The 55,615-nt window shown below is 72.1% G+C and carries 52 protein-coding genes and 2 tRNA genes (1 of these 54 cut by a window edge); 11 read left to right on the top strand and 43 right to left on the bottom strand.

The features are described from left to right. Nucleotides 1-358: 358 nt before the first annotated feature. From aroQ to MRBLMG1_RS02790, 11 genes are all read right to left on the bottom strand, one after another. The gene (gene aroQ, locus MRBLMG1_RS02740; protein WP_367820333.1) at nt 359-805 is read right to left on the bottom strand and encodes a type II 3-dehydroquinate dehydratase; all 447 of its coding nucleotides are present in this window, start codon (nt 803-805) and stop codon (nt 359-361) included. Then, nucleotides 802-1,896: a 3-dehydroquinate synthase gene (aroB, locus tag MRBLMG1_RS02745; protein WP_367820335.1), complete on the bottom strand. Its 1,095-nt coding sequence runs from the start codon at nt 1,894-1,896 to the stop codon at nt 802-804. Before aroB ends, aroQ begins: the two co-directional genes overlap by 4 nt. Next, entirely contained in the window at nt 1,893-2,414 is a 522-nt protein-coding gene (locus MRBLMG1_RS02750; RefSeq protein WP_367820337.1) for a shikimate kinase, read from the bottom strand. The genes aroB and MRBLMG1_RS02750 overlap by 4 nt, the downstream gene beginning before the upstream one ends. After that, a complete protein-coding gene (aroC, locus tag MRBLMG1_RS02755) occupies nt 2,411-3,595 on the bottom strand; it encodes a chorismate synthase (protein ID WP_367820339.1) in 1,185 nt (394 codons plus the stop codon). Before aroC ends, MRBLMG1_RS02750 begins: the two co-directional genes overlap by 4 nt. 114 nt (nt 3,596-3,709) lie before the next feature. After that, nucleotides 3,710-3,937, bottom strand: coding sequence for a hypothetical protein (locus tag MRBLMG1_RS02760; protein ID WP_367820341.1), 228 nt, complete (start codon nt 3,935-3,937; stop codon nt 3,710-3,712). 43 nt (nt 3,938-3,980) lie between these two features. Continuing rightward, nucleotides 3,981-4,808 (bottom strand): shikimate dehydrogenase, encoded by an 828-nt coding sequence (locus MRBLMG1_RS02765; protein WP_367820343.1) that lies wholly within the window; start codon nt 4,806-4,808, stop codon nt 3,981-3,983. Next, nucleotides 4,805-6,640, bottom strand: coding sequence for an endolytic transglycosylase MltG (gene mltG / locus MRBLMG1_RS02770; protein WP_367820344.1), 1,836 nt, complete (start codon nt 6,638-6,640; stop codon nt 4,805-4,807). The genes MRBLMG1_RS02765 and mltG overlap by 4 nt, the downstream gene beginning before the upstream one ends. A gap of 101 nt (nt 6,641-6,741) precedes the next feature. Further along, nucleotides 6,742-7,206, bottom strand: a complete 465-nt coding sequence (gene ruvX, locus MRBLMG1_RS02775) for a Holliday junction resolvase RuvX (RefSeq protein WP_367820678.1) — start codon at nt 7,204-7,206, stop codon at nt 6,742-6,744. Between the two features lie 2 nt (nt 7,207-7,208). Further along, nucleotides 7,209-9,878, bottom strand: a complete 2,670-nt coding sequence (gene alaS, locus MRBLMG1_RS02780; RefSeq protein WP_367820346.1) for an alanine--tRNA ligase — start codon at nt 9,876-9,878, stop codon at nt 7,209-7,211. Next, nucleotides 9,878-10,228 (bottom strand): DUF6167 family protein, encoded by a 351-nt coding sequence (locus tag MRBLMG1_RS02785; RefSeq protein WP_367820348.1) that lies wholly within the window; start codon nt 10,226-10,228, stop codon nt 9,878-9,880. The genes alaS and MRBLMG1_RS02785 overlap by 1 nt, the downstream gene beginning before the upstream one ends. A gap of 6 nt (nt 10,229-10,234) precedes the next feature. After that, nucleotides 10,235-10,675, bottom strand: coding sequence for a DUF948 domain-containing protein (locus tag MRBLMG1_RS02790; protein WP_367820350.1), 441 nt, complete (start codon nt 10,673-10,675; stop codon nt 10,235-10,237). A gap of 169 nt (nt 10,676-10,844) precedes the next feature. Between MRBLMG1_RS02790 and MRBLMG1_RS02795 the strand changes: the two genes are divergently transcribed. Then, on the top strand, nt 10,845-13,121 hold the full coding sequence (locus tag MRBLMG1_RS02795; protein WP_367820352.1) for an ATP-binding protein: 2,277 nt from the start codon (nt 10,845-10,847) through the stop codon (nt 13,119-13,121). 34 nt (nt 13,122-13,155) lie between these two features. Here MRBLMG1_RS02795 and rpsD read toward each other — a convergent pair whose 3' ends face one another. The 5 genes from rpsD to MRBLMG1_RS02820 form a co-directional block, all read right to left on the bottom strand. Further along, nucleotides 13,156-13,770, bottom strand: a complete 615-nt coding sequence (rpsD, locus tag MRBLMG1_RS02800) for a 30S ribosomal protein S4 (RefSeq protein WP_015032311.1) — start codon at nt 13,768-13,770, stop codon at nt 13,156-13,158. Between the two features lie 388 nt (nt 13,771-14,158). Continuing rightward, nucleotides 14,159-15,514 carry a replication-associated recombination protein A gene (locus tag MRBLMG1_RS02805; protein WP_367820680.1) on the bottom strand — a complete coding sequence of 452 codons (1,356 nt, stop codon included), beginning with the start codon at nt 15,512-15,514 and terminating at the stop codon, nt 14,159-14,161. 42 nt (nt 15,515-15,556) lie between these two features. Then, nucleotides 15,557-16,180, bottom strand: a complete 624-nt coding sequence (locus MRBLMG1_RS02810) for a vitamin K epoxide reductase family protein (protein ID WP_367820355.1) — start codon at nt 16,178-16,180, stop codon at nt 15,557-15,559. Between the two features lie 137 nt (nt 16,181-16,317). Then, a complete protein-coding gene (gene hisS, locus MRBLMG1_RS02815; protein ID WP_367820356.1) occupies nt 16,318-17,580 on the bottom strand; it encodes a histidine--tRNA ligase in 1,263 nt (420 codons plus the stop codon). An 8-nt stretch (nt 17,581-17,588) separates the two neighbouring features. Beyond that, a complete protein-coding gene (locus MRBLMG1_RS02820; RefSeq protein ID WP_367820358.1) occupies nt 17,589-18,296 on the bottom strand; it encodes an MBL fold metallo-hydrolase in 708 nt (235 codons plus the stop codon). 164 nt (nt 18,297-18,460) lie between these two features. On the opposite strand from MRBLMG1_RS02820, the gene MRBLMG1_RS02825 reads away from it, so the two are divergent. After that, nucleotides 18,461-19,261 (top strand): peptidylprolyl isomerase, encoded by an 801-nt coding sequence (locus MRBLMG1_RS02825; protein ID WP_367820360.1) that lies wholly within the window; start codon nt 18,461-18,463, stop codon nt 19,259-19,261. A gap of 198 nt (nt 19,262-19,459) precedes the next feature. After that, nucleotides 19,460-20,689: a DUF349 domain-containing protein gene (locus tag MRBLMG1_RS02830; protein ID WP_367820361.1), complete on the top strand. Its 1,230-nt coding sequence runs from the start codon at nt 19,460-19,462 to the stop codon at nt 20,687-20,689. 66 nt (nt 20,690-20,755) lie between these two features. Here MRBLMG1_RS02830 and MRBLMG1_RS02835 read toward each other — a convergent pair whose 3' ends face one another. The 15 genes from MRBLMG1_RS02835 to pgsA form a co-directional block, all read right to left on the bottom strand. Next, the gene (locus tag MRBLMG1_RS02835; RefSeq protein ID WP_367820363.1) at nt 20,756-23,239 is read right to left on the bottom strand and encodes a RelA/SpoT family protein; all 2,484 of its coding nucleotides are present in this window, start codon (nt 23,237-23,239) and stop codon (nt 20,756-20,758) included. 207 nt (nt 23,240-23,446) lie between these two features. Then, nucleotides 23,447-23,998, bottom strand: coding sequence for an adenine phosphoribosyltransferase (locus tag MRBLMG1_RS02840; RefSeq protein ID WP_367820365.1), 552 nt, complete (start codon nt 23,996-23,998; stop codon nt 23,447-23,449). After that, nucleotides 23,995-25,068 carry a protein translocase subunit SecF gene (gene secF / locus MRBLMG1_RS02845; protein WP_367820367.1) on the bottom strand — a complete coding sequence of 358 codons (1,074 nt, stop codon included), beginning with the start codon at nt 25,066-25,068 and terminating at the stop codon, nt 23,995-23,997. Before secF ends, MRBLMG1_RS02840 begins: the two co-directional genes overlap by 4 nt. 1 nt (nt 25,069) lies before the next feature. Beyond that, nucleotides 25,070-26,824 carry a protein translocase subunit SecD gene (gene secD / locus MRBLMG1_RS02850; protein ID WP_367820369.1) on the bottom strand — a complete coding sequence of 585 codons (1,755 nt, stop codon included), beginning with the start codon at nt 26,822-26,824 and terminating at the stop codon, nt 25,070-25,072. 144 nt (nt 26,825-26,968) lie between these two features. Then, nucleotides 26,969-27,442 carry a preprotein translocase subunit YajC gene (gene yajC, locus MRBLMG1_RS02855; RefSeq protein ID WP_367820371.1) on the bottom strand — a complete coding sequence of 158 codons (474 nt, stop codon included), beginning with the start codon at nt 27,440-27,442 and terminating at the stop codon, nt 26,969-26,971. 165 nt (nt 27,443-27,607) lie between these two features. Continuing rightward, entirely contained in the window at nt 27,608-28,696 is a 1,089-nt protein-coding gene (gene ruvB, locus MRBLMG1_RS02860; RefSeq protein ID WP_367820373.1) for a Holliday junction branch migration DNA helicase RuvB, read from the bottom strand. Between the two features lie 53 nt (nt 28,697-28,749). After that, complete coding sequence (gene ruvA, locus MRBLMG1_RS02865; RefSeq protein ID WP_367820375.1) at nt 28,750-29,382, bottom strand: Holliday junction branch migration protein RuvA; 633 nt, start codon at nt 29,380-29,382, stop codon at nt 28,750-28,752. Further along, complete coding sequence (ruvC, locus tag MRBLMG1_RS02870) at nt 29,379-29,942, bottom strand: crossover junction endodeoxyribonuclease RuvC (protein ID WP_367820377.1); 564 nt, start codon at nt 29,940-29,942, stop codon at nt 29,379-29,381. Before ruvC ends, ruvA begins: the two co-directional genes overlap by 4 nt. Nucleotides 29,943-30,054: 112 nt before the next feature. Beyond that, entirely contained in the window at nt 30,055-30,807 is a 753-nt protein-coding gene (locus tag MRBLMG1_RS02875; RefSeq protein WP_367820379.1) for a YebC/PmpR family DNA-binding transcriptional regulator, read from the bottom strand. Between the two features lie 62 nt (nt 30,808-30,869). Then, a complete protein-coding gene (gene pdxT, locus MRBLMG1_RS02880; RefSeq protein ID WP_367820381.1) occupies nt 30,870-31,463 on the bottom strand; it encodes a pyridoxal 5'-phosphate synthase glutaminase subunit PdxT in 594 nt (197 codons plus the stop codon). Nucleotides 31,464-31,469: 6 nt separating this feature from the next. Next, nucleotides 31,470-32,384, bottom strand: coding sequence for a pyridoxal 5'-phosphate synthase lyase subunit PdxS (gene pdxS, locus MRBLMG1_RS02885; protein ID WP_317874515.1), 915 nt, complete (start codon nt 32,382-32,384; stop codon nt 31,470-31,472). Between the two features lie 116 nt (nt 32,385-32,500). Further along, nucleotides 32,501-33,043 (bottom strand): hypothetical protein, encoded by a 543-nt coding sequence (locus MRBLMG1_RS02890; protein WP_367820384.1) that lies wholly within the window; start codon nt 33,041-33,043, stop codon nt 32,501-32,503. Between the two features lie 769 nt (nt 33,044-33,812). Then, nucleotides 33,813-34,964: a glycosyltransferase family 4 protein gene (locus tag MRBLMG1_RS02895; protein ID WP_367820386.1), complete on the bottom strand. Its 1,152-nt coding sequence runs from the start codon at nt 34,962-34,964 to the stop codon at nt 33,813-33,815. Continuing rightward, on the bottom strand, nt 34,961-36,076 hold the full coding sequence (locus MRBLMG1_RS02900) for a phosphatidylinositol mannoside acyltransferase (protein ID WP_367820388.1): 1,116 nt from the start codon (nt 36,074-36,076) through the stop codon (nt 34,961-34,963). The genes MRBLMG1_RS02895 and MRBLMG1_RS02900 overlap by 4 nt, the downstream gene beginning before the upstream one ends. Next, nucleotides 36,073-36,738 carry a phosphatidylinositol phosphate synthase gene (gene pgsA / locus MRBLMG1_RS02905; protein WP_367820390.1) on the bottom strand — a complete coding sequence of 222 codons (666 nt, stop codon included), beginning with the start codon at nt 36,736-36,738 and terminating at the stop codon, nt 36,073-36,075. Before pgsA ends, MRBLMG1_RS02900 begins: the two co-directional genes overlap by 4 nt. Nucleotides 36,739-37,008: 270 nt before the next feature. Here pgsA and MRBLMG1_RS02910 point away from each other — a divergent pair, with 270 nt between their 5' ends. Together MRBLMG1_RS02910 and MRBLMG1_RS02915 are read left to right on the top strand one after the other, a co-directional pair. Further along, nucleotides 37,009-39,204, top strand: coding sequence for an elongation factor G-like protein EF-G2 (locus MRBLMG1_RS02910; protein WP_367820392.1), 2,196 nt, complete (start codon nt 37,009-37,011; stop codon nt 39,202-39,204). 188 nt (nt 39,205-39,392) lie between these two features. Further along, nucleotides 39,393-41,048, top strand: coding sequence for a hypothetical protein (locus MRBLMG1_RS02915; RefSeq protein WP_367820394.1), 1,656 nt, complete (start codon nt 39,393-39,395; stop codon nt 41,046-41,048). Between the two features lie 27 nt (nt 41,049-41,075). Here the strand turns inward: MRBLMG1_RS02915 and MRBLMG1_RS02920 are convergent, their stop codons facing one another. Further along, complete coding sequence (locus MRBLMG1_RS02920) at nt 41,076-41,639, bottom strand: HIT family protein (protein ID WP_367820396.1); 564 nt, start codon at nt 41,637-41,639, stop codon at nt 41,076-41,078. A gap of 65 nt (nt 41,640-41,704) precedes the next feature. Here MRBLMG1_RS02920 and MRBLMG1_RS02925 point away from each other — a divergent pair, with 65 nt between their 5' ends. Then, nucleotides 41,705-42,403, top strand: coding sequence for a potassium channel family protein (locus MRBLMG1_RS02925; protein WP_367820398.1), 699 nt, complete (start codon nt 41,705-41,707; stop codon nt 42,401-42,403). Nucleotides 42,404-42,426: 23 nt separating this feature from the next. On the opposite strand, the gene thrS is transcribed toward MRBLMG1_RS02925, so the two are convergent. The 3 genes from thrS to MRBLMG1_RS02940 all read right to left on the bottom strand — a co-directional run bounded on the left by thrS (nt 42,427) and on the right by MRBLMG1_RS02940 (nt 46,458). Then, on the bottom strand, nt 42,427-44,403 hold the full coding sequence (thrS, locus tag MRBLMG1_RS02930) for a threonine--tRNA ligase (protein WP_367820400.1): 1,977 nt from the start codon (nt 44,401-44,403) through the stop codon (nt 42,427-42,429). Between the two features lie 166 nt (nt 44,404-44,569). Further along, entirely contained in the window at nt 44,570-45,892 is a 1,323-nt protein-coding gene (locus MRBLMG1_RS02935) for a hypothetical protein (protein WP_367820402.1), read from the bottom strand. Further along, nucleotides 45,892-46,458: a DUF4365 domain-containing protein gene (locus tag MRBLMG1_RS02940; protein WP_367820404.1), complete on the bottom strand. Its 567-nt coding sequence runs from the start codon at nt 46,456-46,458 to the stop codon at nt 45,892-45,894. The genes MRBLMG1_RS02935 and MRBLMG1_RS02940 overlap by 1 nt, the downstream gene beginning before the upstream one ends. Nucleotides 46,459-46,580: 122 nt before the next feature. Here MRBLMG1_RS02940 and MRBLMG1_RS02945 point away from each other — a divergent pair, with 122 nt between their 5' ends. Continuing rightward, nucleotides 46,581-47,309, top strand: coding sequence for a 3'-5' exonuclease (locus MRBLMG1_RS02945; RefSeq protein ID WP_367820406.1), 729 nt, complete (start codon nt 46,581-46,583; stop codon nt 47,307-47,309). A 47-nt stretch (nt 47,310-47,356) separates the two neighbouring features. On the opposite strand, the gene MRBLMG1_RS02950 is transcribed toward MRBLMG1_RS02945, so the two are convergent. Next, a tRNA-Val gene (locus tag MRBLMG1_RS02950) sits at nt 47,357-47,428 on the bottom strand. A 39-nt stretch (nt 47,429-47,467) separates the two neighbouring features. Then, complete coding sequence (locus MRBLMG1_RS02955; RefSeq protein ID WP_367820408.1) at nt 47,468-47,965, bottom strand: SRPBCC family protein; 498 nt, start codon at nt 47,963-47,965, stop codon at nt 47,468-47,470. 84 nt (nt 47,966-48,049) lie between these two features. On the opposite strand from MRBLMG1_RS02955, the gene MRBLMG1_RS02960 reads away from it, so the two are divergent. Continuing rightward, entirely contained in the window at nt 48,050-50,620 is a 2,571-nt protein-coding gene (locus MRBLMG1_RS02960; protein WP_367820410.1) for an SCO7613 C-terminal domain-containing membrane protein, read from the top strand. 52 nt (nt 50,621-50,672) lie between these two features. Here MRBLMG1_RS02960 and MRBLMG1_RS02965 read toward each other — a convergent pair. Both MRBLMG1_RS02965 and MRBLMG1_RS02970 read right to left on the bottom strand, forming a co-directional pair. Continuing rightward, a tRNA-Val gene (locus MRBLMG1_RS02965) sits at nt 50,673-50,747 on the bottom strand. A gap of 54 nt (nt 50,748-50,801) precedes the next feature. Further along, on the bottom strand, nt 50,802-51,224 hold the full coding sequence (locus tag MRBLMG1_RS02970; protein ID WP_367820411.1) for a TIGR02611 family protein: 423 nt from the start codon (nt 51,222-51,224) through the stop codon (nt 50,802-50,804). Nucleotides 51,225-51,414: 190 nt separating this feature from the next. Between MRBLMG1_RS02970 and MRBLMG1_RS02975 the strand changes: the two genes are divergently transcribed. Both MRBLMG1_RS02975 and MRBLMG1_RS02980 read left to right on the top strand, forming a co-directional pair. Then, entirely contained in the window at nt 51,415-51,828 is a 414-nt protein-coding gene (locus MRBLMG1_RS02975; RefSeq protein WP_015032345.1) for an SsgA family sporulation/cell division regulator, read from the top strand. Nucleotides 51,829-52,019: 191 nt separating this feature from the next. Then, nucleotides 52,020-52,577, top strand: coding sequence for a CGNR zinc finger domain-containing protein (locus tag MRBLMG1_RS02980; protein WP_367820414.1), 558 nt, complete (start codon nt 52,020-52,022; stop codon nt 52,575-52,577). A gap of 21 nt (nt 52,578-52,598) precedes the next feature. Here the strand turns inward: MRBLMG1_RS02980 and MRBLMG1_RS02985 are convergent, their stop codons facing one another. Both MRBLMG1_RS02985 and MRBLMG1_RS02990 read right to left on the bottom strand, forming a co-directional pair. Beyond that, entirely contained in the window at nt 52,599-52,763 is a 165-nt protein-coding gene (locus MRBLMG1_RS02985; protein WP_367820416.1) for a hypothetical protein, read from the bottom strand. A 111-nt stretch (nt 52,764-52,874) separates the two neighbouring features. Further along, entirely contained in the window at nt 52,875-53,291 is a 417-nt protein-coding gene (locus tag MRBLMG1_RS02990; RefSeq protein WP_367820418.1) for a hypothetical protein, read from the bottom strand. 148 nt (nt 53,292-53,439) lie between these two features. On the opposite strand from MRBLMG1_RS02990, the gene MRBLMG1_RS02995 reads away from it, so the two are divergent. Continuing rightward, complete coding sequence (locus MRBLMG1_RS02995; RefSeq protein WP_367820420.1) at nt 53,440-53,955, top strand: DsbA family protein; 516 nt, start codon at nt 53,440-53,442, stop codon at nt 53,953-53,955. A 113-nt stretch (nt 53,956-54,068) separates the two neighbouring features. On the opposite strand, the gene MRBLMG1_RS03000 is transcribed toward MRBLMG1_RS02995, so the two are convergent. Then, complete coding sequence (locus MRBLMG1_RS03000; RefSeq protein WP_367820422.1) at nt 54,069-54,908, bottom strand: GNAT family N-acetyltransferase; 840 nt, start codon at nt 54,906-54,908, stop codon at nt 54,069-54,071. A 154-nt stretch (nt 54,909-55,062) separates the two neighbouring features. Further along, on the bottom strand, nt 55,063-55,615 hold the 3' portion of the coding sequence (locus MRBLMG1_RS03005; protein WP_367820424.1) for an aminotransferase class IV. Its footprint extends 278 nt past the window's final position; 553 of the gene's 831 nt are visible here — the last part of the coding sequence; the start codon falls outside the window, past its right edge — the gene reads right to left on this strand; it ends in the stop codon at nt 55,063-55,065.

Raw genomic sequence — 55,615 nt, forward strand, 5'->3', positions numbered from 1 at the left:
CCCGCGGGCGGTACGGCGGCGGCCGACGCTCCGGCGGGCGGGGGCCCGCCCGGCAGCGGCCCGCCGGTCGGCGCGGGGCCCGACGGGTGGCCCGGGTACGAAGTGCCCTGGGGAGGCGTCGGCGGGACGGGGGGACGCGCGCCCTGGGCGCCACCGCCCGCGCCGGCTCCTGTCCCCTGAACGGGGTCGGGCGTCTGCCCCGGCCGTTCCGGCGGTGGCAGCGGACCCCCCACTGCGTGTTGCATCCGGTGCCACTCCGTCTCGTACGTCTGTCGGCCTCTGGTAACCGTGGACGCCGGAACGTTACCGTCCCCTGCCCCTCCTAGGGCAACGGCCGGGAACGCCTTCTGGTGCCCCGTCAGCCGGCGAGTTCCTCGGCGAGCGCCCGCAGGGCGAGCCGGTAGGAGCCGATTCCGAAGCCGGCCACCGTCCCGGTCGCCACGGCCGCGACGACCGAGGTGTGCCGGAACTCCTCCCGGGCGTACGGGTTCGAGATGTGCACCTCGATCAGGGGCGCGGTCCGCTGGGCGGCCGCGTCCCGCATCCCGTACGAGTAGTGCGTGAACGCGCCGGGGTTGATGACCACCGGGATCGAGCCGTCCGCCGCCTCGTGGAGCCAGCGGATCATCTCGCCCTCGTCGTTGGTCTCCCGCACGTCGACGTCGAAGCCGAGTTCCGCGCCGAGCGTCCGGCAGGACTCGACGAGCCCCTTGTACGAGGTGGCACCGTAGATGTCGGGCTCGCGGGAGCCGAGCCGGCCGAGGTTGGGGCCGTTCAGCACGAGGACCGGGCGCGCCTCGCTCACGCGGACACCTCGCCGTAGGCCGCGATCAGCACCGCCGGGTCCGGGGCCTCCAGGACGGTCGGCTTGCCGATCCCGTCGAGCACGATGAAGCGGAGCAGGTCGCCGCGGGACTTCTTGTCGACCCGCATCGTCTCCAGGAGCTTGGGCCACTGGTCGCCGCGGTAGGTGAGCGGCAGGCCGACGGACTCCAGGATCGCGCGGTGCCGGTCGGCGGTGGCGTCGTCGAGGCGCCCGGCCAGCCGGCCGAGCTCGGCGGCGAAGACCATGCCGACGGAGACGGCGGCGCCGTGGCGCCACTTGTACCGCTCGTTCTTCTCGATGGCGTGGGCCAGGGTGTGGCCGTAGTTGAGGATCTCCCGGCGGCCGGACTCCTTGAGGTCGCCGGAGACGACCTCGGCCTTGACCTTGATCGAGCGGACCAGCAGCTCGGCGGTGTGCGGACCGGCCGGGGTGCGGGCGGCCTGCGGGTCCTCCTCGATGAGGTCGAGGATCACCGGGTCGACGATGAAGCCGGCCTTGATGATCTCCGCGAGACCGCTGACGTAGTCGTTCACCGGCAGCGAGTCCAGCGCGGCCAGGTCGCAGAGGACGCCGGCGGGCGGGTGGAACGCGCCGACGAGGTTCTTGCCCTCGGCGGTGTTGATGCCCGTCTTGCCGCCGACGGCCGCGTCGACCATCGCGAGGACGGTGGTCGGCACGGCGACCCAGCGCACGCCGCGCAGCCAGGTCGCGGCCACGAAGCCGGCCAGGTCGGTGGTGGCGCCGCCGCCGACGCCGACGACGACGTCGCTGCGGGTGAAGCCCGTCTGGCCGAGCGCCTTCCAGCAGTAGGCGGCGACCTCGACGGTCTTCGCCTCCTCGGCGTTCGGCACCTGGATGGCGACGGCCTCGTAGCCCTGGTCGGCGAGGTCCGCCCGCAGCGCCTCCCCGGTGTCGGCGAGCGCCTCCGGGTGGATCACGGCGACCCGCTTGGCCTGGGTGCCGATCAGGGCGGGGAGCTCGCCGAGGAGCTGCCGGCCGACCAGCACCTCGTACGCATCGGTGCCCGCGCTGCCCGCGACGTGGATCCGGGTCGTTTCCTGGTCCGTCATGCGTCCTTCTTCAGATCCAGTGCCGAGAGGACCGCGTCCGCGACCTCTTCGGGGGTGCGGTCGTCGGTGGCGACGACGGCCCGCGCTACTTCGGTGTACAGGTGGCGGCGCGCGTCCATCTGCTCGCGCCACTGGCGCCGCGGATTGACGGCGAGCAGCGGCCGAGCGGTGTTGAGGCCGACGCGGCGGACCGCCTCGTCGACGTCCATCGAGAGGTACGCGACGGGCCGCCCGGCCAGCAGCGCGCGGGTGCCGTCGTCGAGGATCGCGCCGCCGCCGAGGGCGAGGACGCCCTCGTGCTCGGCGACGGCGGTGGCGACCGCGGCCCGTTCCAGGGCGCGGAAGTGCTCCTCGCCGTCCTCGACGAAGATGTCGGAGATCTCGCGTCCTTCGGCGGCGACGATGTCGGCGTCGGTGTCCCGGTAGGGCGCGCCCAGCTTCGCGGCCAGGAGCGCGCCCACCGTGGACTTGCCGGAGCCCATGGGCCCGACGAGGACGACCAGCGGACCGCCGGTCACCGGATGTGCAGGTTGTCGAGGTACGACCGCACGTTGCGGCGGGTCTCGGGGACGCTGTCGCCGCCGAACTTCTCGACGACCGCGTCGGCGAGGACGAGCGCGACCATCGCCTCGGCGACGATGCCGGCGGCGGGGACGGCGCACACGTCGGAGCGCTGGTGGTGGGCTGCGGTCGCCTCGCCGGTGACGACGTCGATCGTGGCGAGGGCGCGCGGGACGGTCGCGATCGGCTTCATCGCGGCGCGGACGCGCAGCAGCTCGCCGGTGGTCAGACCGCCCTCGGTGCCGCCGGCACGGCCGGAGGTCCGCTTGATGCCGTCCTCGGTGCGGACGATCTCGTCGTGCGCCTTCGAGCCGGGCACGCGGGCGAGGTCGAAGCCGTCACCGACCTCGACGCCCTTGATGGCCTGGATGCCCATGAGCGCGGCGGCCAGGCGGGCGTCGAGACGCCGGTCCCAGTGGACGTGCGAGCCGAGGCCGACGGGCACGCCGTACGCGAGGACCTCGACGACGCCACCGAGGGTGTCGCCGTCCTTGTGGGCCTGGTCGATCTCGGCCACCATCGCCTTCGACGCGTCGGCGTCGAGGCAGCGCACCGGGTCGGCGTCGAGCCGCTCGACGTCGCCGGGGGTCGGGTACACGCCGTACGGCGCCTTGGCGGCGGCCAGCTCGACGACGTGCGAGACGATCTCGATGCCCGCGGCCTCCTTGATGAAGGACCGGGCGACGGCACCGAGGGCGACGCGGGCGGCGGTCTCCCGGGCGCTGGCGCGCTCCAGGATCGGCCGGGCCTCGTCGAAGCCGTACTTCTGCATGCCGGCGAGGTCGGCGTGGCCGGGCCGGGGCCGGGTCAGGGGCGCGTTGCGGCCCGTCTCCTTGAGCTCCGCCGGGTCGACCGGGTCGGCCGACATGACCTTCTCCCACTTGGGCCACTCGGTGTTGCCGACCATGACGGCGATCGGGGAGCCGAGGGAGAGTCCGTGCCGGACTCCGCCGAGGAACGTGACCTCGTCCTGCTCGAACTTCATCCGGGCGCCACGCCCATAGCCGAGGCGTCGCCGCGCGAGGTGGTCCGCCACCAGCTCAGTGGTGACCGGGACGCCGGCGGGAAGACCCTCCAGCGTCGCGACCAGCGCGGGTCCGTGGGATTCCCCAGCGGTCAGCCAACGCAACCTGCTCAACGATGCTCCTCATGCTCGCGCCTGGGCACTGCGACGACGCGGCCGGGTGCGCGGCCCTGGCCCGCCGCCCCCGATCCTTTCACGTCCGGGTGACGAACCCGTCCTCCCGTCCAGCTATCGGACGCGGGCGTCGTCTTCCTGGACGGGTCGGCCGTCCTCCCGCGCCTCGCCGAAGCGGCTCCGCAGCCATCCGAGACCCGCGTGGACGGCGAGGGACGCGCCGACCGCGAACAGCGGGTAGCGCACCCACTCGGGCAGGTGACCGAAGATCACCAGCCTGAGGAAGCGCGCGACGTCGAACGCCAGGTCCCCTTTGGACGCGAGCGTCAGTTCCTCACCCATGGCGCCGCACTCCCCCGTGTTCCGCTCGGCGTGGGGGTGCAGCCTATCGGGCGGCCAGCGCCCGCTCCCCCGCCGCCCGCATCGCCGCGAGCGGGGCGGGCACGCGGCCCGTCACCTGCTCGACCTGGAGGACGGCCTGGTGGACGAGGAGGTCGAGGCCTCCGACGACCTTGCCGCCGCGCTCGGACCAGGCCGCGGCGAGCGCGGTCGGCCAGGGGTCGTAGAGGACGTCGAAGAGGGTGCCGGCGCCCTCGGGGACCGCGGCGGCCAGGGCGTTGGTGGTGCCGGCCGGGGTCGTCGCGATGACCAGCGGGGAGGCGAAGGCCTCGGCCGCGCGCTCCCAGTCCGCGGTGCGGACCTCCACGCCGAGCCGTTCGCCCCAGCCGCGCATCTCCTGGGCCCGGGCCTCGCTCCGCACGTACGCGGTGACGGGGCCGACGCAGATCCGGGCGAGCGCGGCGAGCGCGGAGGACGCCGTGGCGCCCGCGCCGAGGATCGCCGCCGACTCCACCTTCTCGACGCCCCGCTCGCCCAGGGCGGCGATCATGCCGGGGATGTCGGTGTTGTCCCCGATCCGCCGGCCGTCCTCGCGGAGGACGACCGTGTTGACGGCCTCCACGGAGGCGGCCGTGTCGCTGATCTCGTCGAGCAGCGGGATGATCGCGCGCTTGAGCGGCATGGTCAGCGACAGGCCCGCCCACGTCTCGTCCAGCTCGGCGACGAACCCGGGCAGCGCCGCCTCGTCGACCTCGAACCGCTCGTACGACCAGCCGTCGAGACCGAGCTCGGCGTACGCGGCCCGATGCAGCACCGGGGAGAGCGAGTGCGCGATCGGCGAACCGAGGACGGCGGCGCGGTGCTGCCTGCTCACTGTCCCGACTTCCGTTCCTTCTCGTACTCCGCGACGTTCCGGTTGTGTTCCTTGAGGGTCACGGAGAAGACGGTCTTGTTCTCGTTGATCGACACGAAGTAGTACCACGGGCCGTCGGCGGGAGCCATCGCCGAGTTCAGCGCCTCGATGCCGGGGTTGCTGATGGGACCGGGGATGAGGCCCTTCACGTCGTACGCGTAGGTGTTGTACGGGTCCTTGATCTTCCGCATGGCTTCCACGGATCCCACGTCGAGGGTGCTGGTGCCCCTCAGGTAGTTCACCGTGGAGTCGAACTCCAGGCGTCCCGCCGTCTCCGCGTTGTCCGGCTGGAGGCGGTTGTAGACGACGCGCGCCACCTTGTCGAAGTCGTGCTTGTACTTGCCCTCGACCTGCACGAGGCTCGCGACCGTCAGGAGTTCCCACGGGCCCTTGACGCCCACGGCCTTCGCCTTCGCGTCCAGGTCCAGCTTCGTGTACTCCTGGTTCGCGCGGGACACCATCTTGCGCAGGACGTCCTCGGGCTTGCCGCCCTTGGCGACGGGGTAGCTCGCCGGGAAGAGGAAGCCTTCCAGCGGGTCCTTGACGTCCTCGTGGTTCTTGGCCCAGTCGGGCAGCCCGAGGGAGTCGGCCTTCGCGAAGGCGATCTCCTTGGTGGTGCCCGCCTTGAGGTCGAGGCGCTTGTCGATCTGGTCGTAGACCCAGGCGTTGCGCTTGCCCTCGGGGATGACGAAGTTGGCCTGGCTCACCGGGTCGAGCATGAGCGTGACGGCGCTCTCGGCCGACATCTCCTTCTTCAGCGTGTAGACGCCGGCCTGGATCGAGAGGCCCTTGGGGTTGCGTCCCTGCGCGGAGACGAAGGCGTCGACGCTCTTGACGACGCCCGCCCTCTTGAGGATGTTGCCGATCTCGTAGCCGCCGGCGTCCTTCGGGATCTCGACCTGGACCTCGCCGGAGCCGGTGCCGGCGAAGTCCTCGGCCGCGCCGAACTGGCCCTGCCAGAACTTGTAGCCGAAGTAGCCGATGCCGCCGACGCCGCCCGCGAGGACGAGCGCGACGACGAGGCAGGCCATGCCGTTCTTGCCTTTGCGTTTCTTTGCTTTGCTGCGGCGTTCGCGGTCGCCGCCGCGGGAGCCCCGGCCGGCCGGCTCCTCGTCGTACGCGTCGTCGTGGTCGTCGGAGTCGTCCTCGCCGGTGAAGAAGGGGTGCTTCTCCTCCTCCGGCTCCGGGCGCGCCTCTTCCTCCGGGGCCCAGTCGATCACCGGCTCCGGCGGGGTCCGGCGGTGGCCGGGGGGCTGGGGCGGCGGGTAGGCCTCGGGGGTGCCGTAGAGGTCCGGGTTCTGACCGCCGTACGGATCGGCCGGCGGGGCGCCGTACGCCATCGCGGCCTGGCCGCTCTCCCAGTTGCCGTCGTACTGCTGTCCGAGGTTCCCGGGCGTGTCGTAACCGCCCTGGTAGCCCGTCCCGTACTGCTGCTGGTGCTGCGCCTGCTGGTGCTGCGCCTGCTGCTGCTGGTGCTGGTGCTGCGCCTGCTGCTGTTCGTGCGCCTGCTGCTGGTACTGCTGGTACTGGGGGTCCACGTACCCCTGCGGCTGCTGCGGCTGCTGTTGCTGCTGCTGGTAGTACTGCTGCTGAGCCTGCTGCTGGTACGGGTCGCCCTGGTATCCCTGGCCGGCCTGGCCGTACGGGTCCTCGTAGCCGTGGCCGCCCTGGCCGTACTGGCTCGCCTGCTGCGGGTGCGGGTACTGCTGCTGGCCTTCCCACCCCTGGTCCCCGTACAACGGGTCCCCGGGGTGCCACGGTTCGGAGCCAGGGCCCCGGCCATACTCAGTCATCGATCCCCAAACAGCCGCGAGGCTTCCGGACGATCCGCCTCTACGTAGTGCGGCAGTTGTTCGAACACCGCCGCATCGCGCGGAACGTTACCGTATCGCGATCAGATGACCACTTCGACGCCCTCACCGGGCGGATTACCTGATACCCGTTCGGACTCAAGAGCGTTCTGAAGGATGATCACAGCGGCGGCCTGGTCGATGACGGACCGCCCCTTCTTGGCCTTCACGCCGGAGGCACGGAGCCCGTGGGTCGCGGAGACCGTGGTCATCCGCTCGTCGACGAGACGGACCGGCACCGGGGCGATGCCCTTGGCCATCTCGCGGGCGAAGGCGCGCACCTTGGTCGCGGCCGGGCCCTCCCGCCCGCTGAGCGAGCGGGGCAGACCCACGACGACCTCGATGGGCTCGTACTCCTCGACGAGCAGGCGGAGCCGCCGGTGGGCGGCCGGGACGTCACGTCCCGGCACGGTCTCCACCGGCGTCGCGAGGACCCCGTCGGGGTCGCACGAGGCGACCCCGATCCGGGCGTCCCCGACATCGACCGCGAGACGGCGGCCGCGGCGCATCGTCACGCCGTCTCCACCACGAGACGCTCGACGGCGGCGATGGCCTCGCCGACGGCCTCCGGGTTCTGACCGCCGCCCTGGGCGACGTCCGGCTTGCCGCCGCCACCGCCGCCGAGGGTCTTGGCGGCCGTGCGGACCAGCTCGCCGGCCTTGAGACCGCGCTCGCGGGCGGCCTCGTTGGTGGCGATGACCGTGAGCGGCTTGCCGTTGACCGTGGTGAACAGGGCGACGACGGCCGGACGGTCGGACGGGATGCGGCCCCGCACGTCGAGGACCAGCCTGCGCAGGTCGTCGGCGCCGGTGCCGTCCTGGACCCGGCCCGTGACCAGGGCCAGGCCGCGGATGTCCTGGGCGGAGTCGACGAGACCGGCGGCGGCCTGGAGGACCTTCTCCGCGCGGAACTTCTCGATCTCCTTCTCGGCGTCCTTCAGCTTGCCGAGCATGGTGGAGATCTTCTCCGGCAGCTCCTCCGGACGGCCCTTCACCAGCTCCTGGAGCTGGGCGACGACCGTGTGCTCGCGGGCGAGGAAGTTGTACGCGTCGACGCCGACGAGAGCCTCGATGCGGCGCACGCCGGAGCCGATGGACGACTCGCCGAGCAGCTTCACCAGGCCCAGCTGGGCGGTGTTGCCGACGTGCGTGCCGCCGCACAGCTCCTTGGAGAAGTCGCCGATGGTGACGACGCGGACCTGCTCGCCGTACTTCTCGCCGAACTCGGCGATGGCGCCCTGGCGCTTGGCCTCGTTGATCGGCATGACCTCGGCGTGGACCTCGAGCTCGCGCGAGAGGACCTCGTTGATCTTCTGCTCGACGTCGGTGAGCACGGCGCCGGGAACGGCGTTCGGCGAGCCGAAGTCGAAGCGGAAGCGGCCGGGCTGGTTCTCGGAACCGGCCTGGGCGGCCGTCGGGCCCAGGGCGTCGCGCAGCGCCTGGTGGGTCAGGTGGGTGGCCGAGTGGGCGCGGGCGATGGCCCGGCGGCGCTTGACGTCGATGGCGGCGTAGGCGGTGGCGCCGACGGTCACCTCGCCGACCTGCACGGAACCCTTGTGCACGGAGACGCCGGGGACCGGCTGCTGGACGTCGCGGATCTCGATGACGGCGCCGCTGTGCAGCTTGATCCGGCCCTGGTCGGCGATCTGGCCGCCGCCCTCGGCGTAGAACGGGGTCCGGTCGAGGACGACCTCGACCTCGTCGCCCTCGGAGGCGGCCGGCGAGGAGACGCCGTTGACGAGGAGGCCGACGACCGTGGTCTCGCCCTCGGTGTTGGTGTAGCCCGTGAACTGGGTGGCGCCGTTGCCGTCGGCGATCTCCCGGTACGCGGTCATGTCGGCGTGGCCGGTCTTCTTGGCCTTGGCGTCGGCCTTGGCGCGGTCCCGCTGCTCCTTCATCAGGCGGCGGAAGCCGTCCTCGTCCACGGAGAGGCCCTGCTCGGAGGCCATCTCCAGGGTGAGGTCGATCGGGAAGCCCCAGGTGTCGTGGAGCAGGAACGCCTTGTCGCCGGAGAGGACCGTGCCGCCGGAGGCCTTGGTCTCGGTCACGGCGGTGTCGAGGATGTTCGTGCCGCCCTTGAGGGCCTTCAGGAAGGCGGCCTCTTCGGCGAGGGCGACGGTCTCGATCCGCTTGCGGTCGGTGACCAGCTCCGGGTACTGCTCGCCCATCGTGTTGATCACGGTGTCGACGAGATCCTGGACGACCGGACCGGTGGCGCCGAGCAGGCGCATGTTGCGGACGGCGCGGCGCATGATGCGGCGCAGCACGTAGCCGCGGCCCTCGTTGCCGGGGGTGACGCCGTCGCCGATGAGCATGACGGACGTGCGCATGTGGTCGGCGACCACACGGAGCGACACGTCGCTGTCGTGGGCCTTGCCGTAGGCGACGCCGGTGAGCTCGGTGGCCTTGTCGATGACGACCTGGAGGGTGTCCGTCTCGTACATGTTCTGGACGCCCTGGAGGATCATCGCCAGGCGCTCCAGGCCGAGGCCCGTGTCGATGTTCTTCGACGGCAGCTCGCCGAGGATCGGGAAGTTCTCCTTGTCGGAGCCCTCGCCGCGCTCGTACTGCATGAAGACCAGGTTCCAGATCTCCACGTACCGCTCGTCGTTGACGGCCGGGCCGCCCTCGACGCCGAACTCGGGGCCGCGGTCGTAGTTGATCTCGGAACACGGGCCGCAGGGGCCGGGGACGCCCATGGACCAGTAGTTGTCCTTCTTGCCGAGGCGCTGGATCCGCTCGGCCGGGACGCCGACGACGTCGCGCCAGATCTGCTCGGCCTCGTCGTCCTCCTGGTAGACGGTGATCCAGAGCTTCTCCGGCTCCAGCCCGTAGCCGCCGTGCTCCACCGGGGTGGTCAGCAGCTCCCAGGCGAGCTTGATGGCGCCTTCCTTGAAGTAGTCGCCGAAGGAGAAGTTGCCGCACATCTGGAAGAACGTGCCGTGGCGGGTGGTCTTGCCGACTTCCTCGATGTCGGGCGTGCGCACGCACTTCTGCACGCTGGAGGCGCGCGTGAAGGGCGGCTTGACCTCACCCAGGAAGTAGGGCTTGAAGGGCACCATGCCGGCGGGGACGAGCAGCAGAGTCGGGTCGTCCGCGATGAGCGACGCCGAAGGGACGACGGTGTGCCCGCGCTCCTCGAAGAAGCTCAGCCAGCGGCGGCGGATTTCAGCCGACTCCATCAGTGGTCCTCATTCCGGTTGTACGAGATCGTGGAAATTGAATGCGTGGTCGGGTGCGGTGCACGGCCGAGCGCGGTCTTGCGGCGGGGCTCCGGAAGCTCCCGGCCGGTGCCGGGGTCAGCGGGGGCGTCGAGCCCGAGCGCCTCGCCCAGTTCGGCCTCGCGCTGGAGCATGCCCGCCCTCACGTCGAGGGCGAAGTCCTTGAGGCGGTGTCCGGTCTCGACCGCCTTGTTCGCCGCCTGGGCCGCGAGGCTCTCGGGGGTCAGCTGCTTCAGCTTGCGGTTGACCTTGGTGGTGGCCCACACACCGGCGGCTGCGCCGGCCGTGAACCAGAACGTGCGGCGGAACATCGCGGCTCAGCCCTTCTGCTTCCGGCGTCTCGAGGACGGCACGGTACGGCCGACGATCACAGTACGTCGCACGGCGGAGTCCCGCGGCGCGTCCTCCCCGTCCCGGCCCCGGCCGAGCGCCTTGCGCACGCCGTAGCCGAAGGCGGCCACCTTGACGAGCGGGCCGCCGAAGGTGGAGGCGACGGTGGAGGAGAGCGCGGAGGCGTTGGAGGTGACCTCCTGGACGTCCGACGCGATGGCGTCGACCCGGTCGAGCTGGGTCTGCGCGGAGCGCACGGTCGCGGAGGCGTCGGCCAGCAGCGGGACGGCCTGCTCGGTCACGTCCGCCACCATCCTCGTGGCCGCCTTGAGCGTCTGCGCCAGCCTCACCAGCACCACGGCGAGGAAGGAGACCAGGATCGCCCAGAAGACGGCCACCAGGATGCCGGCAACCTCTCCACCGGTCACTCTGCACCGCTCCCTGTGTCGTCGGGTCTGTCGTCGGGTTCTTGCCAAAAGTAGTCCCCCGACCCTATCGCGCCCGGGCTGGCCCGCCGTACCGGATTACCGCCCGCGGGACGGGAGTCAGGGGAACCGATTGTACGGAGAGCGTGCGGATGGGTACGCTCCGTGTCCCATGCGACGGAGCAATCTCCCGGCGGAGCTGAACCGGTTCGTCGGACGGGCCGCCGAGCAGGCCGCCCTGACGGCGCTCCTTGAGACGTCCCGCCTGGTCACGGTCGTGGGAGTGGGCGGGGTCGGCAAGACCCGGCTGGCGCTCCGGGCTGCGGCCGGGGCGCAGAAACGCTACGGCGACGACGTGCGCCTCGCCGACCTCGCGCCGCTGCGCGACCCGGACCTGGTGGCGTACGCCCTCGTCGAGGCGCTCGGCCTGACCGACCACACCCTGCGTGCCCCGCGCGAGGTGCTCGTCGAGCACCTCGCCGAACGCCGGCTGCTGCTGGTGGTCGACGGGTTCGAGCACCTGGTGGAGAGCTGCGCGCCGCTGGTACGGGACCTCCTGGCGCACGCCCCCGGCCTCACCGTCCTCGCGGTCGGGCGCCGGGCGCTGCGGGTGGCGGGCGAGCGCGTGTTCACGCTGGCGCCGATGGGCGAGGCGGACGCGGTGACGCTGCTCGCCGAGCGGGCCGCGGAAGCGGGCGCGCCGATGACGGCCTCGGCTCCCGCCCCGACGGCGCCGGCTCCGTCCTTCGCGTCGGCGTCGGCCCCGTCCTTCCCGGCGCCGTCGGCCCGGCCCCTCCCGGCGGCGTCGGAGCCCCCTCTGCTCCCCGGCCCCTGGGAGGCCGTGCGGGAGCTGTGCCTGCGGCTCGACGGCATCCCGCTGGCCCTCGAACTGGCGGCGGGACGGCTGCCGCTCCTCTCCGTCGAGCAGATGCTGTGCCGCCTGGACGACCGCTTCCGGCTCCTCACGGACGGCGGGCGCGGCACGCTCCCCCGCCATCAGACGCTGCGGACGGCGATCGGCTGGAGCCACGAGCTGTGCACCGCCGAGGAACGGCTGCTCTGGGCGCGGCTCTCGGTGTTCGCGGGTCCCTTCGACCTGGAGGCCGTGGAGTACGTGTGCGGGGGCCCGGAACTGCCTCCCGAGCACATCCTGGACCTGCTCGGCGGGCTGCTCGCGCAGTCGCTGCTCGCACGGGAGGACGGTCCCGCGGGTCCCGCCTACCGGCTCCTGGACACGGTCGCCGCGTACGGGGCGGAATGGCTGGCGGCGCTCGGCGACACGGAGCGGATGCGGCGGCGGCACCGCGACTGGTACATGGGACTCGCCACCTGGTGCGAGCTGGAGTGGTTCAGTCCCCGTCAGGGCGAGGTGGCGGCCCGCACGGAGGCGGCGCTGCCCAACCTGCGGGCGGCCCTCGACCTGTGCCTCGAACTGCCGGAGGACGCGCACCTGGCCCAGCACCTGGCGGGCACGCTCTGGTTCGCCTGGGTGGGCTGCGGGCGGCTCTCGGAGGGCCGGCACTGGCTGGAGCGGGCGCTGGCCCTGGAGTCGGGGCACGAGGAGGCGCGGCTGAAGGCGCTGTGGGTGCTCGGGTACGTGGCCGTCCTCCAGGGGGACGGCACGGCGGCGGTGGCGGCGCTCCACGAGTGCGGGGAGCGGGCCAGGTCCTCGGGGAACGCGCTGGCGGAGGCGTACGCGACGCACCGGATGGGCTGCCTGGCGCTGCTTTCGGACGACGTGCCGCGCGCCGAGGAGCTGATCGGGCGGGCCCTCGACGCCTACCGGGAGCTCGGCGAGCTGAACAGCAACGTGCTGATGGGGCAGGTCGAGCTGGCCATGACGCGGGCCTTCCAGGGGGACCTGGAGGGGGCGGTCGCGATCTGCCGTGAGGTGCGGGAGATCTGCGAGGAGCGCGGGGAGCGGTGGACCCGGGCGTACGCCCTCTACGTCCTGGGCTTCTCCGCGTGGACCCGGGGCGCGTACGAGGAGGCGCGGGAGCTGCTCGACGAGTGCGTGTCGATCAACCACGCCTTCCGCGATCTGGTCGGCCTCGTCCTCGCCGTCGAGCTGCTCGCCCTGGTGACGGTCAGCGAGGGGGACGCGGCGGAGGCCGCGGTCCTCCAGGGGGCGACGGTGCCGGTGTGGGACACGGTGGGCATCCGGCTCTTCGGCTCGGCGACGTTCGGCGGGCCGAGGGCCCTGTGCGAGCAGCGGGCGGGCGAGGCGCTGGGCCCGGAGGCGTACTCCGTCGCGTTCCGGGAGGGCGAGGGGCTCTCGCTCGACGCGGCCGTGGAGCGCGCGCTCGCCGGCCGCCGTGATCCGGCCGTCGTCGGCCCGACCGGGCCCGCGGCCCCGCGTCCGTTCCGTACGGCCAGGTCGGCTTCGGTCCCGGGAACGCGGAAGCCCGCCGGCTCCCCCACCGGTAAGGGCGGGGAAGCGGCGGGCTGAGCACCGCGTGGGTGGTACTACTGCCGTGCTGAGATCAGCGGGCGTAGTACTCGACGACCAGCTGCTCGTCGCAGATGACCGGGATTTCCTTGCGGTTCGGGTCGCGGTCGAGGCGGAAGGCCAGGGCCTTCAGGTTGACCTGCAGGTAGCGCGGGGTCTCGCCGTCGGCGGCGAAGCCACCCTCGCGGGCCATCTCGAACAGCGGCTTGGTGCGGCTGCGCTCGCGGACCATCACGACGTCGTCGGGACGGACGCGGAACGACGGCTTGTCGACCTTGCCACCGTTGACCTGGATGTGGCCGTGGACGACCATCTGGCGGGCCTGGTAGATGGTGCGGGCGATGCCCGAACGCAGGACCAGGGCGTCGAGGCGACGCTCGAGCTCGACGACCAGCGCCTCGCCCGTCTTGCCCTCGGCCTTCTTGGCACGGTCGTAGGCGCGCGCCATCTGGCGCTCGCTGATGTCGTACTGGGCGCGCAGACGCTGCTTCTCGAGCAGACGGACCTTGTAGTCCGAGTTCTGCTTGCGGCCACGGCCGTGCTCGCCCGGCGGGTAGGGGCGGGCCTCGAAGTACTTGACGGCCTTCGGGGTCAGCGCGATGCCGAGGGCACGCGACTTCTTGACCTTGGGACGGGACTGGTTCGGCATGAACCAACCTCTCTCATTGATACGAAAACGGCTTCACCAGGGTTAGGGGAGGTCGCATCCGCAGCCGGGAAACCCGCCTGGTCCGTACGGGACGGACCTGCCGGGCAGCCGCTCCCAGGTCTGGGCACATACGTGCAGCACGCGAACGACCCACCGCCGCTCCCGGAAACCGGGGGGTGATGGGTGGCCCGCGACACCTTCGAAGGTGCGCGACGCTCCTGGAAACCCCGCCCGAGGGCCGGGTCTCCGGCTGACTGTCCCGTTCTGGTGGCGCCGACCGAAGCCGGACACGGGACGCAGCAATCCGGACCAGTGTACCGGTTCCGGAAGGTCCGCTCGCACGGAGGCCGCCCCGCCCCGGGGGGCAGGCGTCGAAGAGGTCCGGCGGTCAGCCGCCCTCGCCCTTCAGACGGCCGCGGACGCGCTCCACCACGTCCGCGTACCGCGCCTCGGCGCCGTAGCGGGTGGGTTCGTAGTACCGGCGGCCGTGGACGGAGTCGGGGGCGTACTGCTGGGCGGCGATGCCGCCGGGGACGTCGTGGGGGTAGACGTAGCCCTGGGCGTGGCCGAGTTTGGCGGCGCCCTTGTAGTGGCCGTCGCGGAGGTGGGGCGGGACGGAGCCGGCGAGGCCGTTGCGGACGTCGGCGAGGGCGGCGCCGATCGCGGTGGTCGCGGCGTTCGACTTGGGGGCGAGGGCCAGGGCGATGGTGGCGTGGCTCAGGGTGAGGGCGGCCTCGGGGAAGCCGATCATGGCGACGGCCTGGGCGGCGGCGACGGCGATCGGCAGGGCGTTGGGGTCGGCGAGGCCGATGTCCTCGCTCGCGGAGATCATGAGTCGGCGGGCGATGAAGCGGGGGTCCTCCCCCGCCTCGATCATCCGGGCCAGGTAGTGCAGGGCCGCGTCGACGTCCGAGCCCCGGATCGACTTGATGAGGGCGCTGGCCACGTCGTAGTGCTGGTCGCCGTCCCGGTCGTACTTCACGGCCGCCCGGTCGACGGTCTCCTCGACGGTCCGGAGCGTGATCTCCGGCTCGCCCTTGGCGATGGCGGCGCCGGCCGCCGCTTCGAGGGCGGTCAGGGCGCGGCGGGCGTCGCCGCCGGCGACCCGGAGGAGGTGCGCCTCGGCGTCCGGCGGGAGGGTCACGGCGCCGCCCAGGCCCCGCTCGCCGGTGAGCGCCCGGGACATCAGCCCGCTCAGGTCCTCGTCGGTCAGCGGCTCCAGGGTGAGGAGCAGCGAGCGGGAGAGGAGCGGGGAGATGACGGAGAAGTAGGGGTTCTCGGTGGTGGCGGCGATCAGCGTCACCCAGCGGTTCTCGACAGCGGGCAGCAGGGAGTCCTGCTGCGCCTTGGAGAAGCGGTGGATCTCGTCGAGGAAGAGGACGGTCTCCTTGCCGTACCCGCCGACCGCGCGCCGGGCGCCGTCGATGACGGCCCGGACCTCCTTGACGCCCGCGGTGATCGCGGAGAGCTCCACGAACCGCTTGTCGGTCGCCTTCGAGACCACGTACGCCAGGGTCGTCTTGCCGATGCCCGGCGGGCCCCACAGGATCACGGACGAGGCTCCGGCGGGGCCGCCGTCGCCGTCTCCCACGAGCCGGCGCAGCGGTGAGCCGGGCTTGAGCAGGTGCTGCTGGCCCACCACCTCGTCGAGGGTGCGGGGGCGCATCCGGACGGCCAGCGGGCTGCTGGCGGGGTCCTTCTCCTGGCGGTCTTCGGCGGCTGCGGTAAAGAGGTCGGGCTCCACAGTCATGAAGCCTAGGTCACCGCGCCGACAGCGCGGTCGCCGTCAGCCGGTCCAGAAGTCCCACCAGCGCGTGAGGATCAGCATGCCGATGATCCCGATGTGGAGGACGGGCAGGACCCAGGTGAACTCGTCGAAGAAGGTCCTCAGGCCGCGCGGGGCGGGGATGACGCCGTGGCGGACGTTGTGCGAGGTCACGTACCAGAACATGACGATGGTGGCGACCCAGGCCAGGCAGCACCAGAGGCAGAGTGAGTTGATCTCGTACAGCGACTGGTACATGAGCCAGGTGCAGAAGCCGACGCCGAACAGGGTGCCGGCGTTGAGGCCCAGCCAGTACCAGCGGCGGTAGCGGGCACCGGCGAGCAGGCCCACGCCGATGGCGATCACCATGGCGTAGGTGACGAGTCCGAGCATCGGGTTGGGGAAGCCGAAGACCGAGGCCTGCTCGCTCTTCATGATGTTGCCGCAGGAGACGATCGGGTTGAGGCTGCACCCGGGGACGAAGCCGGGGTCCTCCAGGAGCTTGATCTTGTCGATCGTGATGACCCAGGCGGCGAGCAGTCCGGCCGCTCCGGTGATCACGAGGAGCCAGGCGAAGGCCCGGCTCGCCCCGATCGTGCCGCCGTCCCGGCCGGACGCGGTCTCGTCCACCGCTGCCTTCGTCATGTCGCTCGTTCCCTTGCTCGCGGGCCTCGTGGGCCTGGTCATTCTGCAACACCTGTACGGCTCCGCACCGTTCGCCCGGCATAAGGACGGGGCCCGGACCGGTCATCCGGTCCGGGCCCCTCCCCACGTACGGCCGGTCAGGCCAGCTTGGCCCGCACCGCGTCCACGAGACCGTCCACAGGGACGGCCTGCTGCTCGCCGGACTCCATGTCCTTGAGCTGCACGACGCCCTCGGCGAGGTCGCGCTCACCGGCGACGACGGCGAAGCGGGCGCCCGAGCGGTTGGCGTCCTTCATGGCGCCCTTGAGGCCCTTGCCGCCGAAGGAGAAGTCCGCGGCGATGCCCTGCCTGCGGAGCTCGGTGACCTTGCCGAAGAGCAGACGGCGCGCCTCGTCGCCGATGGCGACGGCGAAGACGCTGGTGGCGGCGGGGATGTCGAGCTCGATGCCCTCCGCCTCCAGGGCGAGGACCGTGCGGTCCACGCCGAGCGCCCAGCCCACCGACGGCAGCGCGGGGCCGCCGATCATCTCGGAGAGGCCGTCGTAGCGGCCGCCACCGCCGACCGCCGACTGCGAGCCGAGACCGCCGTGGACGAACTCGAAGGTGGTGCGGGTGTAGTAGTCGAGGCCGCGGACCAGCTTGGCGTCGTCCTCGAAGACGACGCCCGCCGCGGTGATCAGGGCGCGCACCTCCTCGTGGTACGCCTTGCACGCGTCGCACAGGTAGTCGCGCAGCAGCGGCGCGTCGGCCAGCTGCTTCTGCACGGCCTCGCGCTTGTCGTCGAGGACCCGCAGCGGGTTGATCTCGGCGCGGCGCAGGGTCTCCTCGTCCAGGTCGAGCCCGCGCAGGAAGGTCTGCAGGGCCTCCCGGTAGACGGGGCGGCACTCCTTGTCGCCGAGCGAGTTCAGCAGGATGCGGAAGTTCCGCAGGCCGAGCGAGCGGTACGCCTCGTCGGCCAGGATGATCAGCTCGGCGTCGAGCGCCGGGTCCTCGGCGCCGATCGCCTCGGCGCCGACCTGCGAGAAGTGGCGGTAGCGGCCCTTCTGCGGGCGCTCGTAGCGGTAGTACGAGCCGGAGTACCAGAGCTTGACCGGCAGGTTGCCCTGCTTGTGGAGGTTCGCCTCCAGGGCGGCGCGCAGCACGGAGGCGGTGCCCTCCGGACGCAGGGCGAGCTTGTCGCCGCCCTTGGTCTCGAAGGCGTACATCTCCTTGCTGACGATGTCCGTGGACTCGCCGACGCCGCGGGCGAAGAGGTTCACGTCCTCGAAGCCGGGGGTCTCGACGTAGCCGTAGCCGGACTTCCGCAGCGGTCCGGAGATCGCGTCCCGGACCGCCAGGTACTTGGCGGAGTAGGGCGGGATCAGGTCGTACGTGCCCTTGGGGGCCTTGAAGGTGCTCACGAAAGTCGTCACATTCCTCGTCGGGGAGCGTCCGCGCTCCCGAGGCCGGCCGCCACGTCCCGCAGATAGGGGTTGGTGGCGCGCTCCTGGCCGATGGTCGTCTGGGGACCGTGTCCCGACAGCACCACGGTCGAGTTGTCGAGCGGCAGGCACACACGGGCCAGCGAAGCGAGCATCTCGTCCATGTCACCGCCGGGAAGGTCGGTGCGTCCGATGGAGCCGGCGAACAGCAGGTCCCCCGAGAAGAACACGGACGGGATCTCCGTGGTCTCGGGCATCCTGAAGGTCACCGACCCCTTGGTATGACCGGGCGCGTGGGCGACGGAGAACTCCAGACCGGCGAGCTTCAGCTGGGCGCCGTCGGTGAGTTCGCGCACGTCGTCGGGCTCTCCCACGGTCAGCTCGCCCATGAGGGGCATCCCGATGGAGCGGCCGAGGGCCTTCTCCGGGTCGCTCATCATGTAGCGGTCGGACGGGTGGATCCACGCGGGGACGTCATGGGCGCCGCACACCGGGACGACGGAGGCGACGTGGTCGATGTGTCCATGGGTGAGGACGACGGCGACGGGCTTGAGCCGATGCTTCTTCAGCGTCTCCTCGACACCCTGGGCGGCCTGGTGGCCGGGGTCGATGATCACGCACTCCTCGCCTGCGGCGGGGGCGACCAGATAGCAATTGGTCCCCCAGGCCCCGGCGGGGAACCCGGCAATCAGCACGTTCGTCCTTAGATGTCGTCCGGCACGGGGGCGCGGAACTCGCGGAAAACACGGAATGCGGCAGATCAGAGCCTACCGGCGGTGCCGGTTCCACAGCCAACCCGTATACGGTACGGGCACACCCGGCCCGGACAGGAACAGACGAGCGACAAGGAGCGGAACCGGTGGTCACCAGCGATCAGCGGCGGCGGCAGCTTGCCAGGGAGAAGTACGCGCGGCAGCAGCAGCGGCGGGAGGAGAACCGGCGCAAGGCGAAGCGCCGCAACACCGTCATCGCGGCCGGCCTCGCGGTGGTGCTGGCCGCGGGCGGCGCCGTCTACGCCTCCGTGGCACTGACGGACGGCCCCGACAAGGGCAAGGACAACGCGGCGGGCGACACGCCGACCACGGCCGCGCCCACGCCCTCGCAGAGCGAGGCGGCGAGCCCGGAGCCGAAGCTGACGGTGGACAAGACGGCCACCTACGCGATGTCCCTGAAGACGAACGAGGGCGACGTCACGATCACCATGGACGCGGCGAAGACCCCGCGCACGGTGAACTCCTTCGCGCACCTCGCGGACAAGAAGTACTTCGACGGGACCAAGTGCCACCGCCTCACCACCCAGGGCATCTTCGTGCTCCAGTGCGGCGACCCCAAGGGCGACGGCACCGGCGGCCCGGGCTACACCATCCCGGACGAGAACCTGGGCGCCCTCGGCAAGGCGGGCGCGGACGGCTCGGTGACCTTCCCGGCCGGCACCGTCGCCATGGCCAACACGGGTCAGCCGGGCACCGGCGGCTCGCAGTTCTTCCTCGTGTACAAGGACACCAAGCTGCCCCCGACGTACACCCCGTTCGGCACGATCGACGCGGCCGGTCTCAAGGCGGTCCAGGACGTCGCCGCGGCGGGCGTCGAGGGCGGCGCCACGGACGGCGCTCCGAAGAAGGCCGTCACCATCGAGAAGGCGACCGTCGCCAAGAAGTGAGCCGGGCGTCCGCACCCGCGCGACCCTGGAATCTCGGTCGGGCTGAGTGCGGACAGCCGGGCCGCGGTTCGCCTAGATTGGCGTTGTGCAGCGTGGGCCTTCGGGCGCGCTGCGGAAAGGCGGGCGAGGCCCGCCGGCAAACTGTGGACGATGCCCGGGGGGTACGACCCCGCGACGGCATCATGGTGAGGAGGCGCTGTGAGCAGCGACCCGTGGGGCCGCGTCGACGAGACGGGCACCGTGTACGTGCGGACGGCCGAGGGCGAGAAGGTCGTCGGATCGTGGCAGGCCGGCACCCCTGAGGAGGCCCTGGCCTACTTCGAGCGCAAGTACGAGGGCCTGGTGGTCGAGATCGGCCTCCTCGAGAAGCGTGTGAGGACCACCGACCTCTCGGCGAAGGACGCCACCGCGGCGATCGAGCACATCCGCCAGCAGGTCGACGAGCACCACGCCGTCGGCGACCTGGCCGCGCTCGCCGCCCGGCTGGACAAGCTCGTCGAGTCGGTCGACTCGCGACGCGAGGAGCGCAAGGCCCAGAAGGCGAAGCAGACCGACGAGGCCCGCTCCGCCAAGGAGAAGCTCGTCACGGAGGCCGAGGAACTGGCCCAGAGCGAGCAGTGGCGTTCGGCCGGCGAGCGGCTGCGGGCGCTCGTGGACACCTGGAAGGGCCTCCCCCGGCTCGACCGCAAGTCCGACGACGAACTGTGGCACCGCTTCTCGCACGCCCGCTCGGCGTTCTCGAAGCGCCGCAAGGCGCACTTCGCCTCCCTGGACGCCCAGCGCGAGGACGCCCGCAAGGCGAAGGAGCGTCTGGTCGCCGAGGCGGAGTCGCTGTCGAACTCCACCGACTGGGGCACCACGGCGGCCCGCTACCGCGACCTGATGACGGAGTGGAAGGCGGCCGGCCGCGCCCAGCGCGAGCACGAGGACGACCTGTGGAACCGCTTCCGCGGCGCCCAGGACGTCTTCTTCGCGGCGCGCGGCGAGGTCTTCGCCGAGCGGGACGCGGAGCAGACCGAGAACCTCAAGCTGAAGGAGGAGCTCGCGACCGAGGCCGAGAAGCTGGTGCCCGTGACGGACCTGAAGGCGGCCCGCGCGGCCTTCCGTTCCCTCAACGAGCGCTGGGAGGCCATCGGCCACGTCCCGCGTGACGCCCGTCCCAAGGTCGAGGGCCGGATGCACACGGTGGAGCGGGCGATCCAGGAGGCCGAGGAGGCCGAGTGGCGCCGGACGAACCCGGAGGCGCGCGCGCGTGCCGCGGGTCTGACCGGCCAGCTCCAGGACGCCGTCGAGAAGCTGCGCAAGCAGGTCGACGCCGCCCGTGCCGCCGGCAACGACTCGAAGGCCGACAAGCTCTCCCGCGAGCTGGAGGGCCGTCAGGCCCTGCTCGACCAGGCCCTGAAGGGTCTGGAGGAGTTCGGCGGCTGACGGAGCCGTGACCGTACGAGGAAGGCCCCCCGGCTCACTGCCGGGGGGCCTTCCTCGTACGGGGCGTTACGGCCTGCGGGCCGAGGTCACGCGGTACACGTCGTACACGCCCTCCACTCCGCGCACCGCCTTGAGGACGTGGCCGAGGTGCTTCGGGTCGCCCATCTCGAAGGTGAAGCGGGAGGTGGCCACCCGGTCACGGGAGGTCTGGACGGCCGCCGACAGGATGTTGACGTGCTGGTCCGAGAGGACCCGGGTGACGTCCGAGAGCAGCCGGGACCGGTCGAGCGCCTCGACCTGGATGGCGACGAGGAAGACCGACGACTGGGTCGGGGCCCACTCGACCTCCAGGATCCGCTCCGGCTCCCGGGAGAGCGAGTCCACGTTGACGCAGTCGCTGCGGTGGACCGACACGCCGCTGCCCCGGGTGACGAAGCCGATGATCGGGTCGCCGGGGACGGGGGTGCAGCAGCGGGCCAGCTTCACCCAGACGTCCTCGACGCCCTTGACGACGACGCCGGGGTCGGCGCTGGAGCGGCGCTTGGAGCGACCGCGGGTCGGCGGGGCGGCCTCCTCGATGTCCTCGGTGGCGGCCTCCTCGCCGCCGAGCGCCTGGACCAGCTTCTGCACGATGGACTGGGCGGTGACGTGGCCCTCGCCGATCGCCGCGTACAACGAGGAGATGTCGGTGTAGCGCAGCTCGTGGGCGAGGGTGACGAGGGAGTCGCCGGTCAGGATCCGCTGGATCGGCAGGTTCTGCTTGCGCATGGCCCGCGCGATGGCGTCCTTGCCCTGCTCGATCGCCTCGTCGCGGCGCTCCTTGGAGAACCAGGCGCGGATCTTGTTGCGGGCGCGCGGGGACTTGACGAAGCCCAGCCAGTCGCGGGAGGGCCCGGCTCCGGCGGCCTTGGAGGTGAAGACCTCGACCAGGTCGCCGTTGTCGAGGGTCGATTCGAGGGGCACGAGCCGCCCGTTGACCCGCGCCCCTATGGTGCGGTGGCCGACCTCGGTGTGCACGGCGTACGAGAAGTCGACGGGGGTGGCGCCCGCGGGCAGCGCGATGACGTCGCCCTTGGGCGTGAAGACGAAGACCTCGTTGCGGGAGAGGTCGAAGCGCAGGGACTCCAGGAACTCGCTGGGGTCCTCGGTCTCCTTCTGCCAGTCGAGGAGCTGGCGGAGCCACGCCATGTCGTTGAGGTGGTCGTCCTTGCCGGTCTTCTTCGGCACGTCGGCGCGGACCTTGGAGGCGCCGGCGACGGCCTCCTGCTTGTACTTCCAGTGCGCGGCGATGCCGTACTCGGCCCGGCGGTGCATGTCGAAGGTGCGGATCTGGAGCTCGACGGGCTTGCCGTTGGGTCCGATGACCGTCGTGTGCAGCGACTGGTACATGTTGAACTTCGGCATCGCGATGTAGTCCTTGAACCGGCCGGGGACCGGGTTCCATCGCGCGTGGACGGTGCCGAGGGCGGCGTAGCAGTCCCTGACCGTGTCGACGAGGACACGGATGCCGACCAGGTCGTAGATCTCCGCGAAGTCACGGCCGCGGACGATCATCTTCTGGTAGACGCTGTAGTAGTGCTTGGGGCGGCCGGTGACGGTGGCCTTGATCCGGGCGGCGCGCAGGTCGGTCTGGACCTCGTCGGTCACTATGGCGAGGTACTCGTCCCGCTTGGGGGCGCGCTCGGCGACGAGCCGGACGATCTCGTCGTACATCTTGGGGTAGAGGATCGCGAAGGCGAGGTCCTCCAGCTCCCACTTGATGGTGTTCATGCCCAGGCGGTGGGCCAGGGGCGCGTAGATCTCGAGGGTCTCGCGGGCCTTCTTCTCCTGCTTCTCCCGCTTGAGGTAGCGCATGGTGCGCATGTTGTGCAGGCGGTCGGCGAGCTTGATGACCAGGACGCGCGGGTCCTTGGCCATGGCGACGACCATCTTGCGGACGGTCTCGGCCTGGGCGGCCTCGCCGAACTTGACCTTGTCGAGCTTGGTGACCCCGTCGACGAGGAGCGCGACCTGGTCGCCGAAGTCGCGGCGCAGCGTCTCCAGGCCGTACTCGGTGTCCTCGACGGTGTCGTGCAGGAGTCCGGCCATCAGGGTCGCCGGGTCCATGCCGAGCTCGGCGAGGATCGTCGTCACGGCGAGCGGGTGCGTGATGTACGGGTCGCCGCTCTTGCGCTTCTGGCCGCGGTGCCAGCGCTCGGCGACCTGGTAGGCGTGCTCGACCTGGCGGAGGGTCGCCGTCTCGATCTTGGGGTCGTTGGAGCGGACGATCCGCAGCAGCGGTTCGAGGACCGGGTTGTACGGGGAGGAACGCTGGACGCCGAGGCGGGCGAGGCGGGCGCGGACCCGGTTGGACGAGCCTCCCGAGCGGGAGGGGGCGGCCGGTGCGGGCCGGGCAGTCGAGGCCGGGGCCGGCGTGGGCGCCGGCGTGGGCGCCTCCGGCGCGGGCCCGGTCTCCGCGGGCTTGTTCTGGGGCGCGCCGGTTCCCGTCGCGGCTTTGTCGGCCTTCGGGTCGGGCTGCGCGGCGGAGAGTGACTGGGCCTCGTCTGGCAAGAGCGCTCCTCGTGCGGTGCCGGGTCCCCCGGTCAGGCCCGGAAAGGCCATGGTATCGAGCCACGAGTCCGGATGCGCACGCGCCCGGGTCGGCGGCGGCCCCGGCGGGGGCGAAGCGTGCGCACGGGCCACGTACCGGGTCACAGGGGAAAACGACGGGGGCGCCCCGGGGATTCCCCGGGGCGCCCCCGTGCACGGGCCGTGGTGTCAGACCGTGATCAGTGCCTTGAGCGGAGCGCCGCCCAGCGCCGGCTCCAGCCGGGCGCGGCCCGGCAGGAAGCTCAGCTCCATGAGGACGGCGACGCCCGCGACCTCGGCGCCGGCGCGGCGGATGAGCTCGATCGAGGCCTCGGCCGTGCCGCCGGTGGCGAGGACGTCGTCGATGACCATGACGCGGTCGCCCGCGGCCAGGTCCTCGGCGTGCACCTCGATCTCGGCGGTGCCGTACTCCAGCTCGTACGCCTGGCTGAGCGTGGCCCCGGGGAGCTTGCCGGCCTTGCGGACGGGGATGAACCCCAGGCCCGCGCGGACGGCCACCGGGGCGGCCAGGATGAAGCCGCGCGCCTCGAGGCCGACGATCTTCGTCGCGCCGTGCGCGGTGCACAGCCCGGCGAGGGTGTCAGTGAGGGCCGTGAACGCCACCGGGTCCGCCAGCAGCGGCGTGATGTCCTTGAACAGCACGCCCGGCTTCGGGTAGTCGGGGACGTCGCGGATGCGGCTGAGCAGGAGCTCGGTGACGTCCTGGGCCTCGGCGGTCATCCTCGGCGCTCCTGGGCCCGGCGGCTCGCGCGGGGGCCGACGACGGCGGTCTCGGCCTCGACGGACAGCGCGTCCGTCTCGTCCGCCGACTCGCCCTTGGCGGCGGCGCTCGCACGCTTGGCCAGGATGCGCTTCTTCAGGGCCTTGATCGCCGGCTCGCGCTCCTTGAGGTCGGCGACGAGCGGGGTGGCGATGAAGATCGAGGAGTACGCGCCGGCGGCGAGACCCACGAACAGCGACAGCGAGATGTCGTTCAGCATGCCGGCGCCGAGGAAGCCGCCGCCGATGAAGAGCAGGCCGGCGACCGGCAGCAGCGCGACGACGGTGGTGTTGATCGAACGGACCAGGGTGCCGTTGATCGAGCGGTTGGCCAGCTCGCTGTAGGTGAAGCGGGTCTGCTTGGTGATGTCCTTCGTCTGCTCCTTGAGCGAGTCGAAGACCACGACCGTGTCGTACAGCGAGTAACCGAGGATCGTCAGCAGACCGATGACCGTACCGACGGTGACCTCGAAGCCGACCAGCGAGTAGATGCCGACCGTGATCGTGAGGTCGTGGATGAGGGCGATCAGTGCCGCGACCGCCATTCTCCACTCGAAGGCGATGGCCAGGTAGATCACCACGAGGATCATGAAGACCCCCAGGCCGGTCCAGGCCTTGTTGGCGATCTGCTCACCCCAGCTGGGACCGACCAGCTCGGCCGCGATCTTGTCCTCGGGGACGCCCAGGTCCTTCGAGAGCTCCGCGCGGACCTGGTCGGACTGCACGGTGTCGATGCCGCCGACCTGGATGCGCAGCGAGCCGTTGCCGAGCTTCTGGACGATCGCGTCGTGGCCGGAGGCAGCTTCCGCGTACTCCTGCGCCTGGCTGACGGAGACTTCCGACTTCGGCGTCGTGAAGACGGCACCGCCCTGGAACTCGATGCCCATGTTGAGGCCGCGGACGGCCAGGGCCACGATGGCGGTGATGGTGATCAGGATGGACAGGCCATACCAGATCTTGCGGTTGCCGATGAAGTCGTAACCGACCTCACCGCGGTGGAGCCGGGCACCGAGATCGCCGAGCTTCGACATCTCACGCCTCCTTCGGGTCTACGGGGGCGGAGGCACGGCGGGTGCGGCGCAGCGGCGGCTTGGCGCCGAGTCGCTTCGGGTCCAGGCCGGACCACGCGTGGCCGTTGCCGAAGAACTTGGTCCGCGCCAGGAGCGTCATGACCGGCTTGGTGAAGAGGAACACCACGACGATGTCGAGCAGGGTGGTCAGGCCGAGCGTGAACGCGAAGCCCTTGACCTTGCCGACGGTGACGATGAAGAGCACGGCCGCGGCCAGGAACGACACGAAGTCGGAGACCAGGATGGTGCGGCGGGCCCGCGGCCAGGCGCGCTCGACGGCCGGGCGGAGCGTCCGGCCCTCGCGGAGCTCGTCGCGGATGCGCTCGAAGTACACGATGAACGAGTCCGCGGTGATGCCGATGGCGACGATGGCGCCGCAGACGGCCGGCAGGTTCAGCGCGAAGCCGATGGCCGGGCCGAGCAGGGCCATGAGCACGTAGGTGAGGAGCGCGGAGACGCCGAGGCTGAGGATGGCGATCAGCGACAGGCCGCGGTAGTAGGCGACCAGGTAGATGATGACCAGTCCGAGGCCGATGGCGCCCGCGATCATGCCCGCTTCCAGCTGCTCCCCGCCGAGGGCGGCGGTGACGGTGTCGACGCTCTGCGTCTCGAACGTCAGGGGCAGGGCACCGTACGACAGGATGTTGCCGAGGTCCTGGGCCGACTGCTGGTTGAAGTTGCCGGAGATCTCCGCGCTGGCGCTCAGCGTCTGGCGGACCGACGGGGCCGAGACGACCTCGCCGTCCAGGACGATCGCGAAGCGGTTCTGCGGGTCGGTCTGCGCCGACAGCTTGCTGGTGATCGCCTGGAACTTCTTCGAACCCGCGTCCGTGAAGTCCATGGTCACGATCCACATGCCGCGCTGCTGGTCGAGGACGCCCTTGGCGTCGTCGACGTCACGGCCGCCGACCTCGGCCGGGCCGAGGAGGTACTTCGACCAGACGCCGGGGGCGTCCTCGCCACAGGCGACGGTGGGCTGGGCGGGCTTGACGCCCTGGCCGGCGGTGGCGCGCTGCTTGGGGTCGAGGCAGTTCAGGGCGGTGAACTTCTGCTCGAGCGCCGCGGTGGCGGGGTCGGGCTTCGGGGTCGCCTGGGGAGTCCCGGTGGCCGTCGGCTTCGTGGAGGCCGAGGTGGTGGGCGTCGGGCTCGGGGCCTTGAGGGCCTCGGTGAGCGCGCGGCCCTGGGTGGAGGCGGTGGCCGTCGGGGTCGCCGACTTCTTCTCGCCCGCGGTGGCGCCGGTGGCGGAGGCCGACGGCTTCGCCGAGGGGGAGCCCGAGGGCGTGGCGCTCGGGGCCGCCTGCGGCGCGCCGTTCGTCACGGCGAGAACGGGCCGGAAGTAGAGCTGGGCGGTGGTACCGACCTGCTCACGGGCCTGCTTCTCGTTCGTCCCGCGAGGGATGTTGACGATGATGTTCTCGCGGCCCTGCGTCTGGACCTCGGCCTCGGAGACACCCAGACCGTTGACACGGCGCTCGATGATGCCGACCGCCGTGTTCATGTTGGTCTCGTTGACCGCCGACTCCTGGCCGGGCTCGGCCTTCGCCTTGAGCGTGATCGACGTACCGCCGGCGAGGTCGATGCCGAGGCGCGGGGTGGTGTGCCCCGACCAGAACATGCCGCCGGTGAGCGCGACCATGGCGATCAGGATGAGTGCCAGGGCGCGGCCCGGACGGCTCTGTCCCCCCGCCGGCCTTCGGCCCTTCTTCGGTGCTGCCACCTGTCGTATCTCCCTGTCCAACCGCCCCGCGCCGGGTGTGCGCGAGGCGGCCACGAAGTGTGTGTGGGGACCTGCCCCCGCAGACGTGGAACCGTTCCGGGGACCGCGCTCGCCGGTGGGCGGGCGGTCGGTCTCCGGCCGCGACTACTTCGCGTCGGTCTCGCCGTCGGCCTTGCCGTCCTTCTGGCCCTCGGTGCCGTCCTCGGCCACGTCCGACTTCTTCGTCAGATCGGCCTTCGGCGCATCGGCGTCCTTCTCCGTGCCCTCGGCGGCGGCGACCTCGGTCAGCGAGGAGGCGTCGTCCGGGACGACGGTCTCGGAGTCGGACTCCTCCTCGTCGCCGTGGACGATGCGGTTGTACTCGGCGTCATCGAGGACCGCGCCGATCGCGTTCTTGGCGTAGACCGCGTGCACCCCGGGAGCGACCTCGAGGAGGACGGTCTCGTCGCCGATCTCCTTGACGGTGGCGTACATCCCCCCGATCGTCCGTACGCCGGTGCCGGGCTGCATCTCGTTGCGCATCTGCGCCGCCGCCTGCTGCTTCTTCTTGGCAGAGCGGGTCATCAGGAACATGGCCCCGATGAGGACGATGAAGGGGAGGAGGGTCACGATGCTCACGGGACGGGTTTCCTTCGCACGGTCGCGGAGAACCCGCGGCCTGATCTTCGGGGGTGGGCGCGCCGACCGGAAAGGGCGGCATCGGCGGAGTCTAGGCGAGTCCGCATCGATGGAACAACGTCCAGCATCGCACCCTGGTTCCGGTCCGGGCGAGTGTCACCACCGTCACGCCCCGAAGAGCCCCTGTTGTCCGCTTCCGTGTGCTCCCGGGCCGCCTGCCTGCGGCGGAACCAGTCCGAGGTGGGCCCAGGCCGCGGGTGTGGCGACCCGACCACGGGGCGTACGGGCCAGCAGTCCCTCCCGTACGAGGAAGGGTTCGGCGACCTCCTCGACGGTCTCGCGCTCCTCTCCCACGGCGACGGCGAGGGTGGACAGACCGACCGGTCCGCCGCCGAAGAGCTTGAGCAGGGCCTCCAGGACCGCGCGGTCGAGACGGTCGAGGCCGCGGCCGTCGACCTCGTACACGCTGAGGGCGGCCTCGGAGATGTCCCGGGTGATCGACCCGTCGGCCCTGACCTGCGCGTAGTCGCGGACGCGGCGCAGCAGGCGGTTGGCGATGCGGGGGGTGCCGCGGGAGCGGCCGGCGATCTCGGCGGCGCCGGCCGGGTCGATCTCGACGTCGAGGAGGCCGGCGGAGCGGTGGATCACCCGCTGGAGCTCGCCCGGGTCGTAGAACTCCATGTGGCCGGTGAAGCCGAAGCGGTCGCGCAGCGGGGGCGGCAGGAGTCCGGCCCTGGTGGTGGCGCCGACCAGCGTGAAGGGCGGGAGTTCCAGCGGGATGGCGGTGGCGCCGGGGCCCTTGCCGACGATGACGTCGACGCGGAAGTCCTCCATCGCCATGTAGAGCATCTCCTCGGCGGGCCGGGACATCCGGTGGATCTCGTCGAGGAAGAGGATCTCGCCCTCCTGGAGGGAGGAGAGGATCGCGGCGAGGTCGCCGGCGTGCTGGATGGCGGGGCCCGAGGTGATGCGGATCGGGGCGTTCATCTCGGCCGCGATGATCATCGAGAGGGTGGTCTTGCCGAGGCCGGGGGCGCCGGAGAGCAGCACGTGGTCGGCGGTGGCACCGCGCTGGCGGGCGGCCTTGAGGACCAGGTCGAGCTGCTGGCGGACCTTCTCCTGGCCGACGAACTCGCTGAGGTCCTTGGGGCGCAGGGCCGCTTCGACGGCCTGGTCGTCCCCTTCGGCGGAGGCGCCGACGATGCGCGCCTCGGCCTCGGACGCCTCGGCGGTGATGTCGTCGTCCCAGTTCACGGTGATGCCTTCTCGTTCGTACGGTCCGGTCGGCGGGGCAGCGGACGGGTGGGTCAGCGGGTGCGGTTGAGCGTCTGCAGGGCCGCGCGGAGCAGCTGCGGCACGGGGGCGGCGCCGGTCTCGGCGAGGGCGGCCTCGGCCTGCGGGGTGACGGCGCTGACGGCCTCCTCCGCCTCGCGGCTCGCGTAGCCGAGGCCGATCAGCGCGGCGGACAGCTGCTCGGTCCACGGCGCCGGGCCGGAGGCCGCGGCGCGCTGGGCGCCGACCAGCCCGCTGCTGCCGAGCGGGGCGCCGAGCTTGTCCTTCAGTTCGAGGAGGAGTTTCTGCGCGCCCCTCTTGCCGATGCCGGGGACGGCGGTGAGGGCCTTCTCGTCGCCGGTGGAGAACGCGATGCGCAGGGCGTCGGGGCTGTGCACGCCGAGCATGGCCTGCGCGAGGCGGGGGCCGACGCCGCTGGCGGTCTGGAGCAGCTCGAAGACCTGCCGCTCGTCGTCGTCGGCGAAGCCGTACAGGGTGAGGGAGTCCTCGCGGACGACCAGCGAGGTGGCGAGCCGGGCGTCCTGGCCGATCCTCAGGGCGGAGAGGGTGTTCGGCGTGCACTGGACGGCCATGCCGATGCCGCCGACCTCGATCACGGCGGTGGTGGGGGCGAGTGCGGCGACCGGGCCGCTGACGAAGGCGATCATCGGGTTCGGCCTTTCACTGCGGACGCCTGCTGGGCGACCGCCTGCTGGAGACGGTTCTGTGCGACGGCCTGCTGGAGGCGGTTCTGCGCGGGGGCCCGCCAGATGTGACAGATGGCGAGGGCGAGGGCGTCGGCGGCGTCGGCCGGCTTGGGCGGGGCGGAGAGCCGGAGCAACCGGGTCACCATGGCCCCGACCTGTGCCTTGTCGGCGCGTCCGCTGCCGGTGACGGCGGCCTTGACCTCGCTGGGGGTGTGCAGCGCGACGGGGATGCCGCGGCGCGAGGCGCAGAGCATGGCGACCGCGCTGGCCTGGGCGGTACCCATCACCGTACGGACGTTGTGCTGGCTGAACACCCGCTCGACGGCGACGAGTTCGGGCGAGAAGCGGTCGATCCACTCCTCGATGCCGCGCTCGATGCCGACGAGTCGCACGCCGATGTCCGCGTCCGCGGCCGTCCGCACCACGCCGACGCCGAGCATGGTCAGGGGCCGTCCGGCGACGCCCTCGACGACGCCGACGCCGCACCGGGTGAGACCGGGGTCCACCCCGAGTACCCGCACTGTGCCCCTCCCTGATCGCAAGTCTGTTTGTGCAGGCTATCGGGTGGCACTGACAACGCAGCGGGCCGACGGGGTGCGTGTCCCGTCGGCCCGCTGTTCGGAAAGACCGCGATCAGGCGTCGACCTTGGCCATGACCTCGTCGCTGACGTCGAAGTTGGCGAAGACGTTCTGCACGTCGTCGCTGTCCTCCAGCGCGTCGATCAGCTTGAACATCTTGCGCGCGCCCTCTTCGTCGAGCTCGACCTGCATGGTCGGGACGAAGCTCGACTCGGCGGAGTCGTAGTCGATGCCGGCCTCCTGGAGGGCGGTGCGGACCGCGACCAGGTCGGTGGACTCGCTGATGATCTCGAACGACTCACCGAGGTCGTTGACCTCCTCGGCGCCGGCCTCCAGCACCGACTCCAGCACGTCGTCCTCGGACAGCTCGCCCTTCGGGAGCACGATGACGCCCTTGCGGTTGAACAGGTACGAGACCGAACCCGGGTCGGCCATCGAGCCGCCGTTGCGGGTCATGGCCACGCGCACGTCGGAGGCGGCGCGGTTGCGGTTGTCGGTGAGGCACTCGATGAGGACCGCGACACCGTTCGGGCCGTAGCCCTCGTACATGATCGTCGCGTAGTCGGCGCCGCCGGCTTCGAGACCCGCACCGCGCTTGAGCGCGGAGTCGATGTTCTTGTTCGGAACCGACTGCTTCTTCGCCTTCTGGACGGCGTCGAAGAGCGTCGGGTTGCCGTCGAGGTCAGCGCCACCGGTGCGGGCCGCGACCTCGATGTTCTTGATCAGCTTCGCGAAGAGCTTGCCGCGCTTGGCATCGATCACGGCCTTCTTGTGCTTCGTCGTAGCCCATTTAGAGTGGCCGGACATCTGCCTGTCTCCTTCGCGTAACCCATTTCTGAACGAACCCCAGAGATCCTACCGGGATCGGATCAGCCCGAAGCGCGCACCATGTCGACGAACAGGGCGTGAATCCGGTGATCCCCGGTGAGCTCGGGGTGGAACGAGGTCGCGAGGGCTTTGCCCTGCCGTACGGCGACGATGTGACCGCCGTGCTCGGCCAGGACCTCGACCTCGGCACCGACGGACTCGACCCACGGGGCGCGGATGAAGACGCCCTCCACGGGGCCGTCCTCAATGCCCGTGACGGTGACGCCGGCCTCGAACGACTCGTTCTGCCGCCCGAAGGCGTTGCGGCGGACGATCATGTCGATGCCGCCGAAGGTCTCCTGACCCGAACGCGGGTCGAGGATCTTGTCGGCCAGCATGATCAGACCGGCGCAGGTGCCGTAGACCGGCATGCCCGCGGCGATGCGCTCGCGGAGCGGCTCCATGAGGCCGAAGAGCGCGGCCAGCTTGGAGATGGTGGTGGACTCACCACCGGGGATGACCAGGCCGTCGACCTCGGCGAGCTCCTCGGGGCGCCTCACCGGCCTGGCCACGGCGTCAGCCGCGGCCAGGGCGATCAGGTGCTCCCGTACGTCGCCCTGGAGAGCCAGGACACCAATCACGGGAGTGGCGTTCATCGGTGCTTACCAGCCCCGGTTGGCGTAGCGCTCGGACTCGGGGAGGGTGTCGCAGTTGATGCCGACCATGGCCTCGCCCAGGTTGCGGGAGGCGTCCGCGATGATCTTCGGGTCGTCGTAGAAGGTGGTGGCCTTCACGATGGCGGCGGCGCGCTTGGCCGGGTCGCCCGACTTGAAGATGCCGGAGCCGACGAAGACGCCCTCGGCGCCGAGCTGGCGCATGAGCGCGGCGTCGGCCGGGGTGGCGACGCCACCGGCGGAGAACAGCACGACCGGCAGCTTGCCGAGCTCGGCGACCTCCTTGACGAGCTCGTACGGGGCGCGCAGGTCCTTGGCGGCGGCGAACAGCTCGTTGTTGTCGAAGCCGCGCAGCCTGGCGATCTCGTTCTTGATCTGGCGCAGGTGGCGGACGGCCTCGACGACGTTGCCGGTGCCGGCCTCGCCCTTGGAGCGGATCATGGCCGCGCCCTCGGCGATGCGGCGCAGGGCCTCGCCCAGGTTGGTGGCGCCACAGACGAAGGGGGTCGTGAAGGCCCACTTGTCGGAGTGGTTGACCTCGTCGGCCGGGGTCAGGACCTCGGACTCGTCGATGTAGTCGACGCCGAGGGACTGGAGGACCTGGGCCTCGACGAAGTGACCGATGCGGGACTTGGCCATGACCGGGATGGACACCGCGCCGATGATCTCTTCGATCATGTTCGGGTCGGACATGCGGGCCACGCCGCCGTCCTTGCGGATGTCCGCGGGGACCCGCTCCAGGGCCATGACGGCCACGGCGCCGGCGTCCTCGGCGATCTTCGCCTGCTCGGCGTTGACCACGTCCATGATCACGCCGCCCTTGAGCTGCTCGGCCATGCCGCGCTTCACACGGGCGGTGCCGGTCTCGGGGGACTGGGGGGAGGGGGAAGGCGTGGTGGACACAAGTACCTCACTCGTGACAAGAGCGATTGACGACAAGAGTGAGGAAACAGTCCACCTGCGGTCCACAGCAAGGGCCAATGTGGATCCGGTGGATCGTTTTCGCAGGTTACGAGCTGTCAGGCCGGACGATCAGCAAGGGCCACCGGCGGCTCGTCATCCATTTCGAAGGCCAGCGGGAACGGCGCGTGGCCCGCGAGCCGGAACCAGCGGACCTTGCGGTGGCGGCGCAGGGCACGGGCCGCCCGCACCGCGTCGTTGTGGAAACGGCGGGCCATCGGCACCCGGCGCACGGCCTGCGCGAGCTCCCCCGCCGCCTCCTCGCCACCGGGCGCCGCCCGTACGAGCTCCACCTGCTCGGGCTCGCCGAACACCGCCCGCAGCGCCTGGCTCAGTTCGCTCTCCGCGACCTCCCGGTGATCCTCCTCGGCCTGCCGGGCCGCGTGCGCGGCCTCGTACAGCACGATCGACGCGGCCGGATCGAGGACGCCCGACGTCGCGAGCTCCTGGGTGACCGAGGCCCGGCGCAGCAACTGCGCGTCCAGGGCCGCGCGGGCCGCGTCGATGCGGGAGTGCAGCCGGTCGAGCCGTCCGGCGGTCCAGCTGAGATACACGCCGATGAGAATCAGCGCCACGACGGTCCAGATCAGGGTTTCGGTCACGGGCGCACAGGCTACCGGGGCCGCGGCGGTGTCCGGCGTCGTGAGGGCCCGAGGCCATCGTGGCCCGGCGTCGCGAGGGCCCGTGGCCATGGGGCCCGCCATCGTGACGGCCCGCGGCCGTGGGGGCCCGCCGCCGTGAGGGCCCGCGCCACGTGGAGCCGCCGCCGTGTGCGCCCGTGGCGACTGACCCGCCCCGTGCGGGCTGCGCCCGCGACCGCCGCCGTATGCGCCCGCACCGACTGCCCCGCCTGGTGCGGGCTGCGCCCGCTGCCCGCGCCCCTCCGTGTGGGCAATCGTCCCGCTGGGGCGGGACGGGTGGGCACACGGGACGGCGCCCTCGGCGGCGCCTCGCCCCCCTGCACCTGCCCGCACCCATAGCTCGCCGCGCAACCGGTGCGGGTTCGGGCGCGGAAGCCTAGGCCCGGCAAGGGGCGCCGTTCCGTTGTGCCCACCCGTTCCGCCCCAGCGGAACGATTGCCCACAACGAGGGGGGCGAGGGCGCCGCCCCTGCGGAACGGAGGCCCACAACGAGGGTGGCCGGGGGCGGGGTGGAGCACCGCCCCAGCGGAACGATTGCCCACAACGGGGGAGGGCGGGGGCGCCGCCCCGGCGGAACGGAGGCCCACAACGAGGGTGGCCGGGGGCGGGGTGGAGCACCGCCCCCGGCGGAACGATTGCCCACAACGAGGGGGGCGGGGGCGCCGCCCCGGCGGAAGGCAGGCGCCCACAGGGAGGGTGGGCAGCGCACCGGCCGGGGCAGGGGGTGGGGTCAGAGGCCCAGGCGGGCTCGGAGGCCGAGGCGTTCGTCGGTGTCGACGGCGGCGGCACCATCGGCGACGGTCTCGTACACCGCGAGGATGTCCGCGCCGACGGTGGACCAGTCGAAGCGACGGACGTGGGACGAGCCACGGGCGCTGAGCTCGGCGCGGCGAGGCGCGTCGCCGAGGAGCCGGATCGCGGCGGAGGCGAGCGCGTCGGCGTCCTCGTTGGCGAAGAGCTCGCCGGCCCCGCCCTGGTCGAGGACCTGGGCGAACGCGTCGAGGTCGGCGGCGAGGACGGGCGCCCCGGCCGACATGGCTTCGACGAGGATGATGCCGAAGCTCTCGCCGCCGGTGTTGGGCGCCACGTACACGTCGACGCTGCGCAGCAGCCGCGCCTTGTCCTCGTCGCTGACCATGCCGAGGAACTCCACGCGGGAGCGCATCTCGGGCGGCAGCGACGCCACGGCCTCCTCCTCGTCGCCGCGTCCGGCGACGAGGAGCCGGGTCCCGGGGCGTTCGGTGAGGATGCGGGGCAGGGCGCGCATGAGGACGGGCAGGCCCTTCCTCGGTTCGTCGATCCGGCCGATGAAGCCGAGGGTCTCGCCCTGCCACTCCTTCTTCGGTTCGGCGCGGGCGAAGAAGTCCACGTCGACGCCGTTGGGGATGAGGACGGCGTCGCCGCCGAGGTGCTCGACGAGCGTGCGGCGCGCGTACTCGCTGACCGCGATGCGCGCGCTGATCTTCTCCAGGGCGGGCTGGAGGATCGGGTACGCGGCGATCATGGCGCGCGAGCGCGGGTTCGACGTGTGGAAGGTGGCCACGATCGGTCCCTGGGCCGCCCAGCAGGTGAGCAGCCCCAGGGAGGGCGAGGTCGGCTCGTGGATGTGGACGACGTCGAAGGTGCCGTCGTGCAGCCAGCGGCGTACCCGGGCGGCGGAGAGGAACCCGAAGTTCAGCCGGGCCACGGAGCCGTTGTACGGCACGGGGACGGCGCGGCCGGCCGAGACGACGTACGGCGGGAGCGGGGTCTCGTCGTCGGCAGGGGCCAGTACGGAGACGTCGTGGCCCAGCCGGATGAGGTGCTCGGCGAGGTCGCGGATGTGGAACTGGACGCCGCCCGGCACGTCCCAGGAGTACGGGCAGACGATCCCGATCTTCACGGCTGCCGCTCCTCCCCGCGCTCGGCCGGTACCCCGTGGCCGCCGGAAGCCGCGTCCCCGGCACCGGTCTCGGCCACGGCTCTGGCCCCGGCTTCAGCCCCGGCTCCGGCTCCGGCCTCAGCCCCGGGTCCGGGTCCGGCTCCGGCCCCGGCCTCAGCCCCGGCTTCAGCCCCTGCCGCAGCCGCAGCTCCAACCCCGGCCCCAGCCCCGTCCCCCCGTTCCTCCAGGTCCGCGAGCCACAGTCGTTGCAGCATGTGCCAGTCCTCCGGGTGGTCCGCGATGCCGGCGGCGAAGGCGTCGGCGAGCTGCTGGGTCATCACGGAGGTCTTCTCGGTGCGGGTACCGGACTCGGGAACGTCGACGGGCGGGTGGATGCGGCCCCGCATGACGGCCGTGTCGTCGTACCAGAGGGTCACCGGGAGGAGCAGGGCACCGGTCTGCTGGGCGAGTATGGCCGGGCCGGCCGGCATGCGGGCGGTGTCGCCGAAGAAGGAGACCTCGATGCCGGAGGCCGACAGGTCGCGGTCGGCGACGAGGCAGACGAGGCCGCCCGCCCGGAGGCGCCGTGCGAGGGTGCCGAAGGCGGAGCCGCCGGTGTGCGGCAGGACCTCCATGCCGAGGGATTCCCGGTAGGCGACGAAGCGGTCGTACAGCGTCTCCGGCTTGAGGCGTTCCGCGACGGTGGTGAAGGGGACGCCGAGCGAGCGGGTCACCCAGACGCCCGCGAGGTCCCAGTTGGCCAGGTGCGGGAGGGCGAGGACGACCCCGCGGCCGGCGGCGAGGCCTTCCTTGAGGTAGTGGGCGTCCTTGATGTCGACGCCCTGTTCGACCCGCTCCTTGGTCCAGGTCGGCAGCCGGAACGACTCCATCCAGTACCGCATGTACGAGCGCATGCCGGCCTTGGAGAGTTCCGCGAGCCGCTCGGGCGTGGCATCGGGCACCACGCGCGCGAGGTTGGATTCGAGGCGCAGGACGCTCTTGCCGCGCCGCTTCCACGTCAGGTCGGCGATCCGGCGGCCGAGGCCGGTCGCCACCGGCTCGGGCAGCTTCTTCACGGTCGCCCAGCCGAGGCCGTACAGCCCGTCGCTCAGTCGGTCCTTCAACGCGCTCATGATGTCGCCCCGCCCCCCTGGGCCGCCGCGGCGGCGTCCGCCTCGGCCGATTCCCGCCGTACCGTCACGACGCGCTGTCCCAGGGTCACCGCGCTGCCGACGGCCACGATCCACAGGGCGATCGGGAGCAGCACCTGGATGCCGGGCACGCCGAAGGCGTGCAGGCCGGCGAGACCCGCGGCGACCAGGGAGATGACGAGCCGCTCGGCGCGTTCGATCAGTCCGTTGACGGCGACCGGCAGGCCAATCGATTCGCCACGGGCCTTGGTGTACGAGACGACCTGGCCGCTGGCGAGGCAGAAGATGGCCACGGCGCAGAGCACGTTGTCGTCGCCCTTGCCCGCGTACCAGAGCGCGAAGCCGCCGAAGATCGCTCCGTCGGCGACCCGGTCGAGCGTCGAGTCGAGGAAGGCGCCCCACCGGCTGGAGATCCCCGCCTGCCGGGCCATGTTGCCGTCGACGAGGTCGGAGAAGACGAAGAGGGTGATGACGATCGTGCCCCAGAAGAACTCGCCGCGGGGGAAGAAGACCAGCGCACCGGCCATCACCCCCGCGGTGCCGATGAGCGTGACGGCGTCGGGGCTGACGCCCCGGCGGAGCAGAAACGCTGCGAACGGTGTGAGGACACGCGTGAAAAAGGCACGCGCGTACTTGTTCAGCATGGCCTTCCCGAGGTTCGGTGGGCCGCGCGGCCCCTACGACCACCGGCTCACCCATCGTAGCCACGCGCGTCGCGCCGACGTCGCGGGCACCCGCCCCCGCCGCGTCGGCGTCCCCCAGGGGGCCCGTGCGTGTACGACGTATGGACGCGTCCCGGCGGCGGTGCAAAGCTCGAAGGACCACCGCGGGCACCGCAGGAGCCGTACCGCGACAGACCACTCCCCCGCGCCCGCGTCCCGCCGCACCGTGCGAGCAGTCGGGAGGAACACATCATGGGTGACAAGGCGAACACACCCGCCGGAGCCGCCGGCAGGGCTCCGACGGCCGACCGGCCCCAGGCCGTGCGCAACGTGGTGCTGGTCGGCCACAGCGGATCGGGCAAGACGACCCTCGTCGAGGCCCTCGCGCAGACCGCCGGGGCGCTCAACCGGCCGGGCCGGGTCGAGGACGGCGCCACCGTCTCCGACTACGACGAGATCGAGCACCGCCAGCACCGCTCCGTACAGCTGTCCCTCGTCCCGGTCGGCTGGGACGGGTACAAGATCAATCTGCTCGACACCCCGGGGTACGCCGACTTCGTCGGGGAGCTGAGGGCCGGTCTGCGCGCGGCGGACGCGGCCCTCTTCGTCGTCTCGGCCGCCCAGGAGGCCGGCGCCGTCGCCGCCTCCACCCGCATGGTCTGGGAGGAGTGCGCCGCCGTCGGGATGCCCCGCGCCATCGTCGTCACCCACCTCGACACCGCCCGCACCGACTTCACGGAACTCACCGCCGTCTGCGCCGGCCTCTTCGGCCGCGACGACCCGGACGCCGTCCTGCCGCTGTACCTGCCGGTGCGCGGCCCCGAGGGCCCGGACGGGCACGCGCCCGCCACCGGACTGGCCGGCCTGCTGTCGGAGCGGATCTACGACTACTCCACGGGGGTACGGCGGGAGGACGAGCCCGACGAGGGCCAGCGGGAGCTCATCGCCGAGGCCCGTGCCCGGCTCATCGAGGGGATCATCGCCGAGAGCGAGGACGAGACCCTCATGGACCGCTATCTGGGCGGCGAGGAGATCGATCTGAAGACGCTCGTCGACGACCTGGAGAAGGCCGTCGCCCGGGGCGCCTTCCACCCGGTGCTCGCGGCCGCGCCCGCCGCGGACGGCGGCACGCAGGGCCTGGGCACCCTCGAACTCCTGGAGCTGATCACCGGCGGCTTCCCCTCTCCCCTGGAGCACGAGCCGCCGGCCGTCACCACCCCCGACGGGCGGCCCCGTCCCCCGATCGCCTGCGACCCCGAAGGGCCGCTGGTCGCCGAGGTCGTCAAGACCGCCGCCGACCCCTACGTGGGCCGGATCTCCCTGGTCAGGGTCTTCTCGGGCACGCTGCGGCCCGACCAGACCGTGCACATCTCGGGTCACGGCCTCGCCGACCGGGGGCACGAGGACCACGACGTCGACGAGCGGATCGGCGGGCTGACCTCCCCCTTCGGCAAGCAGCAGCGCCCGCAGGCGCACTGCATCGCGGGCGACCTCGCCTGCGTCGCCCGGCTCGGCCGCGCGGAGACCGGCGACACGATCTCCGCCAAGGACGACCCGCTGCTCATCGAGCCGTGGAGCATGCCGGAGCCGCTGCTCCCGCTCGCCGTCGAGGCGCACGGCAAGGCCGACGAGGACCGGCTCTCCCAGGGCCTCGCCCGGCTGGTCGCCGAGGACCCGACGCTGCGCCTCGAACAGAACCAGGACACCCGGCAGGTCGTGCTGTGGTGCCTCGGCGAGGCCCACCAGGACGTCGTCCTGGAACGCCTCCGCGGCCGGTACGGAGTGCAGGTCGACGCCGTCCCGTACAAGGTGTCGCTGCGGGAGACCTTCGGCGCGCCCTCGGCGGGCCGGGGACGGCACGTGAAGCAGTCCGGCGGCCACGGCCAGTACGCCATCTGCGAGATCGAGGTGGAGCCGCTGCCCCCGGGGAGCGGCATCGAGTTCGTCGACAAGGTGGTCGGCGGCGCCGTACCCCGTCAGTTCGTCCCCTCCGTCGAGAAGGGGGTACGGGCCCAGGCGGCCAAGGGCGTGGCCGCCGGCTACCCGCTCGTCGACATCCGGGTCACCCTGCGGGACGGCAAGGCCCACTCGGTGGACTCCTCCGACGCGGCCTTCCAGACGGCCGGCGCGCTCGCGCTGCGCGAGGCGGCCGCCGACGTGCCCGTCCATCTTTTGGAGCCGGTCGCCGAGGTGCAGGTCCTCGTCCCCGACGAGTACGTGGGGCCGGTCATGAGCGACCTGTCGGGGCGGCGCGGCAGGGTCGTCGGCACCGACCAGGCCGGCCCGGGCCGGACGCTGGTGCGGGCCGAGGTGCCGGAGATCGAGATCGGGCGGTACGCGATCGACCTGCGCTCGGTGTCGCACGGCACCGGACGGTTCGACCGCAGCTACGCCCGGCACGAGCCGATGCCGCCGCAGCTGGCGGAGCGGGTCCGCGAACAGGCCTGAAACGGCTCCTGCCTGACGTGGCGACAGGGCCGCACGTCCGCCCGGCACATGCCGGGCGGACGTCATTCGGCCGTCAATATCCACAGGCGGTGACGCATCCGCCGGTACCCGGTTACGCTGTGGTGCCCAGCTCAGAAGGTGTGCGGGGCGCGGCAGTTGGGAACAGCCCGCACAGGTACTCGCGCGCGATGGGGGCGGCAGTGGCGATCGACGGATTCGGACCCGGGGCACAGATTCCCCTCCAGGGCTCCGGCGGTGGTACGGCGGCGACGAACGCGCTCGCCTCCGCCGCGTACCGGGACAGTCCCCTGGACACCATCAAGCAGGCCGACAACGACCTCTACAAGACCACGGTCAAGGAGGGGAAGTGGGGGCTCTTCAGCCCCGACCTCGGCGAGGCCTTCTCCCGCGCGGTCCAGGTCCGCATGCTCGGCGGTGCCCGCAAGGCCCTCATCCAGTCGTTCGGCGCCGAGCCTCAGCCCGTCGTCGAACACTGCCTGGCCGCCACGCACCTCCGGCGGCAGCGCGACATCAAGCTGACCATGGTCACGTTCTTCTGCGGCGTCCTCTTCCTGCCCGGCATGCTGCTCTGGCTCGGCGTCATCCAGATCCGCCGTCTCGTCGCCGGCTCCGACAACAAGCGCCACGGGGCCCTCGGCACCGCCCTCCTCTGGGGCGCCGGGATCATCGCCGCGCTCGTCCTGATCAAGCTGCCCTTCGACGGGTTCCTGCCGAACTACCTGCGCGCGATGGTCGTCGCCCCGGTGATCGGCTGGTACCTCGCGAGCCGGATCTGCATGAACGCCGCCGTCGACCTGCGTGAGCGCTGGGCCGGCCTGCTCGGCGGCGGCGGGATCGGCCCCTACGTCCCCAAGTCCGTCCCCCAGGACCCGGGCGAGAAGTCGGCGGAGGCGCTCCGGGTCAACCTGGAGAAGCTCTCCGCGGAGCAGCAGTCCAACATCGTCTTCTACGCCGGCAGCAAGGGGATCCTCGGTCTGGGCACCCGCTGGGGCAGCTGGTCGCTCGCCGAGGCGCTGGTCCCCCAGCCCGGCCGGGAGATGCACGCCTTCCGCGCCTGGGACGTCATCCGCAGGATCCACGACGAGCTGACGCTCCTGGAGCGCGGCGCCCTGAAGACCGGCTTCCCGAAGCCGACCGTCAAGCACTGGATCGTCTCCCCCGTCGGCGAGGGCGCCGACGAGGTCGCCCGTCCCGAGGGCGACAACATCGTCCACTTCCAGGTCAAGCCGCACGAGATACAGCGCATCTGCAACGACCAGCAGTTCGACGCGGGCAACCGGCACTACCTCGGCGTGCAGTTCACGCTCTGGGGCGGGAACCTGATCCTCACGATGATGGTCACCGTCACCTCGCTGCACGACACGCTCCGGATCGAGGTCACCGGCCACGCGCTCGGCCCCGTGCACGGCCTGTTCACGACGAAGCCGAAGGCGAAGACCAGGGAGGTCTCCAAGACCGTCCGCTTCTGGGAGACGAAGGAGATCCAGCAGCCGCTGCTCGGGACGAACGACATCGTCCGGCTCGCGGTCCGCGCCCCGCTCTCCTGGTACCCGCCGATACTGGACTACCTCGGCGGCAAGATGACCCTGCCCGAGCCGTTCGGCCTGCGGCACGTCTGGGCCGGGCCGCTGTGGAAGAACCGCTTCATGGCCGACGACGCCATCCGCATGGCGACGCCGGTGCTCCGCGCCGTCCACGCCGCGACCATCAAGGTCCTCGACGAGCACAACGTGGACACGGAGCGCTTCACCAACCGCTCGCTGTTCCTCAGCGCCGGCATCCAGGACCCCGGCCCGAAGAAGGCCGACGTCTACGACGCCTGACCCGGGTCCCGGAGGGGAGCCGTCGGATCAGATGGAGGCCGGCCAGGCGTCGGCCAGCATCTTCCGGGTGTCCGCGAGCAGCTGCGGGAGCACCTTGGTGTGGCCGACGACCGGCATGAAGTTGGTGTCCCCGCCCCAGCGCGGCACCACGTGCTGGTGCAGGTGGGCGGCGATCCCGGCGCCCGCGACGGCACCCTGGTTCATGCCGATGTTGAAGCCGTGCGCGCCGGACGCCGCCCGCAGCGCGACCATCGCGCGCTTCGTGAAGGCGGCCAGCTCGACGGTCTCCGCCTCGTCGAGGTCGGTGTAGTCGGCGACGTGGCGGTACGGGACCACCATCAGGTGGCCACCGTTGTACGGGTAGAGGTTGAGCACGGCGTACACGGCCTGGCCGCGTGCGATCACGAGACCGTCCTCGTCCGACTTCGACGGAATCGAGCAGAACGGACAGCCGTCCTCGGCGCCCGGCCCGGTCGGCTTGTTCTCCCCCTGGATGTACGCCATCCGGTGAGGCGTCCACAGGCGCTGGAACGCGTCCCGCGTCCCCACTCCGATCTGCTGCTCGGGCTCAGTCGTCATGCTGTGCAGCATATTGCTTCGCCCGTTCGGAACGTGTCGCCGGGGCAGAAGATCCATGCAGCGGCCATGCTGATCCGATGAGCGTCAGGCCACCGGATCCACCGCTGCGGGAGCGCTGGGACCGACGTATGGAGATCCCGCTCGCCGTGGCTTCCCTCGTCTTCCTGGCGGGCTACGCGGTCCGCATCCTCGCCGGCTCCCACCTTCCCAAGGCCTGGGTCGACCTCTGCCTCGCCGTCATCCTGGCCGCCTGGGCCGTCTTCGGCGTGGACTACGCGGTACGCCTCCGGCTCAGCGGCCAGGGTGTTCTGCGCTTCGTCCGCACCCACCTCCTCGACACCGTGGTCCTGGTCCTGCCGCTGCTGCGGCCGGTGCGCATGGTGAACCTCTACTACCGGCTCCAGGGCCGCCGCGACACACCCCGCTTCAGCCTCTACGCGCGGGTGATGGTCTACGCCGGTCTGAGCGCGTCCCTGCTGGGCTTCGCGGGGGCGCTCACCGTCTTCCGGTTCGAGCGGGACGCCCCCGGCGCCTCGATCCTCACCTTCGGCGACTCGGTCTGGTGGACCTGCGCGACGCTCGCGACGGTGGGGTACGGGGACGTGACGCCGGTGACCCCGATGGGCCGGCTCGTCGCGGTGGGCATGATGGCCTGCGGTCTGGCGCTCCTGGGCGCGGTGACGGGTTCGTTCTCGTCCTGGCTGATCCAGGTGTTCACCCGGGAGGACGAGCGGGAGGACGAGCAGAGGCCCCCGGGGGGTTCCCCGGGGGCCTGATCCCCGCTCACGCGGGGAACACGTCACACCTGGACGCGTCGCTCCACCACGTCGACGAGCTTGGCGATCGCCTCGTCACGCGGAATGCCGTTCTCCTGCGAGCCGTCGCGGTAGCGGAAGGAGACGGTGCCGGCCGCCATGTCGTCGTCGCCGACGATGATCATGAACGGCACCTTCTGGCGCTGCTGGTTGCGGATCTTCTTCTGCATCCGGTCCGACGAGGCGTCCACCTCGACCCGCAGGCCGTGCTTCTTCGCCTCGGCGGCGAAGTCCTGGAGGTAGTCGACGTGCGAGTCGCCGATCGGGATGCCGACGGCCTGCACCGGGGCCAGCCACGGCGGCATGGCACCCGCGTAGTGCTCCAGGAGCACCGCGAAGAAGCGCTCGATGGAACCGAAGAGCGCACGGTGGATCATGACCGGGCGCTGCTTGGTGCCGTCCGGCGCGGTGTACTCCAGGTTGAAGCGCTCCGGCAGGTTGAAGTCGAGCTGGACGGTCGACATCTGCCAGGTGCGGCCGATGGCGTCCCGCGCCTGCACCGAGATCTTCGGACCGTAGAACGCGGCGCCACCCGGGTCGGGGGTGAGCGGGAGGCCCTGCTTCTCGGCGACCTGCTGGAGGACGGCGGTGGCCTCCTCCCAGGCGTCGTCCGAGCCGACGAACTTGGTCTCGTCCTTGGTGGACAGCTCCAGGTAGAAGTCGGTCAGACCGTAGTCGCGGAGCAGGTTGAGGACGAAGGTGAGGGTCTTGTCCAGCTCCTCCGCCATCTGCTCGCGGGTGCAGTAGATGTGCGCGTCGTCCTGGGTGAAGCCGCGGGCCCGGGTCAGGCCGTGGACGACGCCGGACTTCTCGTACCGGTACACGGTGCCGAACTCGAAGAACCGCAGGGGCAGCTCGCGGTAGGAGCGCCCGCGGGCGTCGAAGATCAGGTTGTGCATCGGGCAGTTCATGGGCTTGAGGTAGTAGTCGGTACCACCGTCGAGCTGCATGGGGGGGTACATGCCCTCCGCGTACCAGTCCAGGTGGCCGCTCTTCTCGAAGAGGGCGCCCTTGGTGGCGTGCGGCGAGTAGACGAACTCGTAGCCCTCCTCCTCGTGCCGCTTGCGCGAGTAGTCCTCCATGACCCGGCGGATGATGCCGCCCTTGGGGTGGAAGACGGCGAGGCCGGAGCCGATCTCGTCCGGGATGGAGAAGAGGTCGAGCTCGTTGCCGAGCTTGCGGTGGTCGCGCTTCTCGGCCTCGGCCAGGAAGTCGAGGTGGGCCTTCAGCTCGTCCTTCGACGGCCAGGCGGTGCCGTAGATGCGCTGGAGCATCGGGTTCTTCTCGCTGCCGCGCCAGTAGGCGGCCGCGTTGCGCATCAGCTTGAACGCCGGGATGTTCCGGGTGGTGGGCAGGTGCGGACCGCGGCAGAGGTCCTTCCAGCACAGGTCGCCGGTCTTGGCGTCGAGGTTGTCGTAGATGGTCAGCTCGCCGCCGCCCACCTCGACGTTCGCGCCGTCGTCGGTCGACGCGGAGCCCTTGATGCCGATGAGCTCCAGCTTGTACGGCTCGTCGGCGAGCTCCTCGCGGGCGGCCTCGTCGGTCACCACGCGGCGGGCGAAGCGCTGGCCGCGCTTCTGGATCTCCTGCATCTTCTTCTCGATGACCTTGAGGTCCTCGGGAGTGAAGGGCTTCTCGACGTCGAAGTCGTAGTAGAAGCCGTCCCGGACCGGCGGGCCGATGCCCAGCTTGGCCTCGGGGAAGAGCTCCTGCACGGCCTGGGCCATGACGTGCGCGGTCGAGTGGCGGAGGATGTCGAGACCGTCCGGGGAGGAGATCTCGACGCCCTCGACGACGTCGCCGTCGGCGAGCTCGTACGACAGGTCCTTCAGTTCGCCGGCCACGCGGGCGGCGATGACGGTGCGGTCGTCGGCGAAGAGGGCACCGGCGGTGGTGCCCGCGCTCACCGCCCTCTCCTCTGCCTCCGAGGCGGACTGGACGGTCACACGGACTTCAGACACTGGTGTTCTTCTTCCTTTGGGGCGCGGGCAGACACGAGGTGCCGGCGCCGGCGGTGCGCAACAGAGACGAGGTGCCGCGCACCGCTGATGTTACCGAGCCGTCCGTGCCCTCCGCGAAACGGTTTCCCCCGGCCGCGCGCTCCGGCCCCTCGTTTCCCGGCCCCGCTCACTCCTCGTCCGGCCCGCACGCCTCCTCGAAGAAGTCGAGGTTCTCGTGGAGGGACTTCATCAGCCGGTCGCGTTCCGTCTCGTCGACCTGGACGGGGACGACCCCGGAGGCGTCGGTGAGGCGCCGGAAGCCGCCCCGGCTCTCCAGGCGGCCGACGACCCGGATGGGGAGGCCGACGAGGTGGGCGTGGCCGGCGGTGCGGTACGCCTCCTCGTCGAGGGCGACGCGGACGTGCGGGACCTCCGCGCCGGCGAGGACCCGGAGGCGTACGGTGCCCTCGCCGCGCGGCCCGGAGCGGCGCATGCGGACGACGGCGCCGGTGAGCCGGACGGGTACGGACGGTTCGTCGGTCAGGTAGCGGGCGCTCGCCTCGCGCAGGGCGGGCAGGTCGCCGGGCGAGAACTCGACGGGTTCGGGCCGGGCCGCGCACCCGTCGGGGGCCCCGGCCGCCGGCGCCCAGGCCAGGGCGACCCGGGCGCCCTCGGTGCCCCGGACGAGGGTGACGAGGGCCTCGGTGAGCTCGCGGCTGACGCCCGCCGCGACGGCGGCGTCGAAGGCCTCCATCCCGCCGGTCGCCCGCTGGTAGTCCGTGGCCTCGCGGGCCGCGTGGAGCGCGTGGTAGAGCCGTACGGCGATCGGGCGGCCCGGTTCGACCGGCAGGAAGGCGGTGAGCCCGCGCCCGCCGGGTGCCGCGCCGACGACGACGGTCTCCAGGGAGGCCTGGGCGGCGCGCCGGTGCCGGGCGCCGTAGTAGCCGGCCCGTCCGCGCGCGGCCAGGGCGCCGGCGAGGAGGAGCTGGCGGGCGGCGGACCTGAGCTGTTCCTGTACGGGCCAGGGCACGGTCCCGGCCGGTCCCGGGGGCACGTCGCGCCACCAGCGGATCTCGTCGCTGGGTACGGACAGGCCGGTGAGGACCTCGCGGGCGGAGGGCGTGGCGCTGCGGGCGAGGGCGGTGAGCGCCTCGCCGAGCAGGTCCTCGCAGTCGGGGAAGGCCCGGCTCTCGGGGACGAGGAGGCTCGTACCGCCGTGGGCCTCGCTGCCGGGCGGGGTCCAGCGGCTGTAGCGGCCGGCGGCTCCGCCGCGACGCCGCCAGCCGTGCCGGGCGAGCAGGGCGCCGAGGACGCGCGGGTCGACCCGGCCGGGGTCGGGCGCGCCGTGGACGTCGGCCCAGGGCCCGGCGGGCGGGGCGGGGATCCCGGTCCAGGGGCCGGGGGTCTCGCCGGGCGCCGGGTGGGGGCGGTAGGGCGGGGGAACGGGGACGGGGCCGCGCCCGGCCCCGTCCCCCTCCCCGAACCCCGGTTCGTCGATCGGCCGGTGCATCAAGGTCTCCCTCCCACGCCGACCCGGGTCATGATCTCGCAGAGCGCCCGGTCGTCGAAGATCCGCGTCGTCGGGACGCGCACGGTGGTCCGGCGCCGTCCCGTGACCGGGTGTCCGGCCAGGTTGGTCCAGTAGCAGCAGTGCCGCAGGTCGAGCCGGTCGTGACTCGCCCTCAGCCAGTCCTCCTGGGACCTCGGGACGAGCATCACGACCAGGATCTTGTGCACGGACACGGGGGTCCGGGCGAGTTTCACCAGGTGGTCGTTGTCGAGGGTGAAGGAGAACGCGCTCCCCGGCGGGCGGGGAGGTATCTGGTAGGTGCACTTGAGCTGCACCTTGATGGTGACTTCGTCGTCGACGGTGTGTCCGGGCGAGCCGTGGCTCACGTGCCAGTCGATGCCGTTGTCCGGAAAGGGCTGGGACAGCGAGCAGCCGGCCGCGGCGGCGACGGCGTGCAGGTATCCCACCTGGAGGGTCTCCATGCATGCGGTGGTGGCGAGTGAGCCGCGCGTCGGTGCCAGCCGCTGGGGCGGCAGCCCTCCCGACTCGGGCTGGGCGAGCGCCATGTCGTTTTTCCTTCCCCGTCCCCTCTGTTGTGACCGGTCCGCGTACGGCGCAAACAGTGCGGGTATCACCGCTTTGGGGCAGGGGGTTGGCCATCTGCCGCACGTGTGCGAGGAGTTCGGGGATGACGACGCACTGGTACGAGGGGCCCCTGGCCGCTTTCGACACGGAGACCACGGGAGTTGACGTCGAGGGGGACCGGATCGTCTCGGCCGCCCTGGTCGTGCAGGACGCCGCCGGGGCGCGGCCGCGGGTGACGCGCTGGCTGGTCAATCCGGGCATACCCGTGCCCGCGGAGGCCACGGCGGTGCACGGCCTGACGGACGATCACCTCCAGCGCAACGGCCGGTGGCCGGCTCCGGTGATGGAGGAGCTGGCGCGCGCGCTGGCCGAACAGACCACGGCGGGACGTCCGCTGGTGGTGATGAACGCGCCGTTCGATCTGACGATCCTGGACCGCGAGTTGCGGCGGCACCGGGCGTCCTCGCTCGGCACGTATCTGGAGGCCACGCCGCTGTGCGTGCTCGATCCGCGGGTCCTCGACAAGCACCTGGACCGGTACCGGAAGGGCCGCCGGACGCTGACGGACCTGTGCGCGCACTACGAGGTGGAGCTGGCGGGGGCGCACGACGCGGCGGCGGACGCGACGGCGGCGCTGGACGTCGTACGGGCGGTGGCGCGCCGGTTCTCGTCGCGGCTGGAGCGGCTGACGCCGTCGGAGCTGCACACGCTCCAGGCGGTGTGGCACGCGGCGCAGGCCCGGGGGCTCCAGGCGTGGTTCAGTCGGCAGGGGACGCCGGAGACGGTGGATCCGGCGTGGCCGCTGCGGCCGGAACTGCGTACGGCGGCCTGACACATGACAGAGGCCGGTCCGTCTTTCGACGGACCGGCCTCTCCCGGTGGGCGATACTGGGATCGAACCAGTGACCCCTTCGGTGTGAACGAAGTGCTCTCCCGCTGAGCTAATCGCCCGGGAACGGGTTGAACCATACAGGCCTTCGCGCCCTGGGTTCAAACCGGCCCGCCCGCCGCCCGATCGCCGCCGCTCGTCGAGGCCCTCCGTGCGACTCCCCTCATCTCGGCCGCGAGCCCCCGCCGCCCGCCGCGCATCATCAGGGCGTGGTTGGCCCGGAAGACGGGCCGTCCGGGGAAGGCGAGGAGTCGCAGGAGCCGGGCGCGCACCTCGACCTCCTGCTCGTACTCGACGCGGGCGCCGGCGCCCTCCGCCGTGATCGTCCAGCGGGCCCAGCCCTCCAGGTCGCCGCCGAGGCCGATCTCCAGGACCCGGGCCGCCGGGTCGCGGCGCAGTGCGCGGACGGTGACGACGAGGTCGTACGGGAGGACGGAGCGGAACCGGGCGGTGCCGGTGGCGTCGTCGAGCGGGACGACCTCGCGGACCTGGGGCCACCAGCGGGGGTAGTCCTCGGCGCGTTCGAGTGCGGCGTACACGGCGTCGGGCGGGGCGGGCAGCCGCCAGACGCTGCGGAAGCGGTAACGGCACCAGTCCATGCCCCCAGTGTGGGGGGTACTCAGGCGCGGATATGAGTACGTGGACGCATTCCCGCGCCGTGTGGCCGGGGCCACACTCCGGGTATGGACACTTCCCTGCCGCCCGCGGACGAGCTGGTGCTCGTCGACCGCGAGCTGGCCCAACTCGACGCGCGCCGGTCCCAGTTGCTGGCCAGGCGGGCCTGGCTGATCCGGGCGCTGTACCAGCCGGCCGCCGCCGTGGCTCCGTCGTGGCCCCCGCGCCCGCCGGTGGCGGACTCGACGCCGCGGAGCGCGCAGAACGTGCTGCTGACGCTCGGCGGGACGCTGCTGACGATCGCGGCGGTCGCCTTCACGCTGGTCAGCTGGGGCTCGATGGGACTCGGCGCCCGCGCGGCGGTGCTGCTCGTGGTGACCTCGGCGGCGCTCGCGGCGCCGGTGGTGCTGCTGCGCAGGGGTCTGGTGTCGACGGCCGAGTCGGTGGCGGCGCTCGGTCTGGTCCTGATGGTGCTCGACGCGTACGCGCTGCACCGGGTGGCGCTGCCGGAGACGGACGGCCTGGGGTACACGGCGGTGGCCGCCGCCGTCCTGGCGGGCGCGTGGACGGCGTACGGCTCGGCGCTGTCGCGGCTGCGGATCCCGCTGCCGGTGGCCGTGGTGGCGGCCCAGCTGCCGCTGCCGCTGGGTGTGCTCGCGGCCGGCGGCGGCCCGACGGTGTTCGCCTGGGCCGCTCTCGTGACGGCGGCGGCGGACGCGGCGGCGGACCTGTGGGCCCGGCCGGCCGCGGTCCGGATCACCGCCGCCACGGGGGCGACCGCGCTCGGCGGCTGGTCGCTGCTGACCGGCGGCTGGCTCTCGCTCACCTCCCCCTGGACGGGCGCGCCGCTGCTCCTCGCGGCTGCCGCGCTCACCCTGTACGTCGCCCGGCGCACGCCCGCGCTCGCGGGCCCGGCCGCCGCCGTCGCCGGCCTGGCCGTGGTCGCGGCCTTCGGCGGCCTCCTCCGCGCGGCCGTCCCGGCCGACTGGGAGGTCCCGGGCTACGTCCTGTGCGGTCTGGCCCTCACGGCGGTCCTGCGCCTGCCCTCGTCCGCTCCGGCGACGCCGGAGGCGGCCGACGCCCCGGCCCAGTCCTCGCCCTCCGGGGCGTGGCCGCTGCCGCGCGCCCAGCGGGCGGGTCTGGCCGCCGCGGGTGCCGGGGTCGCGGCGCTCGGGGTCGTGTGGGCGCTGCCGCCGGCGGTGGCGGGGCTGCTCGGGCCGGTGGCCCGCACGACGGACGTCTGGTCGGGCGAGCACGCCGAGCGGGCGCTGACGTCGTACCCGGCGACCGCCGTCCTGGTCCTCGTCGTGGCCGTCGCCGTTCTCGCGGCGGTCCCCCGGCTCTGGGCCCGCTGCGGCGCCCTCGCGCTCGCCTGGTCGCTCCTGACCGCCCTGCCGGTCTCCCTGGACCTGCCCTACCCGGTGACGCTCGCCCTCCAGCTCCTCACCGCGGCGGCGGCGCTGTGGACGGCCGTCCGCCCGGGTCCGCTGACCCGCGGCCTGCGGCGCCCGGAGGCCCCCGCGACCACTACCGCCCCTGCCGGGTCGGCCGACACGGCCGCGGAGCCGCCGGCGCGGGCCACCGGCGGTCCGGCGGCCCCGGTCGACGGCCCCGGGGCTCCCTGGGGCCCCTGGACGCCCTCCTCGACCCGCCTGGCGGCGGCCGTCGTCGACGCCCGTACCGCGCTCGGCTGGATCGCGTACGCCGGCGGGCTCGCGTCCGCGGTGAGCGCGGTCGGACTCGCGCTGGACGTGCGAGGGGCGACGTTCGCCGCCCTCGGGGTGCTGCTCGCGCTCTTCACGGGGGTCGCGGTGCTCGGCGCCGACGCGCGCCGCCTGGTCTCCGCCTGCGCGGCGGTGCTCACGGCGACGGGGCTGGTGTTCGCGGTCGCGGCGGCCGGCGGGTTCGAGGACCACTGGACGGCGCTCGGATTGCTGCTCGTCCCGGCGGCGACGGCCGCGGTCGGCTCCAGGGCGCCGCGCCCGGTGGCCCTGACGGTGGAGATCACGGGCGCGGGCGTGGGGCTGCTCGCCCTGGGGATCGCCGCGTCCCGGCCGGCGTTCCTTGCGCTCGCCCTGGCGCTCGGCGGGGTGATCGCGGCGGCGACGGCGGTACGGCCGGAGCGGCGGCGGTTCGCCTCGTGGACGGCGGCGGCGCTGTTCCTGCTGGCCACCTGGGTGCGCCTGGCCGTGTGGGACGTGACGACCCCCGAGGCGTACACGCTCCCGGTGACGGTGCCGGCCCTGGTCGTCGGGTTCCTGCGGCGGCGCCGGGACGCGGAGGCCTCGTCCTGGACGGCGTACGGCCCGGGTCTCGCGGCGACGCTGCTGCCGAGCCTCGTGGCGGCGTGGACGGACCCGGAGTGGACCCGCCCGCTGGTCCTGGGGATCGCGGCGCTCGTGGTGACGCTCCTCGGCGCGCGGTTCCGGCTCCAGGCGCTGCTCGTGCTCGGCGGTGCGGTGCTGGCCCTGGACGGGCTGCACGAGCTGGCGCCGTACGTGGTGCAGGCGGTGGGCGCGCTGCCGCGCTGGCTGCCGCCGGCCCTCGCCGGGCTGCTGCTGCTCGGGGTGGGTGCCACGTACGAGCAGCGGCTGCGGGACGCCCGGAGGCTGCGGGAGCGGCTCGCCCGGATGCGGTGAGGAACGACGAAGGCCCGGAGACGGTGTTCCGTCTCCGGGCCTTCGTGCCGGGTGGTGGGCGATACTGGGATCGAACCAGTGACCCCTTCGGTGTGAACGAAGTGCTCTCCCGCTGAGCTAATCGCCCGGGCACACCCAGAACATTACCCCATGTCAGCGGGGCTCCCGAACCACCGCGAGATCACTGATCGATCTTCCACGGCATGACGAAGCCGAACTTCCAGAGATAGACGCCGAGCAGGGCGGCGATGATCACCAGGCCGATGGTGGTGAGGATGATGTTCCTGCGACGGACCTTGGGATCGAGGGCCCGCTGGGCGGCCTCGGTGACCTTCCGCTTGGTCCAGCGGAGCACCAGCTGCGCCCAGACGAACTCGGTCGCCCAGATCGCCATGCCGCCGAAGATGACCAGCCAGCCGGGGCCGGGGAGCGGCAGCATCACCACGCCGGCGCCGACCACGGCGAGTCCCACGATGAAGACGCCGACCTGCCAGCTCACATGCAGGCCCCGCCGCGACTTGATGAACTCCGGGGCGCGCGATCCCAGTTCGGCCTCCTGGCCGTCTCCGGACTCCTCGGCGCGCTCGTCACTCTCCGCATTCATGCACTCCAACCTACCGGACCGGAGAGCGCCACCGGAATGGCGGTATTACCCAAAGTTACACGCGTCCATACGAGCTACCTGAACGATCACAAAACCGACAGAGGGGTTTACAACGCCACCGGAGGTGGCATGTCGATTTCGCCGACGTGCGAATCCCCGAGCGCACACTGAGCGAAAGGCCCTGGCGCTTATGAACACCACGGTCAGCTGCGAGCTGCACCTGCGCCTCGTTGTGTCGAGCGAGTCCTCACTGCCTGTACCCGCGGGCCTGCGGTATGACACGGCCGATCCCTATGCCGTGCACGCCACCTTCCACACCGGAGCCGAGGAGACGGTCGAGTGGGTCTTCGCCCGCGACCTTCTCGCCGAGGGGCTGCACCGGCCCACCGGCACAGGCGACGTCCGTGTCTGGCCATCCCGTAGTCACGGCCAGGGAGTCGTCTGCATCGCGCTGAGCTCACCCGAGGGAGAAGCCCTGCTCGAGGCCCCGGCGCGGGCCCTGGAGTCGTTCCTCAAGCGGACCGACGCCGCCGTGCCACCGGGCACCGAGCACCGGCACTTCGACCTCGATACGGAGCTCTCCCACATCCTGGCCGACAGCTGAGCCAGGCCGACAGCCGCACGGCGCCGTCCGACTCGGGGCGACGGCGCCGCGCGGACAGTCACATAGGCACGACATCCGGCGCTCCCACCGTGCAGCCGGCACGGTGGCGGGCGCCGCTGTCATTTTCCGGGTCGCGCTAAAGTCAGCGCCATTCCGCGGGCGCCCGCCCGCGGCCGGCCAGGGAGCGAATCGTGCTGATCCCCCACGACACCCGGATCGCCCTCGACACCGTCGTCGATCTGATGAACACCGCGCCGCAGGGCGACCGCGACGACGAGCTCGCGGACATCCCGGGACTGCACGCCTTCGTGCGGGCACACAAGATCAGCGGCGTGGGCGACCTCGGCCCCGACGACCTGCGGGCCGTGCGGGACGTGCGCGAGAAGTTCGCGGCGGTCTTCTCCGCCCCCGAGGCCCGGATCGCGGCCCCCCTGATCAACCAGCTGGTGGCCGGCGCGGGTACCACCCCGCAGCTCACCGACCACGACGGCTACGACTGGCACGTGCACTACTTCGCGCCGGGCGCCTCGGTGGCCGACCACCTCGCGGCCGACTGCGGCATGGCCCTCGCCTTCATCGTCGTGGGCGGCGAGCAGGAGCGACTGCGGCGCTGCGAGGCGCCGGACTGCGGCCGGGCCTTCGTCGACCTCTCCCGCAACCGCTCGCGCCGCTACTGCGACAGCCGCACCTGCGGCAACCGACTGCACGTGGCCGCGTACCGGGCGCGCCGCAAGGAAGCGGCCGGCTGACCCCCGACGCGGCGCGGCCGGTCACAGCACGAAGAGATCGTGCAGGGCCGCCGTCAGCAGCAGACAGCCGATCACCGCCAGGAAGATCATCAGCGGTGGCTGGGAGAGCGCGAACAGGCAGCCGCGCGGCTCTTCGGCAGGGGCATCGGGGGTGGCGGGCAGGGGTTCCCGCGAAGTTTCCAGCATCTCGGGGGGATGATCGCGCACTGCGGGGCCCCGAAATCCCGCAACACGCCCCACGGAAGGGGCCGTTCACCCCTTCCCGTGGATCACGGGAACGGGAACCGCCAGAAGCGATCAGATTCCGTGCTTCTTCAGAATCGCCTCGATGTCGCTGAAGTCCTCACCGGACGCCTGTCCGGCCTGCGGCTTCGCCGCGGTCACCCCGCGCGAGGGCGCCGAGGCGGCCGGCGCGACGGCCTTCGGCTCCGCTCCCCCGGTCGTCTCCTTGCGGCCGCCCCGGCGCCGCTCCACCGCCCTGGTCGACAGGAAGAGCAGGAAGGCGAGGCCCAGCACGCCGAATCCGGCCCACGCCACCGGGCTGAACGCCGTGTCCACGATCCAGTCGACGGCGCCCGTCATCACCAGGCCGAGCGGCACCAGCGAGTAGGCCGCGATCCGCGCCGCCGACAGGAACCGCTTCCGGTAGGCCGCCACCGCGGCGATACCCAGGCCCGCCGCGGACACCGCGGAGCAAATGGTCTCGGCGAGCATGCGATCCTCCAGGTCCCGGGTGATACGTCCCTTCCATCCTGCACCGGAGAGACCGTCGCGGGCCACGCCCCGGGGCCCGTCTCAGGGAGATCTCCGGGTCGCCCCGGCCGGATCTCCTCCCCAGGTCCCGGTGAGGGAGACTGCTGTCATGAGTGACTCCACCACCGCATCCGCCTCCCCCGTCGTCCTGGAGGCCTGGTTCGACCTCCAGTGCCCCGACTGCTTCACCGCCCTCGACGACGTCCGCGCGCTCCGCGAGCAGTACGGCGACCGGCTCGACGTACAGCTGCGCCACTTCCCGCTGGAGAAGCACAAGCACGCCTACGCCGCCGCGCAGGCCGCCGAGGAGGCGGTCGAGCAGGGCAAGGGCTGGCCGTACGTGGAGGCGCTGCTCGCCAGGACCGCGGAGCTCGGCGACCGCGGCGAGCCGGTCCTGCTCGACGTGGCGAAGGAACTCGGCCTGGACGCCGAGGAGTTCGACACCGCACTGATCGACGGCCGCCACCTGCTCACCGTCGACGCGGACGAGGCCGAGGGCAAGGCGATCAAGGTCACCGGCACGCCGACGTACGTCATCGACGGCGAGCGCCTGGACGGCGGGAAGAGCCAGGAGGGCCTGCGGGAGCGGATCGCGGAGATCGCCGACCGCCTCCTGAACGACTGAGCGGCCGAGAGGCCGGGCAGGCGGTCGGCCTGCGGGACGGGATCGCGGGCATCGCGGACCGCCTCCTGAACGACTGAGCGGCCGATCCCCCGAGCGGCCGGACGGGGTGGTCCCTAGCGCAGCTCCTTGGCGCTGTTGACGAGCGTCGTGCGGTAGCCGAGGGACTCGTACAGGCGGATCGCCGGGGTGTTGCCCGCGAAGACGTGCAGTCCGAGGCGGGTGTCCCCGGCCTCCCGCGCGACGCGCTCGGCGAGCAGCATGAGCGCCCGGCCGTAGCCGAGGCCGCGGTGGCCCTCGTCGACCTCGATGTCGTACACGAAGGCCGCCCACGCCCCCGGTTCGAGCTCGATGCGGCCGGTCCACAGGAAGCCGGCGGGCAGCCCGTCCCGGACGACGACGTGGATCGCGACGCCGGGGGTGGCCAGGCCTTCGGGGAGGTACCTGCGGTGGCTGTCCTCGGCCTTGGTGCGGGCCTGCTCCTCGGGGACGCCCCGCTCGATCCAGCTCTGCGCGAAGCCCTCCTTGGCCCGCGCCTCCCACTCGGCGTACTCACCGTCGTTCATCGGCCGGACCTCGACGCCCTCCGGCAGGGCCGGCGGCTCGACGGCCAGTTCCTTGACCATGTTGCGGCTGCGTTCGGTGTAGCCGAGCGAGCGGGCCATCCGCAGCGCCGCCTCGGCGTCGGCGGGCACCGAAACCTGCACCTCGACGCAGCCCCAGCCCCGCAGCACCTCCTCGGAGGCGAGCGCGGCGACCGTGCCCCGGCCGCGCCGCCGGTCCGGCTCGTCGACCCGGATCTCGTCGATCACGCCGGAGGCCGCCCCGAAACGGGGGTCGGTCGAGAGGCGGACGGAGCCGACGCGGCGGCTGTTCACACACACGTCGTAGACACGGGAACGGCCGCCGTCGGGCGTCTGCTGAAGCGGCTCGGCCGGCCGCAGGGTGGTGGTCATCAGAGGAGTTCTACCCACCCCGGGGGCCGTCCGTCATCCGGATTTCGCGGGCTCCTCCACGATGCCGGACGCCCGGACGCCCCGGACACGCGGGCGGTGGGCACGTGGGCACGTGGCCACGGTCTCCGACTTACGGGCATGCGGGCCTACTGGCTCATGCGAGCCGCGGGTCCCGGTCGCGGGCCGCGCGCTCGTCGAAGATCCGCATCGCCTTGGCCGTGACCGGGCCGGGCGCGGGCGCGGACTCCCGGTCGTCGACGCGGTGGACGCCCTGGATGTCACGGAGGGTCGAGGTCAGGAAGACCTCGTCGGCGCTCGCCAGGACGTCCAGCGGCAGATCGGCCTCCTCGGCGCCGGTCCACTCCACGGCGAGGGCGCGGGTGATGCCGGCGAGGCAGCCGGAGGAGACCGGCGGGGTGAGGATCCGGCCGTCGACCACGACGAAGACGTTGGAGCCGGTGCCCTCGCACAGCTGCCCCACGGTGTTGGCGAAGAGCGCCTCGGAGGCCCCCTGCTCGCGCGCCCTGGCGAGGGCGACGACGTTCTCGGCGTACGAGGTGGTCTTGAGCCCGGTCAGCGCGCCGCGCTCGTTGCGCGTCCAGGGCACGGTGATCACCGCGGTGGAGTCGGGGCGGCGGCCGGTCTCGCCGAGGGCGACGACGAGGCTCGCGCCGGAGTCGCCGCGCTCCGAGCCGAGCGGGGAGAGC

It is taken from the genome of Streptomyces sp. LMG1-1-1.1, from assembly GCF_040815545.1.
Taxonomy (GTDB): Bacteria; Actinomycetota; Actinomycetes; order Streptomycetales; family Streptomycetaceae; genus Streptomyces.

Bases quoted from the DNA above. Each gene is read 5' to 3' on its own strand.
- mltG (WP_367820344.1), bottom strand. From the start codon at position 6,640: ATGACTGAGTATGGCCGGGGCCCTGGCTCCGAACCGTGGCACCCCGGG.
- ruvA (WP_367820375.1), bottom strand. From the start codon at position 29,382: ATGATCGCCTTCGTCAGCGGCCCGGTCGCCGCACTCGCCCCCACCACC.
- MRBLMG1_RS02925 (WP_367820398.1), top strand. From the start codon at position 41,705: ATGAGCGTCAGGCCACCGGATCCACCGCTGCGGGAGCGCTGGGACCGA.
- MRBLMG1_RS02940 (WP_367820404.1), bottom strand. From the start codon at position 46,458: ATGGCGCTCGCCCAGCCCGAGTCGGGAGGGCTGCCGCCCCAGCGGCTG.
- pgsA (WP_367820390.1), bottom strand. From the start codon at position 36,738: ATGCTGAACAAGTACGCGCGTGCCTTTTTCACGCGTGTCCTCACACCG.
- MRBLMG1_RS02900 (WP_367820388.1), bottom strand. From the start codon at position 36,076: ATGAGCGCGTTGAAGGACCGACTGAGCGACGGGCTGTACGGCCTCGGC.
- MRBLMG1_RS02985 (WP_367820416.1), bottom strand. From the start codon at position 52,763: ATGCTGGAAACTTCGCGGGAACCCCTGCCCGCCACCCCCGATGCCCCT.
- MRBLMG1_RS02910 (WP_367820392.1), top strand. From the start codon at position 37,009: ATGGGTGACAAGGCGAACACACCCGCCGGAGCCGCCGGCAGGGCTCCG.
- MRBLMG1_RS02760 (WP_367820341.1), bottom strand. From the start codon at position 3,937: ATGGGTGAGGAACTGACGCTCGCGTCCAAAGGGGACCTGGCGTTCGAC.
- aroB (WP_367820335.1), bottom strand. From the start codon at position 1,896: ATGACGGACCAGGAAACGACCCGGATCCACGTCGCGGGCAGCGCGGGC.
- pdxT (WP_367820381.1), bottom strand. From the start codon at position 31,463: ATGAACGCCACTCCCGTGATTGGTGTCCTGGCTCTCCAGGGCGACGTA.
- MRBLMG1_RS03000 (WP_367820422.1), bottom strand. From the start codon at position 54,908: ATGACCACCACCCTGCGGCCGGCCGAGCCGCTTCAGCAGACGCCCGAC.
- MRBLMG1_RS02875 (WP_367820379.1), bottom strand. From the start codon at position 30,807: ATGTCCGGCCACTCTAAATGGGCTACGACGAAGCACAAGAAGGCCGTG.
- MRBLMG1_RS02960 (WP_367820410.1), top strand. From the start codon at position 48,050: ATGGACACTTCCCTGCCGCCCGCGGACGAGCTGGTGCTCGTCGACCGC.
- MRBLMG1_RS02935 (WP_367820402.1), bottom strand. From the start codon at position 45,892: ATGCACCGGCCGATCGACGAACCGGGGTTCGGGGAGGGGGACGGGGCC.
- rpsD (WP_015032311.1), bottom strand. From the start codon at position 13,770: ATGCCGAACCAGTCCCGTCCCAAGGTCAAGAAGTCGCGTGCCCTCGGC.
- MRBLMG1_RS02795 (WP_367820352.1), top strand. From the start codon at position 10,845: ATGCGACGGAGCAATCTCCCGGCGGAGCTGAACCGGTTCGTCGGACGG.
- MRBLMG1_RS02920 (WP_367820396.1), bottom strand. From the start codon at position 41,639: ATGCTGCACAGCATGACGACTGAGCCCGAGCAGCAGATCGGAGTGGGG.
- MRBLMG1_RS02990 (WP_367820418.1), bottom strand. From the start codon at position 53,291: ATGCTCGCCGAGACCATTTGCTCCGCGGTGTCCGCGGCGGGCCTGGGT.
- MRBLMG1_RS02970 (WP_367820411.1), bottom strand. From the start codon at position 51,224: ATGAATGCGGAGAGTGACGAGCGCGCCGAGGAGTCCGGAGACGGCCAG.
- alaS (WP_367820346.1), bottom strand. From the start codon at position 9,878: ATGGAGTCGGCTGAAATCCGCCGCCGCTGGCTGAGCTTCTTCGAGGAG.
- MRBLMG1_RS02955 (WP_367820408.1), bottom strand. From the start codon at position 47,965: ATGGACTGGTGCCGTTACCGCTTCCGCAGCGTCTGGCGGCTGCCCGCC.
- ruvX (WP_367820678.1), bottom strand. From the start codon at position 7,206: ATGCGCCGCGGCCGCCGTCTCGCGGTCGATGTCGGGGACGCCCGGATC.
- MRBLMG1_RS02840 (WP_367820365.1), bottom strand. From the start codon at position 23,998: ATGACCGCCGAGGCCCAGGACGTCACCGAGCTCCTGCTCAGCCGCATC.
- secF (WP_367820367.1), bottom strand. From the start codon at position 25,068: ATGTCGAAGCTCGGCGATCTCGGTGCCCGGCTCCACCGCGGTGAGGTC.
- MRBLMG1_RS02810 (WP_367820355.1), bottom strand. From the start codon at position 16,180: ATGACGAAGGCAGCGGTGGACGAGACCGCGTCCGGCCGGGACGGCGGC.
- MRBLMG1_RS02995 (WP_367820420.1), top strand. From the start codon at position 53,440: ATGAGTGACTCCACCACCGCATCCGCCTCCCCCGTCGTCCTGGAGGCC.
- MRBLMG1_RS02945 (WP_367820406.1), top strand. From the start codon at position 46,581: ATGACGACGCACTGGTACGAGGGGCCCCTGGCCGCTTTCGACACGGAG.
- MRBLMG1_RS02915 (WP_367820394.1), top strand. From the start codon at position 39,393: ATGGGGGCGGCAGTGGCGATCGACGGATTCGGACCCGGGGCACAGATT.
- MRBLMG1_RS02975 (WP_015032345.1), top strand. From the start codon at position 51,415: ATGAACACCACGGTCAGCTGCGAGCTGCACCTGCGCCTCGTTGTGTCG.
- MRBLMG1_RS02785 (WP_367820348.1), bottom strand. From the start codon at position 10,228: ATGTTCCGCCGCACGTTCTGGTTCACGGCCGGCGCAGCCGCCGGTGTG.